The sequence below is a fragment of the Bacillus velezensis genome, from assembly GCF_001461825.1.
GTDB lineage: Bacteria > Bacillota > Bacilli > Bacillales > Bacillaceae > Bacillus > Bacillus velezensis.
On the sequence record NZ_LLZC01000020.1, the window covers coordinates 115,343 to 171,458 of the forward strand.

At 46.4% G+C, this 56,116-nt stretch carries 64 protein-coding genes and 2 pseudogenes (2 of these 66 cut by a window edge); 21 read left to right on the forward strand and 45 right to left on the reverse strand.

Translation table 11 applies throughout. The features are described 5' to 3' along the window. Both AR442_RS15565 and AR442_RS15570 read right to left on the reverse strand, forming a co-directional pair. A protein-coding gene (locus AR442_RS15565; protein ID WP_014419049.1) for a hypothetical protein crosses the window boundary here: on the reverse strand, positions 1-572 show its 5' portion. 322 nt of this gene lie to the left of the window's left edge; the window shows 572 of its 894 coding nt (coding positions 1-572); its start codon is at positions 570-572; its stop codon lies beyond the left edge, outside the window. Between the two features lie 122 nt (positions 573-694). Continuing rightward, positions 695-1,789: a CotH kinase family protein gene (locus AR442_RS15570; protein ID WP_014419050.1), complete on the reverse strand. Its 1,095-nt coding sequence runs from the start codon at positions 1,787-1,789 to the stop codon at positions 695-697. A 140-nt stretch (positions 1,790-1,929) separates the two neighbouring features. Here AR442_RS15570 and AR442_RS15575 point away from each other — a divergent pair, with 140 nt between their 5' ends. The 3 genes from AR442_RS15575 (at position 1,930) to AR442_RS15585 (ending at position 3,782) form a co-directional block, all read left to right on the forward strand. Further along, positions 1,930-2,496, forward strand: coding sequence for a CotG/ExsB N-terminal domain-containing protein (locus AR442_RS15575; protein WP_053285353.1), 567 nt, complete (start codon positions 1,930-1,932; stop codon positions 2,494-2,496). 156 nt (positions 2,497-2,652) lie between these two features. After that, positions 2,653-3,273 (forward strand): flavin reductase family protein, encoded by a 621-nt coding sequence (locus AR442_RS15580; RefSeq protein WP_053285352.1) that lies wholly within the window; start codon positions 2,653-2,655, stop codon positions 3,271-3,273. A gap of 164 nt (positions 3,274-3,437) precedes the next feature. Continuing rightward, positions 3,438-3,782 carry a DUF4181 domain-containing protein gene (locus tag AR442_RS15585; protein ID WP_017418774.1) on the forward strand — a complete coding sequence of 115 codons (345 nt, stop codon included), beginning with the start codon at positions 3,438-3,440 and terminating at the stop codon, positions 3,780-3,782. Positions 3,783-3,793: 11 nt separating this feature from the next. Here the strand turns inward: AR442_RS15585 and ggt are convergent, their stop codons facing one another. Next, positions 3,794-5,371 (reverse strand): gamma-glutamyltransferase, encoded by a 1,578-nt coding sequence (gene ggt / locus AR442_RS15590; RefSeq protein ID WP_053285351.1) that lies wholly within the window; start codon positions 5,369-5,371, stop codon positions 3,794-3,796. A 207-nt stretch (positions 5,372-5,578) separates the two neighbouring features. On the opposite strand from ggt, the gene chrS reads away from it, so the two are divergent. Genes chrS through chrA form a run of 3 tightly spaced genes read left to right on the forward strand, consistent with a single transcriptional unit; the run spans position 5,579 to position 7,192 of the window. After that, positions 5,579-6,055, forward strand: a complete 477-nt coding sequence (gene chrS / locus AR442_RS15595) for a chromate efflux transcriptional regulator ChrS (protein WP_007407537.1) — start codon at positions 5,579-5,581, stop codon at positions 6,053-6,055. A 13-nt stretch (positions 6,056-6,068) separates the two neighbouring features. Then, positions 6,069-6,659: a chromate efflux transporter subunit ChrB gene (gene chrB / locus AR442_RS15600; RefSeq protein ID WP_053285350.1), complete on the forward strand. Its 591-nt coding sequence runs from the start codon at positions 6,069-6,071 to the stop codon at positions 6,657-6,659. Beyond that, the gene (chrA, locus tag AR442_RS15605) at positions 6,656-7,192 is read left to right on the forward strand and encodes a chromate resistance efflux protein ChrA (RefSeq protein ID WP_021494837.1); all 537 of its coding nucleotides are present in this window, start codon (positions 6,656-6,658) and stop codon (positions 7,190-7,192) included. The genes chrB and chrA overlap by 4 nt, the downstream gene beginning before the upstream one ends. A gap of 26 nt (positions 7,193-7,218) precedes the next feature. Here the strand turns inward: chrA and AR442_RS15610 are convergent, their stop codons facing one another. Further along, positions 7,219-7,437 (reverse strand): hypothetical protein, encoded by a 219-nt coding sequence (locus AR442_RS15610; protein WP_014419056.1) that lies wholly within the window; start codon positions 7,435-7,437, stop codon positions 7,219-7,221. Further along, on the reverse strand, positions 7,434-7,979 hold the full coding sequence (locus AR442_RS15615) for a flavodoxin family protein (protein ID WP_022553894.1): 546 nt from the start codon (positions 7,977-7,979) through the stop codon (positions 7,434-7,436). Before AR442_RS15615 ends, AR442_RS15610 begins: the two co-directional genes overlap by 4 nt. Positions 7,980-8,101: 122 nt before the next feature. On the opposite strand from AR442_RS15615, the gene AR442_RS15620 reads away from it, so the two are divergent. Beyond that, positions 8,102-8,983, forward strand: a complete 882-nt coding sequence (locus tag AR442_RS15620) for a LysR family transcriptional regulator (protein ID WP_017418769.1) — start codon at positions 8,102-8,104, stop codon at positions 8,981-8,983. A gap of 86 nt (positions 8,984-9,069) precedes the next feature. Here AR442_RS15620 and AR442_RS15625 read toward each other — a convergent pair whose 3' ends face one another. The 15 genes and pseudogenes from AR442_RS15625 to AR442_RS20375 form a co-directional block, all read right to left on the reverse strand. Further along, positions 9,070-9,786 carry an endonuclease V gene (locus AR442_RS15625; protein WP_053285349.1) on the reverse strand — a complete coding sequence of 239 codons (717 nt, stop codon included), beginning with the start codon at positions 9,784-9,786 and terminating at the stop codon, positions 9,070-9,072. Between the two features lie 40 nt (positions 9,787-9,826). After that, positions 9,827-10,327 carry a hypothetical protein gene (locus tag AR442_RS15630; RefSeq protein ID WP_032863848.1) on the reverse strand — a complete coding sequence of 167 codons (501 nt, stop codon included), beginning with the start codon at positions 10,325-10,327 and terminating at the stop codon, positions 9,827-9,829. Positions 10,328-10,518: 191 nt separating this feature from the next. After that, positions 10,519-10,959: an SMI1/KNR4 family protein gene (locus AR442_RS15635; RefSeq protein ID WP_014419060.1), complete on the reverse strand. Its 441-nt coding sequence runs from the start codon at positions 10,957-10,959 to the stop codon at positions 10,519-10,521. Between the two features lie 421 nt (positions 10,960-11,380). After that, positions 11,381-11,846 (reverse strand): annotated as a pseudogene (locus AR442_RS15640) (DUF6985 domain-containing protein). A gap of 1 nt (position 11,847) precedes the next feature. Then, a pseudogene (locus AR442_RS21005) lies at positions 11,848-12,392 on the reverse strand (HNH endonuclease); the annotation flags it as partial. 160 nt (positions 12,393-12,552) lie between these two features. After that, positions 12,553-12,858: a hypothetical protein gene (locus AR442_RS15655; RefSeq protein WP_012118628.1), complete on the reverse strand. Its 306-nt coding sequence runs from the start codon at positions 12,856-12,858 to the stop codon at positions 12,553-12,555. Between the two features lie 16 nt (positions 12,859-12,874). Then, complete coding sequence (locus AR442_RS15660) at positions 12,875-14,620, reverse strand: ribonuclease YeeF family protein (protein ID WP_014419064.1); 1,746 nt, start codon at positions 14,618-14,620, stop codon at positions 12,875-12,877. Between the two features lie 19 nt (positions 14,621-14,639). Next, positions 14,640-14,900 (reverse strand): YwqI/YxiC family protein, encoded by a 261-nt coding sequence (locus AR442_RS15665; RefSeq protein WP_007614257.1) that lies wholly within the window; start codon positions 14,898-14,900, stop codon positions 14,640-14,642. Beyond that, positions 14,900-15,334 carry a coiled-coil domain-containing protein gene (locus tag AR442_RS15670; RefSeq protein WP_014419065.1) on the reverse strand — a complete coding sequence of 145 codons (435 nt, stop codon included), beginning with the start codon at positions 15,332-15,334 and terminating at the stop codon, positions 14,900-14,902. Before AR442_RS15670 ends, AR442_RS15665 begins: the two co-directional genes overlap by 1 nt. A 280-nt stretch (positions 15,335-15,614) precedes the next feature. Beyond that, complete coding sequence (locus AR442_RS15675; protein WP_014419066.1) at positions 15,615-16,403, reverse strand: YwqG family protein; 789 nt, start codon at positions 16,401-16,403, stop codon at positions 15,615-15,617. 63 nt (positions 16,404-16,466) lie between these two features. Beyond that, entirely contained in the window at positions 16,467-17,792 is a 1,326-nt protein-coding gene (locus tag AR442_RS15680) for a UDP-glucose dehydrogenase family protein (protein ID WP_014419067.1), read from the reverse strand. 199 nt (positions 17,793-17,991) lie between these two features. Further along, on the reverse strand, positions 17,992-18,756 hold the full coding sequence (locus tag AR442_RS15685) for a tyrosine-protein phosphatase (RefSeq protein WP_014419068.1): 765 nt from the start codon (positions 18,754-18,756) through the stop codon (positions 17,992-17,994). A 45-nt stretch (positions 18,757-18,801) separates the two neighbouring features. Further along, the gene (locus AR442_RS15690; protein WP_014419069.1) at positions 18,802-19,491 is read right to left on the reverse strand and encodes a CpsD/CapB family tyrosine-protein kinase; all 690 of its coding nucleotides are present in this window, start codon (positions 19,489-19,491) and stop codon (positions 18,802-18,804) included. Next, positions 19,478-20,224 (reverse strand): protein-tyrosine kinase activator TkmA, encoded by a 747-nt coding sequence (gene tkmA / locus AR442_RS15695; protein WP_007407552.1) that lies wholly within the window; start codon positions 20,222-20,224, stop codon positions 19,478-19,480. The genes AR442_RS15690 and tkmA overlap by 14 nt, the downstream gene beginning before the upstream one ends. Positions 20,225-20,439: 215 nt before the next feature. Beyond that, complete coding sequence (locus tag AR442_RS20375) at positions 20,440-20,583, reverse strand: YwzD family small protein (protein WP_003151259.1); 144 nt, start codon at positions 20,581-20,583, stop codon at positions 20,440-20,442. Between the two features lie 203 nt (positions 20,584-20,786). Here AR442_RS20375 and AR442_RS15705 point away from each other — a divergent pair, with 203 nt between their 5' ends. Together AR442_RS15705 and AR442_RS15710 are read left to right on the forward strand one after the other, a co-directional pair. Beyond that, the gene (locus AR442_RS15705; RefSeq protein WP_014419070.1) at positions 20,787-22,397 is read left to right on the forward strand and encodes an SWIM zinc finger family protein; all 1,611 of its coding nucleotides are present in this window, start codon (positions 20,787-20,789) and stop codon (positions 22,395-22,397) included. Then, complete coding sequence (locus AR442_RS15710) at positions 22,384-25,158, forward strand: DEAD/DEAH box helicase (RefSeq protein ID WP_053285348.1); 2,775 nt, start codon at positions 22,384-22,386, stop codon at positions 25,156-25,158. The genes AR442_RS15705 and AR442_RS15710 overlap by 14 nt, the downstream gene beginning before the upstream one ends. A gap of 112 nt (positions 25,159-25,270) precedes the next feature. Here AR442_RS15710 and AR442_RS15715 read toward each other — a convergent pair whose 3' ends face one another. From AR442_RS15715 to AR442_RS15730, 4 genes are all read right to left on the reverse strand, one after another. Further along, positions 25,271-26,128 (reverse strand): Cof-type HAD-IIB family hydrolase, encoded by an 858-nt coding sequence (locus tag AR442_RS15715; RefSeq protein WP_021494827.1) that lies wholly within the window; start codon positions 26,126-26,128, stop codon positions 25,271-25,273. Further along, positions 26,125-26,907 carry a transcriptional regulator GlcR gene (locus AR442_RS15720; RefSeq protein ID WP_003151250.1) on the reverse strand — a complete coding sequence of 261 codons (783 nt, stop codon included), beginning with the start codon at positions 26,905-26,907 and terminating at the stop codon, positions 26,125-26,127. The genes AR442_RS15715 and AR442_RS15720 overlap by 4 nt, the downstream gene beginning before the upstream one ends. Before the next feature lie 208 nt (positions 26,908-27,115). Then, positions 27,116-27,457 (reverse strand): single-stranded DNA-binding protein, encoded by a 342-nt coding sequence (locus AR442_RS15725; RefSeq protein WP_053285347.1) that lies wholly within the window; start codon positions 27,455-27,457, stop codon positions 27,116-27,118. A gap of 97 nt (positions 27,458-27,554) precedes the next feature. Beyond that, on the reverse strand, positions 27,555-27,908 hold the full coding sequence (locus AR442_RS15730; protein ID WP_003151247.1) for a hypothetical protein: 354 nt from the start codon (positions 27,906-27,908) through the stop codon (positions 27,555-27,557). A gap of 172 nt (positions 27,909-28,080) precedes the next feature. On the opposite strand from AR442_RS15730, the gene AR442_RS15735 reads away from it, so the two are divergent. Continuing rightward, entirely contained in the window at positions 28,081-28,491 is a 411-nt protein-coding gene (locus tag AR442_RS15735; RefSeq protein WP_007407558.1) for a YwpF-like family protein, read from the forward strand. A gap of 45 nt (positions 28,492-28,536) precedes the next feature. On the opposite strand, the gene mscL is transcribed toward AR442_RS15735, so the two are convergent. Both mscL and fabZ read right to left on the reverse strand, forming a co-directional pair. Then, positions 28,537-28,932, reverse strand: coding sequence for a large conductance mechanosensitive channel protein MscL (gene mscL, locus AR442_RS15740; RefSeq protein ID WP_014419073.1), 396 nt, complete (start codon positions 28,930-28,932; stop codon positions 28,537-28,539). 55 nt (positions 28,933-28,987) lie between these two features. Continuing rightward, complete coding sequence (gene fabZ / locus AR442_RS15745) at positions 28,988-29,413, reverse strand: 3-hydroxyacyl-ACP dehydratase FabZ (protein WP_003151242.1); 426 nt, start codon at positions 29,411-29,413, stop codon at positions 28,988-28,990. A gap of 195 nt (positions 29,414-29,608) precedes the next feature. Between fabZ and AR442_RS15750 the strand changes: the two genes are divergently transcribed. Beyond that, positions 29,609-30,673, forward strand: a complete 1,065-nt coding sequence (locus tag AR442_RS15750; protein ID WP_017418759.1) for a tetratricopeptide repeat protein — start codon at positions 29,609-29,611, stop codon at positions 30,671-30,673. A gap of 17 nt (positions 30,674-30,690) precedes the next feature. On the opposite strand, the gene AR442_RS15755 is transcribed toward AR442_RS15750, so the two are convergent. The 4 genes from AR442_RS15755 to spoIIID all read right to left on the reverse strand — a co-directional run bounded on the left by AR442_RS15755 (position 30,691) and on the right by spoIIID (position 33,957). Continuing rightward, positions 30,691-31,512, reverse strand: a complete 822-nt coding sequence (locus AR442_RS15755; RefSeq protein ID WP_014419076.1) for a flagellar hook-basal body protein — start codon at positions 31,510-31,512, stop codon at positions 30,691-30,693. Between the two features lie 24 nt (positions 31,513-31,536). Next, complete coding sequence (locus AR442_RS15760) at positions 31,537-32,334, reverse strand: flagellar hook-basal body complex protein FlhO (protein WP_007614310.1); 798 nt, start codon at positions 32,332-32,334, stop codon at positions 31,537-31,539. Positions 32,335-32,493: 159 nt separating this feature from the next. Beyond that, positions 32,494-33,495 carry a cell shape-determining protein Mbl gene (gene mbl, locus AR442_RS15765; protein WP_003151237.1) on the reverse strand — a complete coding sequence of 334 codons (1,002 nt, stop codon included), beginning with the start codon at positions 33,493-33,495 and terminating at the stop codon, positions 32,494-32,496. 180 nt (positions 33,496-33,675) lie between these two features. Beyond that, positions 33,676-33,957 (reverse strand): sporulation transcriptional regulator SpoIIID, encoded by a 282-nt coding sequence (spoIIID, locus tag AR442_RS15770; RefSeq protein WP_003151236.1) that lies wholly within the window; start codon positions 33,955-33,957, stop codon positions 33,676-33,678. A 331-nt stretch (positions 33,958-34,288) separates the two neighbouring features. Between spoIIID and AR442_RS15775 the strand changes: the two genes are divergently transcribed. Further along, complete coding sequence (locus tag AR442_RS15775; RefSeq protein WP_007407562.1) at positions 34,289-34,702, forward strand: MarR family winged helix-turn-helix transcriptional regulator; 414 nt, start codon at positions 34,289-34,291, stop codon at positions 34,700-34,702. A 24-nt stretch (positions 34,703-34,726) separates the two neighbouring features. Further along, the gene (locus tag AR442_RS15780; RefSeq protein WP_014419077.1) at positions 34,727-35,923 is read left to right on the forward strand and encodes an MFS transporter; all 1,197 of its coding nucleotides are present in this window, start codon (positions 34,727-34,729) and stop codon (positions 35,921-35,923) included. Between the two features lie 35 nt (positions 35,924-35,958). On the opposite strand, the gene AR442_RS15785 is transcribed toward AR442_RS15780, so the two are convergent. The 3 genes from AR442_RS15785 to AR442_RS15795 all read right to left on the reverse strand — a co-directional run bounded on the left by AR442_RS15785 (position 35,959) and on the right by AR442_RS15795 (position 39,503). Beyond that, positions 35,959-37,413: an NCS1 family nucleobase:cation symporter-1 gene (locus AR442_RS15785; protein ID WP_021494824.1), complete on the reverse strand. Its 1,455-nt coding sequence runs from the start codon at positions 37,411-37,413 to the stop codon at positions 35,959-35,961. 162 nt (positions 37,414-37,575) lie between these two features. Then, on the reverse strand, positions 37,576-38,940 hold the full coding sequence (locus tag AR442_RS15790) for an MFS transporter (RefSeq protein ID WP_003151229.1): 1,365 nt from the start codon (positions 38,938-38,940) through the stop codon (positions 37,576-37,578). Further along, entirely contained in the window at positions 38,937-39,503 is a 567-nt protein-coding gene (locus AR442_RS15795; protein ID WP_012118644.1) for an isochorismatase family protein, read from the reverse strand. The genes AR442_RS15790 and AR442_RS15795 overlap by 4 nt, the downstream gene beginning before the upstream one ends. A 252-nt stretch (positions 39,504-39,755) precedes the next feature. Between AR442_RS15795 and AR442_RS15800 the strand changes: the two genes are divergently transcribed. Both AR442_RS15800 and AR442_RS15805 read left to right on the forward strand, forming a co-directional pair. Then, a complete protein-coding gene (locus tag AR442_RS15800) occupies positions 39,756-40,967 on the forward strand; it encodes an ammonium transporter (protein WP_003151223.1) in 1,212 nt (403 codons plus the stop codon). Between the two features lie 17 nt (positions 40,968-40,984). Continuing rightward, positions 40,985-41,335, forward strand: coding sequence for a P-II family nitrogen regulator (locus AR442_RS15805; protein WP_014419080.1), 351 nt, complete (start codon positions 40,985-40,987; stop codon positions 41,333-41,335). A 46-nt stretch (positions 41,336-41,381) separates the two neighbouring features. Here the strand turns inward: AR442_RS15805 and ftsW are convergent, their stop codons facing one another. Continuing rightward, positions 41,382-42,536, reverse strand: coding sequence for a putative lipid II flippase FtsW (gene ftsW / locus AR442_RS15810; protein WP_014419081.1), 1,155 nt, complete (start codon positions 42,534-42,536; stop codon positions 41,382-41,384). A 164-nt stretch (positions 42,537-42,700) separates the two neighbouring features. Here ftsW and AR442_RS15815 point away from each other — a divergent pair, with 164 nt between their 5' ends. Beyond that, positions 42,701-43,276, forward strand: coding sequence for an undecaprenyl-diphosphatase (locus AR442_RS15815; protein WP_007407569.1), 576 nt, complete (start codon positions 42,701-42,703; stop codon positions 43,274-43,276). A 17-nt stretch (positions 43,277-43,293) separates the two neighbouring features. On the opposite strand, the gene AR442_RS15820 is transcribed toward AR442_RS15815, so the two are convergent. Both AR442_RS15820 and spoIIQ read right to left on the reverse strand, forming a co-directional pair. Next, positions 43,294-43,716, reverse strand: a complete 423-nt coding sequence (locus AR442_RS15820) for a VanZ family protein (RefSeq protein WP_014419083.1) — start codon at positions 43,714-43,716, stop codon at positions 43,294-43,296. A 91-nt stretch (positions 43,717-43,807) separates the two neighbouring features. Then, positions 43,808-44,677, reverse strand: a complete 870-nt coding sequence (gene spoIIQ / locus AR442_RS15825) for a stage II sporulation protein SpoIIQ (RefSeq protein ID WP_014419084.1) — start codon at positions 44,675-44,677, stop codon at positions 43,808-43,810. A 138-nt stretch (positions 44,678-44,815) separates the two neighbouring features. Between spoIIQ and AR442_RS15830 the strand changes: the two genes are divergently transcribed. Both AR442_RS15830 and AR442_RS15835 read left to right on the forward strand, forming a co-directional pair. After that, positions 44,816-45,307 (forward strand): GNAT family N-acetyltransferase, encoded by a 492-nt coding sequence (locus AR442_RS15830; RefSeq protein WP_087920810.1) that lies wholly within the window; start codon positions 44,816-44,818, stop codon positions 45,305-45,307. Next, the gene (locus AR442_RS15835) at positions 45,304-45,753 is read left to right on the forward strand and encodes a DUF5362 family protein (protein WP_007407573.1); all 450 of its coding nucleotides are present in this window, start codon (positions 45,304-45,306) and stop codon (positions 45,751-45,753) included. The genes AR442_RS15830 and AR442_RS15835 overlap by 4 nt, the downstream gene beginning before the upstream one ends. A gap of 31 nt (positions 45,754-45,784) precedes the next feature. On the opposite strand, the gene AR442_RS15840 is transcribed toward AR442_RS15835, so the two are convergent. Then, positions 45,785-46,222: a DUF5392 family protein gene (locus tag AR442_RS15840; protein ID WP_014419085.1), complete on the reverse strand. Its 438-nt coding sequence runs from the start codon at positions 46,220-46,222 to the stop codon at positions 45,785-45,787. 220 nt (positions 46,223-46,442) lie between these two features. Here AR442_RS15840 and cls point away from each other — a divergent pair, with 220 nt between their 5' ends. The 3 genes from cls to xynA all read left to right on the forward strand — a co-directional run bounded on the left by cls (position 46,443) and on the right by xynA (position 49,498). Further along, positions 46,443-47,891, forward strand: coding sequence for a cardiolipin synthase (gene cls / locus AR442_RS15845; RefSeq protein WP_007407575.1), 1,449 nt, complete (start codon positions 46,443-46,445; stop codon positions 47,889-47,891). A 135-nt stretch (positions 47,892-48,026) separates the two neighbouring features. Next, entirely contained in the window at positions 48,027-48,413 is a 387-nt protein-coding gene (locus AR442_RS15850; RefSeq protein ID WP_014419086.1) for a DUF5362 family protein, read from the forward strand. A 443-nt stretch (positions 48,414-48,856) separates the two neighbouring features. Beyond that, positions 48,857-49,498, forward strand: coding sequence for an endo-1,4-beta-xylanase XynA (gene xynA / locus AR442_RS15855; RefSeq protein WP_014419087.1), 642 nt, complete (start codon positions 48,857-48,859; stop codon positions 49,496-49,498). 329 nt (positions 49,499-49,827) lie between these two features. On the opposite strand, the gene AR442_RS15865 is transcribed toward xynA, so the two are convergent. The 8 genes from AR442_RS15865 to moaA form a co-directional block, all read right to left on the reverse strand. Further along, a complete protein-coding gene (locus AR442_RS15865) occupies positions 49,828-50,232 on the reverse strand; it encodes an Rrf2 family transcriptional regulator (RefSeq protein WP_014419089.1) in 405 nt (134 codons plus the stop codon). Between the two features lie 141 nt (positions 50,233-50,373). After that, on the reverse strand, positions 50,374-52,083 hold the full coding sequence (gene ureC, locus AR442_RS15870) for an urease subunit alpha (protein ID WP_014419090.1): 1,710 nt from the start codon (positions 52,081-52,083) through the stop codon (positions 50,374-50,376). Then, a complete protein-coding gene (gene ureB, locus AR442_RS15875; protein WP_003151199.1) occupies positions 52,080-52,454 on the reverse strand; it encodes an urease subunit beta in 375 nt (124 codons plus the stop codon). The genes ureC and ureB overlap by 4 nt, the downstream gene beginning before the upstream one ends. Further along, on the reverse strand, positions 52,451-52,768 hold the full coding sequence (ureA, locus tag AR442_RS15880) for an urease subunit gamma (RefSeq protein WP_014419091.1): 318 nt from the start codon (positions 52,766-52,768) through the stop codon (positions 52,451-52,453). Before ureA ends, ureB begins: the two co-directional genes overlap by 4 nt. A gap of 353 nt (positions 52,769-53,121) precedes the next feature. Beyond that, the gene (locus AR442_RS15885; RefSeq protein ID WP_026092293.1) at positions 53,122-53,310 is read right to left on the reverse strand and encodes a CsbD family protein; all 189 of its coding nucleotides are present in this window, start codon (positions 53,308-53,310) and stop codon (positions 53,122-53,124) included. A 74-nt stretch (positions 53,311-53,384) separates the two neighbouring features. After that, the gene (locus AR442_RS15890; protein ID WP_053285346.1) at positions 53,385-53,864 is read right to left on the reverse strand and encodes a hypothetical protein; all 480 of its coding nucleotides are present in this window, start codon (positions 53,862-53,864) and stop codon (positions 53,385-53,387) included. A gap of 121 nt (positions 53,865-53,985) precedes the next feature. Further along, a complete protein-coding gene (locus AR442_RS15895) occupies positions 53,986-55,116 on the reverse strand; it encodes a response regulator aspartate phosphatase (protein ID WP_017418744.1) in 1,131 nt (376 codons plus the stop codon). A 190-nt stretch (positions 55,117-55,306) separates the two neighbouring features. After that, a protein-coding gene (gene moaA, locus AR442_RS15900) for a GTP 3',8-cyclase MoaA (RefSeq protein WP_014419094.1) crosses the window boundary here: on the reverse strand, positions 55,307-56,116 show its 3' portion. It continues 216 nt past the right edge of the window; 810 of the gene's 1,026 nt are visible here — the last part of the coding sequence; its start codon lies beyond the right edge, outside the window — the gene reads right to left on this strand; its stop codon occupies positions 55,307-55,309.

Below are 56,116 nucleotides of genomic sequence, written 5' to 3' on the forward strand. Positions count from 1 at the left end.
TTATCCACAAGTATACCTTCAACGGCTTCAGGACCTCCGCGGTTGATGGATACCCATTTGTGGATCAGGCGTTTAAATATGCCGTGAAAATCATCAGCCATTTCAAATTCCGGGCGCTCCTCCTCTTGGCCGTCCTCTTCTTGTTCCGCGCTGATGCTTTTGACATGGTCGGCGTTAAAATATACAATTCCGTCATCTTCCGTTTCCAGCACGAGAAAATCATCCCCTGTTTCGTGAAGCTTTCCTCTTTTCGATTCCGGACCTCCCTGATTCAATTGCACCGTGCGATTGGTCATCCGGCTGATCAGGTCTTGAAAATCATCAGCTTTTTCACATTCTGCCGCTTCGGCCGGCGATACGGTTTCACTCGTATTTTCCGTCACACTTTTCACGTGTTTCCATTGATAATAAACGATTTTATTATCAACCTGAAGAGCGATATAATCCGATTGAATGTCTGCTAATCTCCCTGTCTTGGACTCCGGGCCTCCCCGGTAGACAGTAATCACTTTTCCTTCCATCGCATGCAAAAAGTTGTCATCAGACCGCTGCCGCTTCGTATTGCGTTTCATCTATTGTCCTCCTAGTCATTTTTCTCATAATGTAAAAAGCATAATGCATATATACGTATCACGATTATTTTCGGGAACTGATTCACCAGCCTATTTGTAAAAAATCTTTCTTCATTTCCAAATCAGATATTCCACCGCTCTAACTCACTGCTGATGAAGGCGGACCGCTCCTTAATGTACTCGCAAATCACTTCAGGCTCCCGGTCAAAGCAATCAATCTCCTCTTTCTTATATGGGTCCTTCGCGACATGCGGCCTGATCTGCTCATACAGTGACATGACCTTCGGCTTCATATATTCAATGGTAAACCGGGTCTGAAGCGTCTCTTCCAAAAGCCGTTTGTACGCTTTGCGGAAATACGGTTCATCCAGAAGCCTTGCAGTCAAGGTATTAAACCCTTGTATTCTGACATAATCGGCCTCCATCCGATCACCGTGAATGTCTCTTCCCCATGTCGCATCGTAATCCCACGGAATGACTTCAAAAAGTCCCGTTTCATGATTCCGGTACAAAGCGTAATTATGAACAAATCCATCGTAGTTTGAGGTAAACACGATGCCCGCAAGCCACCGCAAATACTTATCGGCGTCCAAGTGTTTGACGATCTCCCCCTTGAACTCTGACTTCGGCACAGTATTAATTTTATAGATCATATCCTGCAAGTATAAATCGTCTTCTTTCGTTCCCGTTTTCTTTTCATAACCAAGTTCGAGCGATGTTTTCGTATCCCGCTCCAGATCACTGACGAGGGAGAAATTGGCGTCGTCATCAACCGCGTAAAAAACAGCGCCGTCCGCCAAATTCCGTTTCGCCAGAAAATATTCATCCACTGACTCCAGCTCAAGATACACCCCCTCATGTCTGCCATTGATTTGCAAGGTTACGAAATTCGCCTTTGGTGACAGCGTCCCAAGCTCCGCGAAGAAATCGAGAGACAGCTTATTCCGCATCATCGACGGATCTTTGTATTCAGCGTTTAAATGTATCTCTTTCGCCCTGCGAAATGTTTTCGGCGAATAAAAAGCGATATGATACGATTTTTTCTTAAAATCTCTTATATGAGAGCCGCGGTACGCCAGATCAATGTCAAGCCGTTTTTGATTCACTCTCAGCACCGCGGGCACCGGATCATCATCCCAAATGTCTTTTTTCAGCTCCATTAAGTCTTTCGGGTGAATAAACAGCTGGTATAGAGGCAATGTTGATTGGTCTTTCATCAGTAACCCTCCCTGTATTAATTTAGGCTGTGCTTTTTATATAAAACTCAGCGAATCACACATACACTTTTTTCATCCATGCGTACTATGTGGTAGTAAGGATCGCATCCTTAAAACATATATCATGAGGAGGTTTCAAAATGGGCCACTATTCCCATTCTGATATCGAAGAAGCAGTAAAGTCCGCAAGCACCGAGGGATTGGAAGATTATTTGTACCAAGAACCAAAAAGCAGTAAGAAGAGAAAATCTCGCAGCCATAAAAAATCTCGTTCTCACAAAAAATCTCGCAGTCATAAAAAGTCCCGTTCTCACAAAAAATCTCGCAGTCATAAAAAATCGTCCCGCTCTCACAAAAGATCTCGCAGCCATAAAAAATCCCGTTCTCACAAAAGATCTCGCAGCCATAAAAAATCCCGTTCTCACAAAAAATCTCGCAGCCATAAAAAGTCCCGTTCTCACAAAAAATCTCGCAGCCGTAAAAAATCTTGCCGGTCTCACAAAAAATCTCGCAGCCGTAAAAAATCTTGCCGGTCTCACAAAAAATCTCGCAGCCACAAAAAATCATGCCGCCGCAAGAAAAAACGCACGCAGAAAAAACCTTATCGTCCTCATAAAAAAGACCCTTGCAAAAAAGACGATTACTGCAGCAAAACAGAGTACTGGAAAGACGGGAACATCTGGGTTGTAAAGAAAAACTACAAGTAACACCATTCGTAAATAGGCTGCCGGCTAAACGGAAGCCTTTTTCCTCAATCAGATATATGCCACGTGATAAGATATGCAGCCGGTTTTCTTTTGTTGTGTTTCCGAATTTTCTTTCTGTATAATCAGGTCATACGATAAAGAAAGGCGGCCGAAATCATGCATATCTTACGAGCAGACGAACTGAACGCAAAAGACACTTACAAATTGCTTTCGGGCACAGTCGTTCCCCGGCCGATCGCATTTGTCACTACGCGGTCATCCATCAACGGCGCCGTAAACGCGGCGCCCTTCAGTTTCTATAACGTTGTCTCCGCAGAACCGCCGCTTCTGGCCATCTCAGTCAGCCGCGCGGACGGGCGGCAGAAAGACACCGCGAGAAACGCAATCGCTCATCGGGAATTCGTGGTGCACGTCAGTGATGAGTCCATTATTGAAGACATTAACAAAACGGCGGCAAGGCTTGATCCTGTTGTCAGTGAGCTTGGCATGACAGACCTTTCTGTGACAGACAGCGCTTGCATCAGCGTTCCCGGTATAAAAGAAGCAAAGGTCAGGTTTGAATGTATACTCGAACGCCATCTTCCGTTCCAAAATGACAGCGGAGAAACGACGACAGACCTCATCATCGGCAGAGTCGTTTGTTTTCATTTGAATGACCAAGTATATGACGCCGATAAAGGCTACATACGGACAGATGAGCTGAAACCTGCGGCAAGGCTCGCGGGGAATGAATACGCCAGACTCGGGAAGACATATACGCTTGTCCGCCCGACCTGAAGCAGGAACCATTATAATAGAAGAAACTAGTCAAAAAGACCCCTTTCGAAAGGGGTCTTTTTGAGCCTTTTACCATGTAACTCAGCCTAATGTCTTGTAGAATGCCGAAACTTACAAGGTCCTCACCCGTATGAAACGAGCGGCACATTTTTAGGAGGCACACGATGGATTTCACTCAGTTACTGATTTTTTCAGCCGTATTTATTTTGCTCAGCCTTATGTTTCAAGTATTTGCCGTCAAAGTTCTCAATTTGCCAAAGCCTGTTAAAAAGCAGAAGCCGATAAACGGCACACATCGATTAATTGAAATCACACTGCTTATTACGGGCATCGCAGCGGTGAATTTTTTCAATGAAATGTACGTATTTGCGGGAGTTGTTTTCATGCTATTTTGCTGCAGCGGCTTAATGGAATGGCGGCACCGGCTGGAGGAAAAGCAATATGTGTACGATTCGTTTTACGCGGGTCTTTCTGCCGCGCTTGGCGTGCTTATTTTTTTCATCAGTTAGCGTATCATGCTCTATACTCCTGCGGCCGCTCCGTCGCCGCGCGGGTCGGCCCCGCCTCGGAGAAAGCCTTCTTCATCAATGACGATCGCTGCCGCATGGCCCATAAGCCCGTCAAAATCACCAACGGTCTCGACGCGGTGGCCGCTCTGCCTTAGGGCTTCTCTTGTTTCAGGGCTGATTCTGCTTTCAACCCTCAGCCCTTCATACTCCTCTCCCCATGTCCGTCCCCAGACCCAGCGCGGCTCATTGATCGCCTGCTGGGGGTCCATTTTGTAATCAATGATGCGCGTAATCATCGCTGTCTGAGTTTGCGGCTGGCCTTCTCCTCCCTGGGTTCCGTACAGGATGTGCGGCCTTCCTTCTTTACAGGCCATCGCCGGCATGAGGGTGTGGAACGTCCGCTTGCCGGGTTCAAGTGTATTGACATGGGATTCGTCCAACGAAAAAAATGACCCGCGGTTTTGCAGCAGAATGCCCGTCTCCCCCGCTGTAACGGCAGATCCGAACTCGAAATAGAGGCTCTGAATAAAGGAAACGGCATTTCCTTCCGCATCGGCGACGGCGGCATAAGCAGTGTCGCTTCCGACCGGCCGGCTTACCGCCGGCGCAGCCACGTTACCGATTTCTTCCGCAAGCTGCTTTGCATACCGTTTATCAAGCAGCCGATCCAGCGGAATATGAGAAAATGCCGGATCAGTCAGCACTTCATTCCGGTGCTGAAAACTCTTCTTCAGCGCCTCGATCAGCAGATGATAATAGTCAAAGGAACCGTGTTCGATCTGAGAAAAATCATAGTTTTCCAATATATTGAGCGTCATTAAGCCTGTAAAGCCCTGTGAATTCGGCGGAGCCTGATAGATTTTGCACCCGCGGTAATCGGAGGATACCGGGTTCGTCCACTCGCCGCGGTGGGCTTTAAAGTCATCAAGTGTCAGACGGCTGCCGTTGTTTTGCAGAAAGGATATGATGCTTTGAGCGAGATCTCCTTCATAAAAAGCGCTTCTGCCTTTCTCGGCAAGCTGCTCTAAGCTGGCCGCCAGATCCTTTTGGACAAACCGTTCACCGGGCATGGGCGCTTTTTTGTTTCTCGTAAAAATGGCCGAGGTGTAAGGCATCGAGGCTAAAAGAGCGAGATTGCGTTCTGTGTGGGCGCACTGGTCGGCGGACACCGGAAATCCGTTTGCCGCATAATCAAGAGCAGGCTTCAGCACCTCAGCGAGAGAAAGACGCCCGTACGCCGAAAGCACGGCATCCCAGCTGTCCGCCATTCCCGGAACGGTAATGGCGCTTTCTGTCCCGCGCAGAGGGATCGCTTCTCTGCCCCGATACAAGTCTCTCGTCACATGCTTCCCTGAACGTCCGCTCCCGTTATAAGCTTTGATTCGTCCCGTTTCTTTATGGTAAGTGAGCCAAAATGAATCCCCGCCAAGACCCGTCATATGCGGATACACAACTGCCAGACAGGCGCTGACCGCCACTGCCGCGTCAAACGCGTTTCCTCCCTTTTCCAGAATGCCGGCCCCCGCCTGAGAAGCGAGATAATGCGGACTGACGACCATTTGTTTCGTTCCGATGGTTGAAGTATTCATGGCAAGCCCCTTTACAAATTTTCTCAAGTATAAAAAGCGGCTTCGCGGCCATCCACATTCCTGAAAGAAAATCTCACACACTATTTACTTTTCGATAAGAAATAATTCTAAGTTATTACGTATCGAAAACAATAAAAAATTTCTCCCTTCATACCGTAATGTTTCATGATACAATAATGTCTACCAAATGAAGGAAGGTGAAGCGGGTTGGAACATGAATACAGCATTCCGAATCTTGTCCTTGATGAAACGGATAAACAGATTCTTTCGATTTTGCACGAGGAAGGGAGGATTTCCTATACAGACGTAGGAAAGCGGGTTAACCTGTCGCGAGTGGCGGTTCAGCACCGCATTCAGCATTTACTGGATGCCGGTGTGATTGAAAAATTCACCGCTGTCATCAACCCGGCGAAAATCGGCCGTCATGTGTCCGTGTTTTTTAATGTGGAGGTGGAGCCGCAGTATTTGGAGGAAACCGCATTAAAGCTTGAAAAGGAGCCGGCCGTGACAAGCCTTTATCACATGACCGGACCGAGCAAGCTGCATATGCACGGCATTTTCGCAAATGATCAGGAAATGGAAGAGTTTTTGACAAAACGGCTCTATACGCAAAAAGGCGTCGTCAGCGTCGACTGCCAAATGCTGATTAAACGGTATAAAAGCAGAACGGGCATGAAGCTGTAAGGAGGACATAGCCATGAAACATCCCTATTGGGACATTACGGCGGCGATGGTCCGAACGGGCATTCTCGGATTCGGGGGCGGACCGTCGGTGATCCCGCTCATCCGCCATGAAGCCGTCAATAAATACAAATGGATAGATGATGATGAATTCGGAGAAATATTAGCCATCGCTAATGCGCTTCCCGGACCGATTGCCACAAAAATGGCTGCGTATCTGGGCTTCAAGCTGAAAGGCACGTTAGGCGCAATCTTGGCAATCCTCGCCCATATTCTGCCTACATGTCTTGCTATGGCAGGCTTGTTTGCCGCTGTCAATGTCTTAAGCCACTCAGCGGTTGTTGCCGGCATGATTGGCGCCGTCACGCCGGTGATCGCCGTCATGCTCGGCATCATGGCGTACGAGTTTGGCCAAAAAGCGCTTAAAGGATTCGGCTGGGTCACGGGCATCCTGTTTTTTATCATCGCTTTTATCGGCCTGCAAACGCTGCAGATCAACCCCGGCTTTGTCATTATCATTTTCTTGGCGTACGGCGCGTTTCATTTTAAATTAAAGGACAAAATCACAAATAAACGTTCAAAAGATAAAGGAATGTCGGCCTCATGATCATGATTTATATATTTATGGCGTTTTTTGTCGCAAACGTACTCGGATATGGAGGCGGACCGGCGTCGATCCCGCTGATGTTTGAAGAAGTCGTCAACAGATACAGCTGGCTCTCAAACGATCAATTCTCAAATATGCTCGCACTTGCGAACGCATTGCCGGGCCCGATCGCAACCAAAATCGCGGCGTATGTCGGCTACAGCGCAGGCGGGTGGCCCGGGTTCCTGATTGCGCTGATCGCCACTGTCGTACCGTCGGCGCTCGCATTGATCGTCCTCTTGCGCATCATTCAGCGCTTCCGCCAATCCCCTGTCATCAAAGGTATGACGCTGTCCGTCCAGCCTGTCATCGCCGTCATGATGCTCATTCTTACCTGGCAAATCGGCGCAGACGGCATCAAAGCGATCGGCTGGGTTCAAGCGATAGTGATTGCGGGGATTTCCCTCCTTGCCTTGACAAAATTCAAGATGCATCCGGCCTTCCTGATTATCGCGGCGTTTTTGTATGGAGGTCTTGTGGTTCCTCATTTATAAAGAAAAGCACCTGGACAGGTGCTTTTTTATTTTGGCCCAGAAATACCATTTGATATGACAACTGTTTCTTCGCCTGCATCACTCTTGATGATTTGCTTGACTTGCAGCGTTGCGCCTGCCATTCTCACAAATTGCTGAACCTGAGGCGAATTGGTTTCAGCCTGTACCCAAACAGAAGTCGGCGCTTTCCAAGCTAAAAAGAGTGCGAGAATCAACATACCAGAGATAACCAGCAGCAGCTTCATATCGCATCACTTCTTTTCAATAAACGGCTCGCCGCGCTCAGCGCCTGATGATCATGAAGAATATCACCGGGACGATTGCCTTCTCCCAGCACATAGCCTTTAAAGGACATCCCCATAAAATGAAAAATATGTTCAAATTGCTGAATCAGCGGCAGCCCTTTTAGTTTAGGATTGTCTCCTCCCACTGCTGTTACATATGCCTGCTTCGCTGACATTTGCTGTTTAAAATCAGGAAATCTCGGATCTCTTAACGTCTGTGACCAGCGATCAATAAACAGCTTTAATGTCCCTGACATGCCAAACCAATAAATTGGGGTGGCGAATACAAGAATATCGCACGGCAATATCCGCTCAATAATAGAATCGCAGTCATCTTGAACAGGACGAAAGCCGCCTTGGGCGTGACGCAGATCTTCAATTGGCTGGAGCCGATATTTCCGCAAATGAATGTGCTCCGCATCGAATCCTTGAACAGCCTTCTCCGCAAGAATATCCGTATTTCCGCCAGACCTCGTTCCGCCATGAATAACCGCAATTTTCATGATGCATCTGCTCCTTTGTTTACGAATGATTTTCTTCATCATATAATGGATTCATCAATCAATACAGATGATTATTTCGATTATTCCAATCGGTAAAACCGATTTAGAAAGGGCGAGAACATATGGAATTGAAGCAGCTGATCACCTTTATTACCGCAGCAGAACATGTAAACTTCACCCTAACCGCCAAGATGCTTAACTATGCACAATCAAGCGTTACCTCTCAGATCAAATCACTTGAAGAAGAAATCGGGACTCCTTTATTTGAACGGCTCGGCAAGCGGCTCATCCTGACAGAAGCCGGCAAAACGTTCAAATCCTATGCGGAGAAGATCATTGCGTTAACAGAAGAAGCAAAAATGGCCGCAAATCAAGTAAGAGAAACAACCGGAACGTTGAAAATCGGCGCGACGGAAAGCCAGTGCACATACCGCCTTCCGCCTATCATAAAAGAATTCAAACAGGCTTTTCCTCAAGTAAAGCTCATATTCAAACCGTATGTGTCCAACGAACAAGCGAAAGAACAGCTCTTACAGGGCCAGCTTGATATCACTTTCATTTTGGATGTGAACCGGACGGAAGACGCACTGCACGTTGAATCTTTGATTCAGGATGAAATCAAAATGGTAGCCGCCAATGACCATCCTTTTCCAGCAGACTCACCAGCAACATTGAAAGACCTTCAAAACGAAACCCTTCTGCTGACAGAGGACGGCTGTTCATACCGCACGCTCTTTGAGAACACTTTACATGACGCCGGAGTCTACCCTAACAAATTAGAATTCGTCAGCATAGAAGCCATCAAACAATGCGTGATGGCCGGACTTGGAATTGGACTATTGCCTGAAATGACAGTAAAAGACGATATTGCCGAAGGACGGATGAAAGAACTCAGCTGGCAGAATGAATGCCCTGTTTTTACTCAATTAGCATGGCATAAGGACAAGTGGATGTCTGCGCCATTAAAGGCTTTTATCGATTTGACGCGAAAAACATTCAAATAAAAACCTATCTGCAAGGACGACAAAGTTTTTAATAAAGCAGACACCAGGCATACAAAAAAACACTTGGTGGCTTAGAGCCCCAAGTGTTACACGTGATTTTTCCGATAAAACGTTCGCAAAACATGCGTTTCAAGGTCAGCCAGACGGACAGGGATCGGCAGCCTGCTTTCTTGATTGATCAAGCTCATCGTGATCTGATAGCTGCTTTCTAAATCAATGTCATGTCCGCAAGACAAAAAGATAGGCTTCACGTCCCGCCGCGTTCGCAGCGCCCGTCCATATACCTCGCCGTCAATGATAATATCGGTGTATGCGCCGACTTCATTTTCAGGCGTCACGAAATCGCAGCCTTTGATTTTGAGATAGGTTTTCGCAATCCCTATCGTCGGCTTACCCAGAAAAAAAGCCGCATGGGTGGCAACGCCCATATGATTGTAATGCAGATACCCGTTGCCATCAAACAAAAACACATCCGGCTCCGCCTCCAGCTTTTCTGCCGCTTCAATGATCAGCGGCAGCTCGCGAAACGCAAGAAAACCGGAAACATACGGCACGCTGATTTTCCCCACGCTGTGCACTTTTTCAATCACTTCTTTTGTATCAGCGTCAATCACGATGATACTGCATACGCCGTACGGTTCCCCGTCCTGCTCCCAATAAGCGAGGTCGACGCCTGCGCAGGTGTTGACGGAGTCTGGATGGATGACGGGGGATAGGTTGATTTTATGTATTAGGGATTGTTGTGTTCGAACAAAATCCGATTCATCTTTTAGATCAAAATCGTGAATTTGATGTATTTTCATTTCACTTGTTTTCCTCGTTTTCATTTCTAAAATCGTCTTTTCAATTCAAGTTCTTCATTTCGATATACAACGCAATAAAACTTCCATAAGGATAATCTCCATCCCAGCCACATGGAAAATAGCCCGCTTTATAAATTTTGAAAAGTTTTCCAAAAAAATTGTCTGTTTTCCCGTTTACTGCTCTATTTATTGCACAATTATTTAGATCTGCTACGATCTCTTCAAGAAAAGTATTAAATTCAGTCGTAGCACTTCTGACATTTTCCGAAAAAATTTTCAGAAGCATGTCTAGGTTTTGTGGTTTTTGATCATCGTTTAATTCATAAAATTTTCCCCATACCTCACTCATCTCGTTTTCTTTTATATCTTTCCACGCATATTCATCTTCACCAATTACATCTTCGTAAGCATAGTACTTAGCTTTTTCTTCATCATTAATAATTTTAGTAAAATAAGAGATATCATGTGATGCAACTGCTTTAAAGGTTTTGGAAAAATCAATAACTTCTTTTACCTGATTATGATAATGTCCGTATTTCATTACTTTATACACCTTTCCTAAGTACAACCGTAGGGTTACCAACTCTCCGGTAACCGGAACGCAGCCTAAAGCCAAATAAATTATTCGGAATTCACAAAACAGAAAACAACAATTCACCTATGAAAAAACCTTGAAAGGCTTCAGCAGCCATCAAGTTTAATTAATTCTTCTAGCCATTCCCTCTTATAAGTCTAATCCTCAATTAAATCAAGATAATATTTATCATTTTTCATAAGCTCTATTAAAAACTCTTCTAATGAATCTGCAATTTTTATATCATCGTAATATATTGAATTGTTTTGTTCATTGCCTAATGCAATTAACAATAAAGCACTTTCATTTTCTTCAAAAAAAATCAATTTATCTTCTTCAAGTTCCTCATAAACTTCTATATCTGGATAAAACTCAAAGTCATTAACTTTTAATCTTGCATCTCTAATTGAAGCAGGTCCAAGAATGCGATTAATATTATATTCTGATTTTTTCAGAAAGCCGTAACCAACCTCTAGAAGAAACTGTCTCAAATCATAAGGTAACCTTAAACCTAACTTATTTTCTACTTCTAAGATTTCATTCTCACTTACTTGATAAAATGTATTTTCTTTGTAAGTTTTAATAAAATCATATTTCACAATTATTTACCTCCTTTGAGTGGAGAGTTTTTCTCCTGTGACGGGTTCATAGCCCAACAGACATTTAAGTCATCTTAAACAGAAAATAACAATTCATTTGTAAAAAAACCTTGAAAGGCTTCACTAGCCAATCAAGGTCAATTAATTCTTCTAACTATCCCATTTTTAAGTACCATTAAATTTATAAGTTTTTGGTAACAGTATGACACCTTTTATATGTCGTGACAACTACTACGTTAAAACTTGCGAGTTTGTACGAGTTTGTTAGTTTCATATACATTCCATGTGTTTATATCCACCACCCAGTATAAAAAGTGATCTCGCCTAAGCTCGTACTTCGTTTTCTATTCTATCATTGCACACAGTACTCCATGATGGTACAACCATCATGGAGTTTTCACTTTACTTTTAGCAGCCTATTTTAAATTGCAACATCCTGATAACCTACTTCAATTATTTTTTCATTTAATAGACGAAGCCCTAATCCATTTTCTGTATCCCATGAACAGTTAAATATAATTCCAATATCTCGTCCTTCAAAAATATCCGCATATGGAACAACAATTCCATCTAAAGTTATCATTTCTAGTATTTGATCAGGTGTTTCAATTAATGGATAATTTTATGTAATTCAATATCATAACCCAGTTCATGTCGCTTCTGTTTGTAATAGTCTAATACTGATTGCAATAAATTTGGCTGTAAATCCTCCCAATTCTGCATTAATGTTTGATATGCCATATACTGTTCTTCATCAAACTCTCCATCTTCTTCACCGTCTATCATCAAAGAGATCTCAGATTCTTTTCCAAAAAATGAATAATGGTATCCTTAACCCAACCATACTCATATTCAAGTTCACCAAAAATTGGATCGTTTATAGCCATTTTATATCTCCTCTTTTTGTTTATTAGCAAACCCTCCAGGTTTAAAAGCTCCTGCGTTTATTTCTCCTACACCACCAAGGTGTCCGAATTCACTATTTATTTTTGTTGGCACAAGTTGCATTGTTTTAACATCATTTAATTCATGCCATGTTAATTTATTTTTTTCTCGATATTTTTTTATATCTCTTGCACTAATTTTACCAGATTCCATCCAAATTGACTTGCTAACTCAGGTGAGCCATTAATTTGGTCAGCTAATTTTTGATCTGATTGAACAAAATTAGCTCGTCTGGCTTTCCCCCCATAAGTTCCTTTTCCTCCAAGCATATAGTTGATTTCAACTTGTGCTTTTGCTATTGGTGAAAAATCAGGTACTCCATTTTTATATTGAATACCTTTTATACCAGCCTCATCTAATATGCTTTTCAATTTAGGGTCTGGAGGTTTAAGCGTACTTAAAGATTCTCCCCTAATTCCTTCAAATTCAATCTTTGGATTGATCTGTGCAGGTGTTTGATTAATCCTTGATTCATACGATAGGGCATACATTTTAAAGTTATTTGTACGCACTCTATAATTTGGTAAAACATCATATAAGGCTTATAAGGATCACCTCTACTCTCTAAATAGAAAACAGTTTATTCGGCACTCACCCCCACTAAAAAAGCCTTAAAAGAAAATAAAAATCTTTTAAGGCTTTTCATTACTAGAGGTTATTGATTTTGTCTTTATAAACTTTTAAAATTGTTGTGTTTAAATCACTGATTTCTGAGAAATGCCATTCAAACGTCGTTAGAATTCTATGAAGTTCAAATAACATTTTCTCTATTTCATCACCATCGTTCTTATCCAATGAACCAAAATTGTTTAATATAATATCTAAATCTCTAGTTAACACCCTAAAATCCTCAAGGTTCTCGTACTGTTCATCTAAATCTTCTTTATTTACAATATTAATACTTGAATTAAGTTTATCTAGTATGTCCAATATTCCTTCTAACTTTTTATCCATATAAATTCCTCCACTATTATTTCCACCCCTTAACTACTCGTCCAAGTGCTTTCTTAGTCTTGTCAGGGTTTAAAGTACCATCTAAATTCAATACGTATTTCACATTTCCCGTCTTATCTATTACTTCTAAATGGTCTTTGTGTAATGCGTCAAGATAAACTCCATAACCCTTTTTCAGATATTGGTTATCAGTTTTCTTTTCCACCTTATATATTGATTGTCCATCGTACTTTACTTTTGATTTTGATAAGGAATTACTTATTTTTTTTCCAAATTCCATATCAAAAAACTCATTCATATTTGAAACAGGTTTAACAATACCCTTAATACCTTTACCACTACTAGCCATCTTCACAATTCCAAGATCCTTCACAGCCGTCTTTTCCACATCTACACGAACTGTCGGAATTCCGAACGTGAAGCCATCCGGAGTTACAGGGCGTTCTGCATACACGCGGACGTTGGTTGGGACTTTGAATTGTTTAACTTTTTCTAGTGTCTTGTTAGCTTTTTGAACTTTTGAATGGGTTGCAAGCGGTATGCCTTTGTTTACATGCTTCGCCAATGCACCGGCTCCAACCATACTCAGCGCAGCTTCCAGCGCCCCTTGCTTCCGCTTCTCCTCAGACACTTTGTTTCCGAACATATCTCTGCCTGTGACGGCTTCTGTGAATCCGTTTGAGGCAACAAGGCCGTATGCGCCCATTTCTGTCATTTTGAGAATGTCTAAGGATTTTCCGGTTTTATAGGCATCTAAAGCATGTTCTGCGGCAATGACGGTTTTTCCGGTTTTGTAAATGGCTTTTCCGCCTTTGAAAGCGCGGCCCGCCCAGCCGACGACCGGTATGAATCCGGCGGCGGCCATCGCTCCTGCTGTGACGCGTTCTGCGGTGGAGAGTTTTTCGCCGGTCACCGGATCAACGCCTTCGGCTGCTCTTTTATAATCATAATAGCCGGTGACTTCGCCGGTAAAGTTGCAGATGCCGTCCCATGTTTTTTCGTACCATGGTTTATTGGCTTCTTCTTCAGCCTTTTCCTGAAGCCGTCTTGCTTCGGCCTGCTGGGCTTTTGCGTCAATATAGTCCGTTCCCTGTTTTTCTGTCGCCATGACGCTTTTGTAGATTTCATTGCTGTGGAAAGCTTTTTTGTCATAGTACATAGGGGATGCGCTTTTCCCGTTGCTGGTGGCCTGCATGAGAACGGAATATTTGCTGAGCACTGCGTTGTCCAGAGATTCTAAGTTTTGATATTCAGCGGTCAGGGATTCATCAAGCGTATCGACTGCCGTGATCGTGTCGCGTCTGGTTTTCTGGGCATCGCCCATTTTATCAGCGTAATCATCCAGCGTATATGTGTCGAGATGAATAATATCGCTGATGCCTGACAAAATTGAATCGATTTCTGCTTTATGAGCGGAGACAATCTCTGAAGCTTTCAAATCCGCATTGGGCAGCTCATGCTCCAAAAATGAAGTCTCCACATATGTATCGCTGAGTTCTTGATCTTTAATGTCACCTGAAATGCCATTTAAAAACGCAATTTGAGCAGAGACAAGCGTCAGCCAGCTGTCGGCGATTTCCGCTTGTCCCTGAAAAAAATCTTTTATATTGTCTGCGCCTTTCCCTTTCAAAGCATCACCCAGATCGGCCACGCCTTGAAAGGCTTGTTTGAGCGCCCGCAGCTGCTCTTCAAGGGCTTCGTATTGTTTCTTTCTCTTATCTGCTTCGTCCGTTAACGATTGTGATTCAAACACTTTGCTCATCGGCAAGTCCTTTCTTTCGTTATTTTACGGCGATCGCCTCGTCCTGTTCTTTCAAAGAATCTACGTTGTCTTTAACGTCCGCGATATTCTTATGAACGGCCTGCTTGTATTCGCTGATCATCGATACAAGCTTTGCCTCGCGGGATTGGTACTTGGAGGTATAGTCGAGCTTGTTTTTTCCGTTTGAACCGGCGTTCCCGATCGAAACGGCCTCCAAAGCGCTGCTGACGGATTCAAGCTGCTTCATGACGGCTCCGTATTTGAGTTTTATTTCTGCCATTAAAACCAACTCCAGCTTCTTTTGATTGATTGTATTTTTTCTCCGACCGTGTCAAGGGCTTCTTCTCCCAGCGTCAGCAGGTGCTCTGCCTCTCTCGCGATGCTTCTGGCGGCAAGGAGCCCTCCTTTTTCAATTTCAAGCTGTGTCATCTTTAAGCCGATTCGGTAAATATAACCGTCGTATTTGTCTGTGACGATTCTGTATGCTTCTGTATGGGCCTGGTCGCGCCGGTCATCAAATTCTTCAGCAAAAGTGCCGGTCCAATGATGGTCCAGGTGCGGCTTGAGGATGTCTCTGATTTCAGATACGCCCTCTTCCTGCAGAGATTCTATCTCTCTTTTCGCTTCTTTTAATTTATCAATTTGGTGTTCAACCTCGCCCAGTTTATGGCTGATCGTGCTGTTAATATGGCTTAATGTGCTTGAATGGCTCATCTGTTTTCACCTCGTCTTACGCAAAAAGTCGTACAAAAAGCACAGACTTTTCCATACTATATTTCCATATATTATATTTTAAAATAGACAGAAAGCAGCTTAAATAGGTTAAATGACTTATTTTCAGCAGCCGAGATGCTCATCATTAACGCCAAAAGACTCACATAAACGGCATATCCATTCATTGATCTCCTCTATGTATCCATGATAAATTCCCTAAAAAAAAGGAGACAGTGATGAACCGTCTCCTTTGCCTTGTATCATGATTATCATACTGTCGTTAACTGCAGTCCCAGTTGTACAAAACGTTTGAGAAATCTTTTTTCTTCAAATCTTCCGGTCTGATAAAGAAATTTGCGATTCCCACATCTCCCCACATCGAATCAATGTCATCATCTGAATCAATTTGCAAAAGCAGAATCGTATGGTTTTGATGGGAGTAAGACCGCGGATCTTCCTGGGTGAAGGACGCATAGCCGCCGATTTTATGGCCGAATGCGTTCGCCGTATATTCGTCATACACCTCATCGTCAAACTGCTCGAAATAGTCAAAGGCATCCATCCCGGCATACCGCCCGAATTGAAAATCAGACGGGAGCACCCATTCAGCAGACAGCTCAGGGGTGATCAGCGCTTCGGATTGAATCGGAAAATCGTACTCCTCTTCAACCTGAACGAAAGAAAAATCATCCATGAGCTCCGCTACTTCTGCTGTCACATGTTCAAAATATTTGACGCAGAAACCCGTTTGCGCGCACCCGTCGTCAAAATTCAAACCGTATACGTCATCACTGACCGATATGTAAAACTGAAGAATGCCGGTGTCCGGAAAATCAGGGAGTCCGGGCATATCCGCAAAATTGATTTGAGCGAGAAGCTTCATCGGCCTGCCGCTTTCATCTTTAGGATATGGTTCATGTTTCGGAAAATAGGGGTCTCCGGCCATTTTACTGTCATACCGGCCCGTTTCAGCTTTTTTGACGTGCAGTTTGATAAAAGGCCGTGCTGACGTTTCCAGCAGACCGCGGGATGATTCCATTTGCTTCGGCAATTTCCATGTTTTTTCCACGATAAATATCCCCTTCGTCTCTAATGATTGTATGATAAAAGGCCGGCGCGGTCCGCCGGCCTTTCAAGTGACAGAATCAGTCTGAGGCACGACGGCTCTTCTTCCGATTGAAATATATTCCACGCCCGCCTGTTCCGCTTCCTCAAGCGAGTGGCAGTTTCTCCCGTCGAAAATAACCGGGGTTTCCATCAGCTCTTTGTACGCTTCAAGCGGAAAATGTTTAATTTGTTCCCAATCTGTCAGAATCAGGACGGCATCCGCTCCCCTGACGGCTTCTTCTATGGACTCCCGATAGGAAACCGCAGCCGGAAGCAGTCCGGAAGCCCGGAATGAAGCGATCGGATCGTACGCTGTCATCCGGGCGTCAAGAGCCGCCAGACGATCCGCAATGACAATGGACGGCGCATCCCGCATATCATCTGTATTCGGCTTAAAAGACAGCCCTAATAACGCGATGGTCTTCCCCGTCACTCCGCCGAGCCTGTTCAGCACTTTATCAACCAGCATGGACTGCTGGTTATTGTTGACTTTAATGACGGACTTCAGCAATTCAAAATCATGCTCCACATGTCCCGCAATCTGCACGAGGGCGTTTGTATCCTTCGGAAAACAGGAACCGCCGTAACCGATGCCGGCTCTTAAGAATTGATTGCCAATCCGTTTATCCAATCCCATTCCGTGTGCGACTGATTCCACGTCCGCACCGACTTTTTCACATATATGAGAAATTTCATTAATAAAACTGATTTTTGCCGCTAAAAATGCGTTTGACGCATATTTGATCATCTCAGCGCTTCTGATGTCCGTATGATATACCGGAATCGCAAGCGGCGCGAAAACCCGGTCAAGCGTTTCCCGCGTCTGCCGGTCTTCAGCCCCGATCACGATGCGGTCGCCGTGAAAGGTATCGTGAATCGCTGAACCTTCACGGAGAAATTCCGGATTCGAGGCGATTGAAATGTTCACGTCCGCTTTCAGCCGTGAATGAATAACTTCTCTGATCCTGTCATTCGTTCCCACAGGAACCGTGCTTTTTGTCACGACAATCGCATCTTTAGAAATATGTTCGGCAATCCGTTCGGCGACATTTTCAATATAAGTAAGGTTTGCGTGCCCGTCTTCTTTTTGCGGCGTTCCGACCGCTATAAAAATAACGTCCGCTTCCGCAAGCCCTTTTTCGTAGCTCGTTTCAAATGCCAGCCGATGCCGGCCGATATTTCGTTTCATCATATCTTCAAGGCCCGGTTCAAAGATAGGGGACAATCCCTTTCTCATCTGCTCAACCTTACGTTCGTCAATATCTATGCATGTTACGTCATGGCCGATTTCTGAAAGAGACACTCCTGTCACAAGACCGACGTAGCCTGTTCCGATCACTGTTATTTTCATCGTGTTCCCCCAACCGTTTAGAAATTGCTGCTGGGCAGCTTACCGTTATTATCATATGATCCCGGCGCCGGCGGAATGCCGGAAGCCTGAGGTCATGATAGGAAAAAACGGCGCCGGCCGCTGATAATAGCATAAGCATAAAAGAATCATCTTGCAAAACAGCCGCTTACGCTTCATTTAAACGGGATGGAGACGACGATTAAAAAAGACCCCAGCGCTTACGGCGGGCCACAGGCAGCGGAGGTTCCTTATAAACGGCTTTGTTTTCAGCGAGAAGCGCCGCATTTTCCGTGAGCATGTAAATCAGCTCAGCCCCTGCTTCTTTTTTCAGAACGCCGAGCGCCTCCTGATAATAAAAATTTCTCGGTCCGAGATTATGGGCGTCAGATGCGAGAAAGTGGATCAAATTCGCTTCCATCAGCTGCAGCGAAAAGGATTTCGCTTTCCGCCCGAATACTCCGGCAATGCAGCCGGCCGTCACTTGGGCGGCCGCGCCTTTCTTCACAAGACTGTATAGAACGGAAGGGTTTTCGCGAATTTCCCTGTTCCGCTCCGGATGGGCGATGACGGGGACATATCCGTTCAGCTGCAGTTCATAAAACAGCCTTTCAGCGTAGGCCGGGACATGATCCGCCGGAAATTCCGCCAGCACATACTTCGTATCATGGAGCGGGACAAGCGAGCCGCTTTGAAGACCTGTCAGCAGATCTCCGTCTGTTCTGATTTCCTGGCCGGGCAGAACAGTCAGCGGAATGCCTTCCTTATTCAAACGTTTGTTTAACATGCTGACCGCTTCGTTGACCGTATGTCGGTCCGTGTCATAGCGGTATTTCACATGATGCGGCGTCGCGATGATCGTATCAATCCCCTGTCTGACCGCTTCTCTCGCCATCTTCAGGCTTTCTGTATCATCCGCCGCGCCGTCGTCTATGGAAGGAAGGATGTGACAATGGATATCTATCATATTTCAATCCCTCCTTAAAAAGAATGGACCGCGCCCATTATGACATTATTGTCCGTAATAGGCGTAGTCCGAGTGTTTCGTTTGTTTCTTCCCGTTCATCACGGCCCCAAGGAGCTTGCACGGGCAGTAATCGAGCGCTTCTTTCGCCTTGGCCGCTTTTTCCTTGTCCGTTTTCCCGCTTGAGATCACCATAATGGCCCCGTCAGTGTAGCTGCCTAATATTTTCGTATCGGCTACGGCCAAAACGGGAGGCGTATCCAAAATCACCTTATCATAAACTGCGGCAGCTTCTGACAGAAGATCTTTCATGGCACCCGTCGATAAAAGCTCCGCCGGATTGGGCGGGATCGGCCCGCTCGTTAAAATATCCAGGTTTGCTTCATCAGCCGGCAGGACGGCTTTCTGAAACGGCATCTGTTTTAACAGCAGTGACGTTAATCCGGTTCCGTTATCCAATTTGAAGGTGAAATGAACCGTCGGTTTGCGCAGATCCGCATCAATTAAAAGCACTTTTTTCCCCTGCTGTGCAAATACGACGGCAAGGTTGGCCGCGGTTGTCGATTTTCCTTCTTCCGGGCCGGCGGATGTAATCAAAAGGGACTTCACCTCCGTATCAACGGAAGAAAATTCAATGTTTGTGCGGATCGTGCGATATTGTTCTGAGTTGATGGATTTCGGCTCAGTCATCGCAATCACGCTTCGTTTTCCGGGTTTGTCTTTTTTACGCGTCAACATGTCCGCCCCCCGCTTGTTTGGTTTCCGCCATCCTCAAGTTTTTGGCAACGCTGTCTTTAGTACTGATTGAAGTAACCGTTCCCAGGATCGGGATGCCGAGCAGCGATTCCAGCTGTTCTTCCGATTTGATCGTATTATCCAGATGTTCCAGCAAAAAGGCGAGACCGATTCCGCCCAAAAGTCCGGCGGCAAACGCAATCGCGATGTTCAGCTTACGGTTAGGCTCTGCCGGTGACTGGCTGTCCGCCGCTTCGGCCTTTGAAAGGATGCTGACATTATCCACGTTCATGATGGCGGTGATCTTGTCCTGAAAAACGGCTGCAACCGCATTTGCCATAACGGCCGCCCGCTTAGCATCCGTATCCCTCACGGCAATCGTCACGACTTGTGAATCCTGCTCGCTGGACACCGTGATTTTCGATTCCAGCTCTTTCGAAGTCATGGACAGATGCAGCTGTTTAATCACTTCGTCGAGGATGACCGGGCTTTTGATGATGACATTATACGTGTTGATTAATTGGAGGTTGGTTTGAACGTCATTGAATTGGACTTCTTTTTGATTGTTTTTGGATTGGCTGACCAAAATTTGAGTTGAGTTTTCATAGACCGGCGTAAGAGCGAAGAAACTGATGAGTCCGCCTGCGGCAGATGCCGCCGCGGTAATAATAAGTATAAACAGCAGACGCTTTCTCAGTATTGCGAATATTTCCTTTATGCTTGTAGATTCTCCCATATAACCTCCATATCACTTTCCGCGTATTCCCATTCCCTCCAATGATCTTTTCCAATTACGATTATACAGCTTTAAACTGTCATTTCTAACCTTTTCAAATGACAAAATTCGACAAAAATAGACAATCACTTCAATCTGTTTTATTTTTGTAAGCGCTTTAAATACTGGTGTTACAGGAAGATTAAAAAATCCCGCGGCCAAGAGCCTGCGGGATTTTATGTTGCATATCCATTTTTAATATAAGAAATCAAATTCTCAAGCATTTCTTTTGTGGTCATCTCAGAGGACTGCTCACCGATGTCGTGCGCATGCATTAAAATCTTCAGAAACTCCTCTTGATCTAACTTCGTTTTCTTCATCATTCGTTTCCTTTCGGCTTCCATTAAATTGAAAACAAGATTATTATATGCTGTCGGGTGCTGTTTTGCAATCTCTAATACATCATTCGACACATTCGGGTTTTTATGTCCTTTTTTAGGAAAAACTTTTTCCGGGCCATGTGTTGCGATATAATAGAGGAATTGGAATCTTTTTATTTTGTGACTCGTTAGGAGCGATAATCATGCTTCAGGATATGATTGCTAAAGAAGATGTGCTCGCAGCGGCTGAACAGCTTAAAGAACTTCTTCCTTACAATGAAGACAATGTTCAGCTGATGAAGAAAGCACTCATTTTATATCGGCAGGATTCCGTCTATCGTATACAGGTTCAAACCCCGACAGAGATTTCCGCATATGTGCAGGATGTTGTGCCTGTAAGGGTCACGCTGAACTTATTTTTCATGGTGAAAAGCGGCTGCGCATGCCCGTCTGAGGCGATCTGCCGCCACGTGCTGGCCGTTTTTCTTTACGTATATGCCCAATTCGAGCGGGTCGGTACCTTTACCGAACATTGGCTGGAAAGAGAAAAGCTTGAGGAAAGCAGGGAGCTTGTCCGCCGGCAGTTTCAGGAAAAAGTGCTGCCGAATGAAGAGTCGCTGTCAAGCTGGCTCGCTTTTTTTGATTCGGAATTCTCGCTGTGGGAGGCGCGGACGCCGGCCGGAAGCCAGACGATGCAGGGCCTTTATTACGGCTATCTGTCAGCGCTCAAAAAACACGCCCCGAAAAAACCCGAGCTTAAAAGCTTATATCAGATTCATTCGGCGCTTGCCGTCTGGCTTCACATGTTCACTTTGATTGAGTCAGGCAGATTGGATGCCGAAAAAGATTATTACAGCATCAATCCATACGTGGAACAGCTGATGGATACGATTTATTCCTCCATTGACAGACTGAAAACGTACGCCTTGTCTTTTTCACTCGATCCTTTTTTAGACCGGACGCCCCCGGTGCTCCGCAGACTGCTTGTGAAAGAAGAGCTTTTTCAATACGAACGCCTCCGGGTATTCGGTGAAATGTGGAGCGCGCTTTTGAACCGGCCGAAATGGGTCGCGCGTGAACAGGAGATTCTCGCACAGGAAAGCGGGCGCCGTTTTTCGCCGGAAGTGCGGTTCGGACGGCTTCATCTGGCCTTTTTGCAAAAAGATGATGAAGCGGTCTTCCAAGATATGTCCCGCTTCCCTCCTGAAGCGCTGCCGTATACCTTTCAATGGCTCGGTGAACTCACCGCGAAAAAAGACTGGAAACGGCTGAAAACATGGTATGGCCGGATCGAACCGCTTGCCGTGAACTATACGAAGCTTGATAAGCCGTTTAAAGAAATGCGCGACATCATCGGAGAGCTGTTTGCGCTATTGGCGGATTATGCGCGGCACTCACGGGATGATCAGCTGTTTGAACGGTTTGCTTCCGGCTGCCTTCCCTATACCTTTACCGAATACAGCCAGTACCTGTACGAAAAACGGCGGTACGCGGAGTGGGTGGAGATTCACAGCCTCGTCGGTTTTTCCGTCTGGGAAATCGAAAAGGACATCCTGAAGGAAATTGCCGCCAGTGATCCGGAAGCGCTCATCCCCTCCTATCACCGGGCGGCGGCCTTTTTTATCGACCAAAAAAACCGCAGCGCCTATAAAGAGGCTGCACGCCATCTGAAAAAACTGCGGACGCTTTATAAAAAGGCAAAAAAACAGCAGGTATGGGAGCGGTATATCAGCCGGCTGAGCGCAAGTTACAAGAGGCTGCGCGCCCTTCAAGAAGAATTGCAGAAAGGAAAGTTGATTGATGGCGAGTCTTAAGGAAATTTTCATTCATGTAGAACAAATGGAAGATTGGACATTTACGCTGTCAAGCCATGATGAGAAGGAGCAGCCGCTTACTCTCAGTCAGATGAAGACTCATTTGTTCCAATGGCATGAGTCCACCTTTTACGGAACGTTTCTTGAAGACGTCAGCTTCATAGGCACTCCGGCCGTTCTGCTCAGCCCGTGGATGACCGTCGAGCTGCTCGGAAAAAACTCGTTCAATTCATTCAGCACCGTGCAGCTGACAAAGGAAACGGAACCATTAATCGAAGCGGCTTCGACGATATACGAATTTATTGCCGACGGCGATTTTCTTCCGGACTATGAGGCTTGGCAAAATGGCGTCCTGCGTTTCAAAGACCGCGAGCTTTTGCTGGAAGGCTTTACGGCAGACTGGTTCTCAGCCGCGGTCCAGGACTACATTCAGTACAATGATGACCTGCTGGAAAAATGGCGGCGGATCGAAACCCGTTCGCCGGCCGTTCATACGTTTAAAGGCTCCTTTTTGGATGAAGATGATTTTCTCGAGGGAATCGGCTGGCATGACGATCTGACGCCGTTTACCGTCGGGCTCCGATTAAACGAGCCTGATTTCGACGGTGACGACTGGAAAATCGAAATGTTTTTACGTGAGAAAAAAACCGGCTCCATCACCTTTTTTGACGGACTGAAGGGACTGAAAAAAGCGTGGCAGGCATACAGCGGAAAAATCGCGCGCGAACAGGACCGCTTCCGCAGAACGGTTCCCTGGCTTTCGTTTGATTCAGGAACGACGCTGATATCTGAAGAAGAGGCTTGGATCTTCTTATCGGAAGCGAGTGAGACGCTTGTCGATATGGGTGTGGAGATTCTTCTCCCATCATGGTGGCAGATTGTCCGGGACAGCAATATGATGCTCAAGGCGAAAGTGTCATCCTCCCCGCGGGGCGAGTCCTTCGTCGGCATGAACGCTCTGCTTGATTTCAACTGGAGATTCGCCACTAACGGAATTGAGCTGACAGAGGATGAATTCAATGAGCTCGTCGCAAACAACAGACGTCTCGTCAATATCCGCGGCCAATGGGTGAAAATTGATCCGCAATTTATTAAACAGATGAAAAAACTGATGGAAAAAGCGGAATCTGAGGGCCTCCACATGTCCGACGTGCTGGCGCGCGAACTGATGGATCACGGGGAAAACGGAGCCGAGGACACGGACATCATTGACTCATCGGCATTTGCCGGGATCAAGATCGAATTATCAAAGCATCTCAGAAGCCTGATCCGCAAACTGACGGAAGCCCGGGATCTGCCGGAACATGAAGTCAGCGCCGCGTTTCAGGGCCAGCTCCGCCCTTATCAGATGTACGGCATGAACTGGCTTCTGTTTTTACGGGAAAACGGCTTCGGCGCCTGTCTCGCAGATGACATGGGACTTGGAAAGACGATTCAGATGATCGCTTATTTTCTCCATGTGAAGGAAAGCGGCCGGCAAAAAGCGCCTGCCTTAATCATTGCACCGACATCGGTGCTCGGCAACTGGCAGCGTGAGCTCCAGACCTTCTCGCCGCAGCTGAAGGCCGTGCTTCATTACGGCCCCCGCAGGCCGAAGGGGGAAGCATTTGTCCCGGCCTATCAGGACGCGGACGTCGTTCTTACTTCTTACGGCCTCTCGCACGCCGATCAGGAAGAGCTTTCTTCCGTGACATGGAGCACCATCTGCCTTGATGAAGCGCAAAATATTAAAAACGCGCATACGAAGCAGTCCCGCGCGATCAGAAAGCTGAAAGGCGTCCATCATATCGCGCTGAGCGGAACACCGATGGAAAACCGCCTGACAGAGCTTTGGTCGATCTTTGATTTTATGAACAAAGGCTATCTCGGCAGTCTGACCGGCTTTCATAAACGCTATGTGCTGCCGATTGAGAAAGACCGTGACGAAAAAAGAATCAACCAGCTTCAGCAGTTAATCCGGCCGTTTTTACTGCGCCGGACAAAACGGGATGAAGAAGTGGCGCTTAATCTTCCTGACAAGCTGGAACAAAAAGAGTTTATCCCGCTCTCAGCCGAACAGGCATCCCTTTATGAACAGCTTGTCAAAGATACATTTGAACATATGGCTTCTCTGACCGGGATGCAGCGGAAAGCGCTGATTTTGAGCATGCTCGGCCGCTTGAAACAAGTATGCGACCATCCTGCGCTCTATTTGAAGGAAGAACAGACAGAGCTGTTAAACGGGAGATCCGTCAAACTGGAAAAGCTGCTTGATTTAATGGCGGCGATCCGCGGACAAGGGGAAAGCTGCCTCATTTTCACCCAATACATTCAGATGGGCAACATGATGAAGCGCCTCCTGGAAAAAGCATTCGGAGAACCGGTTCAGTTTTTAAACGGAAGCCTGTCCAAGCAGGAACGCGATTCTCTCGTCGAACGGTTCCAGAAGAAAGAATACCCGACGCTGATTTTGTCACTGAAAGCGGGCGGAACCGGCCTGAACCTGACGGCTGCCAACCATGTCATTCACTATGACAGATGGTGGAATCCGGCGGTGGAAAACCAGGCGACCGACCGCGCCTACCGAATCGGCCAGGAACGGTTCGTCCATGTTCACAAACTCATTACGACGGGAACGATTGAAGAAAAAATTGATGCCATGCTAGAAACGAAACAAACGCTGAACGATCAGATTATCCAAAGTGAAAATTGGATTACCGAGCTGTCATCCGATGAGCTTGAAGAATTATTCACCCTCAGCGCATCGGCGCAATCACATTAAACGCAAAAAGACCGGCTCTCTCAGAAGAGCCGGTCTTTTATGTCGTCCTTACTGTTACGCCGCATTTGCCATGAATGCGTCACGCCAGTCATGAACAGTATCGCCATACCTTTCACAGTAAATTCCTGATCATATGCGCAACGCCGTTTTGATCATTTGTCAATGTAACGGCATCAGCGATCTCCTTAATATCTTCTCTCGCATTCCCCATCGCTATGCCTTTTCCGGCCGCCTGAAGCATTGAATAGTCATTTAAGCTGTCACCGACCGCGGCGGTTTCAGCCATCGGAATGCCTAGCTTTTGCGCCAGCCGTTTGAGCGCCTGCCCTTTAGAGGCGTTTCGAGACGCCAGTTCGAAGTTGTGGTCGGCAGAGCTGACAAGGGTGAGATCTTTCTGACCGCTGAATCGGTCCCAGCCCGCTTTCAGCTTCCGCTCATCAAACGAAAATCCGAGAATATTATAAAAATCCAGATGCTCTTCTTTCTCAAAGAGCTCACGGTATGAATGAATGTAAGCAAAGCCGGATTGGCTGTATTGCACTGAAGCCGCCTGTTCCAAAACGGAAAGATCGGTTTCCGGATTGGCGCTTTTCACCCGGTCCATTTCGATATCGAGCAGCTGCCTGCCGGTTTCAGGCGTATAGATGGCTTTGTTTGTAAACACCTCATAGTAATATTGATTCTCTTCAAGCCAGGACAAAATGCCGCGGGCTCTTGTTTCTGCAATCGCATCACAGTGGTACAGGCTGCCGTCAGGAGCATGAATGGCGGCTCCGTTTGCGCTGATGACCCACGTTTTTATGCCGAGCGGTTCGAATATGGAGTGCACGTCAAAATGCGCGCGTCCCGTGGAAATCACGATTTCAATTCCCGCTTGCCGGGCTTCCCTTAAAGCCCGCTCATTTTCATCGCTTACTTGATGACTGCTGTTCAGCAGTGTGCCGTCCAGATCTATGGCAATCAGTTTCACATGTCCTCATCCTCTTCTTCAGATTCAGTTACAAGCAATTCTACGCCGTGCCGGTCGAGCAGATCGCAAAAATCCTGATCAGGCAGCCGATCGGTAATCAGCAGGTCAACCTCGTGCAGGTCTGCATACTGATAAAAACTCGTACGGCCAAGCTTGGAGTGATCGCTCAGCGCAATCACCTGTTCCGCCTGTCGGATCATTTTACGCTTTACCATGCCGTCTTCTTCATGAGGTATCGTCAGGCCGTTTTCCGAGATGCCGACAACGCCGATCAGCACCTTATCGGCGTGATAATCCCCCAGTTTTTCTACGACGGAAGCCCCGTATAAAAACCGGTGTTCCTTCTGGAGCTTTCCGCCGAGCAGGTGAATATCAATTCCCTCTTTTGCGGAAAGGATATCGGCCTGATTGATCGAATTTGTAATAACAGTGCAGCCGGTGACATTTAAATGCTCCGCGCAGGCCTGCACGGTTGTCGAGGTGTCCAGGATGATCCGGTCTCCTTTATGGATCAGGGATGCGGCCAGCTTGCCGATTTTGTTTTTCTCTTCAGAAACGGTTTTCAGCCGGCCCGAATAGCCCGGAACTTCCTGATTCACCGACGGCAGAATCGCGCCGCCCCGTGTTCTGATAATGGCCCCGCGCTCTTTCAGCTTTACAAGGTCCCTTCTTGCGGTATCTCTTGAAATATGAAGCAGCGAACATATCTGTTCAGCGGTGATCCGCCGATGCTGTTTCAAATATTCCATTATCGCAATCAGTCTTTCTTCTTGATACACGTCCTCATTCCCTTTTTCGTCACTTATCTGTAAGTAATTATAAGTTTTTATCCCGATATATTCAATGTTTTTAAGTATTCATAAGCGAAATCACTTCTTTTTAACCATTTTTTAGCTCCCGCACAAAAAAACCAGTCTTTCGACTGGCAAATGGGAAGGAGGTATTGCGGGGCCCGCTGAATGGCGGGAAATCGAGGAAAAAAGCATGCTATTCAGCCAGCGGCTCTTTCCGTTTTTGATCCATAAACCGAACGGTATCAGCCATGACCTCGGTCACATAAACTTTTACGCCGTCTGTCTTTTCATAGCTTCTCGTCTGGATTCTGCCGCTTACACCGACCATTGACCCTTTTTGGCAGTACAATGCCGTGTTTTCAGCGTTTTTTCTCCAGATGGTGCAGTTGACGAAGTCGGTTCCGGTTTCACCCGACGCGCTTTTAAAATTGCGGTTTACCGCCAGCGTAATATGCGCGACGGGAATGCCCGCTGATGTAAAACGGAGCTCCGGGTCTTTCGTCAGCAGCCCGACAAGCATAACGTGGTTAAACAAGCCGTATCCTCCTCTCTTTTTCGAGGCTGGCTTCATTGTAGTACAAGGGCTCGTGAAAGCAAAAAGCGGATAAAGCCGTTATTCGTTCAGGCTGCTCTTATGTTTTCGTTTTTCTTTCTGATAAAAAAAACTTTTGTTTTTGACCGCTTATGTAATATGTATTTTTGAGCAGCCGCGAGAAAAGTTTCGTTTTGAGCCAGTCTTTCTCAAACATGCGGACAAACTTTCCGCCGTCCCATGCGAACCAGTAAAAACTCAGCTTTTTATCAGTCAGTGAAAGCTGAATTTTATACTGTTCCATGCGGTCTTTTGTTTCATATAAAAAGACGACATTTCCCCTTCTGTTAAGATGCACCTCACAATCTTCCTTTTTGCATACCAAGTAGGAATGATCGTCTTTTCGCCTTGAACCGTCTTCTATATAGATTTCCTTCAGGCGCAATTGATTCATAAGCATCTCTCCATGACCATATTCTTTTACATTATAATGAAAAAATAGAAATGATTAAATGTTGACCGCCTACAAAAATGATGAAGCATGCCTTACAGCATTTTCCCGGGAAAAATGATATGTGTTATAATAAATGAACGAAAAACATGGACAACAGGGGTGAAAATAAGAGATGAAAACCTTTAAACTGGTTGATCTGAATGTGGAACGTTTAGATAAAGACGATCAGCCGATTGAGCAGTTTCCCCTTTTAGACGGATTGATTATTAACAAAGAGGACGGAGAAAATCACTGGTTAATTGAAGCACTGGTCCCGGCCGAACACTTTTCTTTTTTTGACATGCTGATGAAAAGCCAGAAAGAAGCGAAGGTGTTTGTAACGATTACGAAAAAAAGCAACCGTCCCGCCCAGCTGACGGGAAGCATCAAAAATATCGTCGAGCTGGAAAGAAGTATACAAGTTTTAATTTACGGTCAAATGGTGTCAAGAAACCACCCCGGATCAGAAAGCATTCTGGAGTCGCTCGTGAAAGAAGGCTACTCGGGCAGCCGGCTGATTGAAGCGTTTAAACAAAAATTATAATCATGAAAAAGGCCGGACGTTAATCATCCAGCCTTTTTTTGTGCCTTAGTCATTGTGAGGAGCCCGCTGTTTCAGCAGATCTCTGATTTCAGTCAGCAGTTCTGTCTGCTGATCTGTTTCCTCGGCTTCTTCAGCCTCTTCTTCTGCTTCTTTTTTACGTCTCAGCTTGCCTATTGTGCGGATCACGATAAAAATAGAAAATGAAATAATGAAGAAGTTCACAATCGTTTGAATGAAGCTTCCGTACTTGATATGAGCCTCGCCGAATGTCACGGCCAGCCCTGAAAAGTCAAGACCGCCAAGAAGCAGGCCGACAAGCGGCATGATGATGTCTTCAACGAGCGACGTCACGATTTTGCCGAAAGCGCCGCCGATGACGACACCGATTGCCAGATCCATGATATTGCCCCGCATCGCAAAGCTTTTAAATTCTGACCACATTAGATTCACCCCTTTCTATACAAAATGGGCTTTTTATAAGCCCATTTGTTTGTTTTTATTCTCCGAGCGCAAAAGTTAATTCAGCTTCACACACGAGCTCGCCGTCAACTTTGGCAACGCCTTTGCCGCGTCCGATCGTACCGCGCGCGCGGGTAATATCAACCTCAAGCTCCAGCTTGTCACCCGGTTTTACCTGCTTTTTGAAACGGCAGTTATCAATCCCCGCAAAAAATGCAAGTCTGCCCCGGTTTTCTTCTTTAATCAGCATCGCAACCGCTCCGACCTGCGCCAAAGCCTCTACGATTAATACGCCCGGCATAACAGGGTATTCAGGAAAATGGCCGTTGAAAAAATCTTCATTCGCCGTCACATTTTTATATCCCGCCGCCCGTTTTCCTTCTTCGACTTCCGTAATTCTGTCTACCAGAAGAAACGGATAGCGATGGGGAATAATTTCTTTAATTTGCTGAGTATCAAGCATTCTCTTGACATCTCCTTCATCGACAATAGTATGTATAGAAGGTATATGTGGCAACCAATCTGTACATTTGGAAGTATATTATGAATCAATTTCTTTTTCAACCGCGCTGTAAACTGTAACCAGCTGGCAATGAGCCTCGTCCATTAATGTGTTATGATAAATAAAGATTTTTACCCTATGCAAAGAGGTTGGAAGATGATTGCTAAGTTTACTGAAAAACGTACGCGGGTGATGCTGAATGAGTGGTATGACGCCATGGGAAAACGCCAATTCGATCTAGCCCGTTCCCTTCACGAACAAATCAATCAGCATCTCCCCAAATTACAAAAGAATGCAAAGCTCAAACTCAGATATCAGCTGTTTTTCGCACGGTTTCAGCTGCTGTTTGAGAAAAAAGACGGTCTGAATAAACTGTTCTGCGAGCTGAAGCGGCGCAAAGATGAGATGGATCATGAATTAACTTATTATTTCTATTTTTTCAAAGGGTTATTCCATATGGTGAATGGCGCTCCGAACCGTGCTGTCTGCCGCTTTAAAGAAGCTGAACAGTACCTGCCGGCCATACAGGACCGTTTCGAAGCCGCTGAATTTTATTATAAAACAGCGGGTGCATATTACATGATGAAGTCGCCTGCGCTCTCCATTCAATATGTCAATAAAGCGCTGGAAATCTATCAAGATGAAGCCGGCTACATCAAAAAAACGCTCAGCTGCCGGCTGCTTCTCGCCGTGAATTATATAGACGAGGCACGCTATGAAGACGCAGAACAGCTCTTTAATGAATCCATAAAGATAACGGACCGGATCAATGACAATAACCTGCTGTGCCACGCCTATTATAATTTTGGTTTTTTAAAGACCGCCCAGAAAAAAGATAAAGAGGCCCTCCCTTTTTACAAAAAGGTATTGGGCAATCAGCGTTTCGAGAAAGAGTCTCCCGTTTCCTACCTTCATTGTGTATACGAAGCGGTCAGAGCACTTTTTAAAACCGGTTCTGCCGCCGAAGGACAAACCGTGCTGCAGAAAGGTTTATACATATCTGAAAAAGTGCAGAACAAGATTATGAAATTGAAGCTGACCGCGCTCAACATACTGTACACCGCTCAGGAGGACCCGTACGACCGATTGCAGAAGCTTGTGCTGGAGCTGCAGAAAATTGAAGCGTGGGTGGATTTGGAAGTGCTGCTTCAGGATATTACTGATTACTACAAAAAAAAGGGCGATTTTGAGAAAGCCGCATTTTTTATCATGCGCGGCTGATCAAAACGCCCCTTCTTTTATCTGACTGAGTTGATTAAGCCCAGCATTTGGTCTCCCAATGTAATCGTGCGGCTGTTCAGCTGATAGGAACGCTGAGACACGATTAAGTCGGTCATTTCTTTTGACATATCGACATTTGAACTTTCAAGCGCGCCCTGCTCCATGCCGATTGCCTGCCGGTTTGCGCCGGTAAGCTCTTCAATCGCTGAAGCCCCCGCGCCGTTTACGGAAAACAGATTATCCCCTTCCGCATGAAGCGCCTGAGGATTATTGACATTGACGATGCCGAGATTAAACGTCTGCGAACGGGTTCCCGCCTGGTCTGAAGCAGTCAGCGTTCCGGTTTTGCTGATTTTCAGCTGAGTCAGCGAACTGTCAATTTGTATGGGCTGACCGTTCTCATCGAGAATGGGATTGCCTCCCGCTGTCATCAGCTGAAGCAGCCGGTCATTTCCGCCTGCCGGCTTGAGGGAAAGTGAGCCGTCCCTTGTATACACCCGCCGTCCGTCCGCTTCTGCCTGAAGATATTGATAAGGTGATGTGAACGCGATATCAAGGTCACGGTCGGTTTTTTTGATGCTTCCCTGCCCTGAGTCCAGCTGCGGAGTCATGACCGTTCCGGCGCCGAGACGCAGGCCGGGCGGCGTTTTCCGCATGTCCGGCGAATTTTCCTTTTTGTCATCTATATGGTCATACTGCTGTCTGATCAGCTCGGAAAAGCGGGAGTCCCTCGCTTTATAGCCTGTCGTATCACTGTTTGAAAGGTTGCTGCTGACTGTATCCATCTGCTGCTGAAGCTGATTTAAGGCTGTTGAAGCCGTCAGCATTGATCTGAGCATCATAATTGAACGTCCCCCATTTTGTTACACTTTGCCGATTTCATTTGCGGCTTTATCCATGCTTTTATCGTAAGCCTGAATGACTTTCTGATTGGCTTCAAATGATCTGTATGCTTCCGTCATTTCTGTATACGTGCTCGTCACGTCCACGTTCGAAAGCTCCGAGACGCCTTGCTTTAATGAATACGAGACTTGGGGATTCGCCGCCGCGCTCGGCAGTTCAGAGCCGTCGGCCGTGCTGTATAGGTCATTGCCGTCCCGTTTCAGATTGCGCACGTCTTCTTCCATTCTGATATCAATCTGCCCCGCCGGCCGGCCGTTTGTCGTGACCGTTCCGTTTTCTGATACGGTGAATTTTTCATTGTCGACTGTAATCGGCTGTCCGTTTGTTGATAACACAAGGTTTCCGTTTATCGTAAGCTGATTGTTTTCATTTAATGAGAAAGTGCTGCTTTTTGAATAGCGGACGCCGCCCGCGGTCTGCACGGGATAAAACAGCTCGGCGTTTTCATTCGTTTCGGCATTCTTGGGAACCTGATTCTCCATCAGCGCGATATCCGTCGGCTGATCGGTCGTTTTCAGGCTTCCCTGCGTAAACAACGGTTTCAGCTCCTGCATGTATACGCCTGTGTTGACGGAGCCGATTTTCGTTTTTTTGTCGCCTTCTATTCGGCTCAGAAGCATCTCGGGAAAGGCGCGGATTGAACCTTGATCCTCTTTGTACCCTGATGTATTCGCGTTTGCGATGTTATTTGACAGCATTTCCGTTCTTCTCTGCTGTGTAATCATTGCGGACGTTGCGGTATATAATCCTTTTAACAAGTCTTCCACCTCTGAAATAGCATTATTTCCAGTTGCACCACCGGAACATTTGTTCTATAATGAAAATCAGCATTTTTTCTTATTATCGGATTTACATTCCCGTTCGTGAAGGGTTTGGCAGAAAAAAACCCCATTCTTTTTCAGAATGAGGTTTTATCATCAGCTCAGTTTGCGTTTTGGAAGCTTGTCCATGTTATCCAGCATGACGCCGGTTCCGACCGCAACACAATCCATCGGGTTCTCAGCGACAAGAACAGGCACCCTCAGCTCTTCGGCAAGAAGCTGGTCAAGCCCGTTTAACAGCGCTCCACCGCCGGTAATGATAACGCCGCGGTCGATGATGTCAGCGGACAATTCAGGCGGTGTTCTTTCAAGAACCTGCTTGGCGGCCTGCACAATGACGGCAACTGATTCACGAAGGGCTTCTTCTACTTCTTTGCTGTTTACTGTAATCGTTCTCGGCAGACCGGAAACCATGTCACGGCCGCGGATGGTGATTTCTTCATGACGTGCGTCTGGGAAAACCGTTGCGACCTTCACCTTAATATCTTCAGCGGTACGTTCACCGATCAGCAGCTTATACTCGCGTTTGATATAATTTAAGATTTCCATGTCAAACTTGTCCCCAGCCATCTTAATAGAAGAGGAGGTGACAATATCGCCCATAGAAATAACTGCGATATCTGTCGTACCGCCTCCGATGTCAACAACCATGTTACCGCTCGGCTGGAAGATTTCCATACCCGCGCCGATAGCGGCAACTTTCGGTTCTTCTTCAAGGTACACATGCTTTCCGCCGCTTTTTTCAGCTGCTTCTTTAATCGCTTTTTGCTCAACGGATGTAATATTCGTCGGGCAGCAGATCAGCATGCGCGGTTTTGAGAAAAGTCCTTTTACATTCAGCTTATTAATGAAATGTTTCAGCATGGCTTCTGTTACTTCGAAGTCTGCGATTACGCCGTCTTTCAGCGGACGGATCGCAACAATATTCCCAGGTGTACGTCCAACCATTCGTCTGGCTTCTTCACCGACAGCCAGCACTTTGCCGCTGTTTTTATCAAGTGCCACAACGGAAGGCTCATTCAGAACAATTCCTTTTCCTTTTACATGGATCAGTACATTTGCAGTACCGAGGTCAATTCCAATATCCCTTGCAAACATCTATTTATATCCTCCTTGATATCTGTTTCACAGTAAAATATCCACATTGTGCCCTAATTATATATATTATCATAATTTATCAAAAAAAAGCTGCTGAACGATATAAGTTCTTGACAAAATTTTGCGGATATTCGCGAAACCGCCCGGGAGGAGAAAAAAGGGCCCGGCAGACGTCAGGCGCTACGGCTGCTGAACGGGCTCCCCTTCAAGAATTTCATCCTTCTTGTACTTTAATTTCGTCGCCTCTCCCCCTCTTAAATGTCTGATGGATTTATGATAATCGAGTATTTCTTTTACTTCATTCGCCAAGTCAGGATTAATTTCAGGCAGGCGCTCTGTCAGATCTTTGTGTACGGTACTTTTGGAAACACCAAACTCTTTCGCAATGACACGAACGGTTTTTTTCGTCTCCACGATATACTTACCAATCTTGATTGTTCGCTCTTTGATGTAATCGTGCACACCACTCGACCTCCCCAGTTGGATGTGAGAAGTGTGAAATGAGATCCGTATTCTGTAACAAATTCACTGATGATGCAGCTTCTTCGTTGTCCGATTATATAAGAAGGTTTTAGAAATATGCCCACGATCCCTCACCTCAAACACTCTCTTTGATAGGTTTGTAACAGTGTATTAGCAATGAATTGGGAATATGCTAAAAACTCAATAAGGACAAGGGGCGGGTCATAATTTTCTGCTTTTTGAACGGGGGGTTTACATCCGCGCGATCCTGCTGTAGAATGAAACAGCACAATTAGTTACTTAGGTAAGTTTTTTGAAAAGGAGAACGGAAATGATCCACGTCAACAGACGCCTCATTCATCAAATCAATCAATGCGCCCGCCTGATTACGAAGAAAGCCAATGAACGGCTGGAACCATTCGGCCTGTACTCCTCTCAATGGTCAATCCTATATTGCTTAAAAACGATCGGACCGATGACCCAAAAAGAAATCTGGTCCTATCTGAACGTAGAGGCGCCGACCGTTACCAGAACGATCAAACGCCTTGAAGAAAACGGCTGGATTCAGCGGGAACAGGGAGAAGACAAGCGGGAAAAGCTCGTCGTCCTGACGAAGGAAGCTGAATTGAAATACGACAGCATCAATCAAGAGATGCTGAAGTTCGAGGAAGACATGCTTGCGGATTTCCAAGATGGAGATAAGGAAGCTTTTTCTGAGTTTCTGAATGTGTTTTTAACGAAATAAAAAAGAAAGGGAAGTGCTGTACTTTTGAGTAAATCTGACTCGATCTGGACCAAAGATTTTATTATGGTCGTACTCGTGAATTTATTTGTCTTTGTGTTCTTTTATACATTTTTGGCCGTGCTGCCTATCTATATGATTCAGGAGCTTGGCGGCAGTGAATCGCAAGGAGGGCTTTTGATCAGCCTGTTCCTGTTATCTGCTATTATCACCCGTCCTTTTTCAGGGGCGATTATTGAACGGTTCGGCAAGAAAAGAATGACGATTGTATCTCTGGCGCTGTTCGCCCTATCTTCTTATCTGTATTTGCCGATACACAATTTCTATCTGCTGCTCGGACTGCGTTTTTTCCAAGGCATCTGGTTCAGCATTTTAACGACGGTCACGGGCGCAATTGCCGCTGACATTATTCCCGCCAAGCGGCGCGGCGAGGGGCTCGGTTATTTCGCGATGTCTATGAACCTTGCCATGGCGATCGGTCCGTTTCTCGGGCTGAGCCTTGTGAAAGTCATTTCGTTCCCGGTTTTCTTTACGATTTTTGCCGTATTTGTTTCTTTAGGCTTGCTGATTGCTTTTATGATTCGTGTGCCGGATCAAAACAACAGCGGAACGACAGTCTTCCGTTTTTCTTTCTCCGACATGTTTGAAAAAGGCGCGCTTAAAATCGCGATTGTCGGGTTGTCCATTTCTTTCTGTTATTCAAGTGTGACTTCATATTTATCCGTTTATGCAAAGACGATCCACCTGTTGGATGTCAGCGGCTATTTCTTCGTCTGTTTCGCAGTGACGATGATGGCCGCCCGTCCTTTCACAGGAAAGCTGTTTGACAGAGTGGGGCCGGGAATCGTCATCTATCCGTCGATTATCGTGTTCTCCGCGGGGCTTTGCATGCTGGCGATGACAAACAGCGCCCTCATGCTTCTCTTGTCCGGTGCCGTAATCGGCCTCGGATACGGCTCTATCGTACCTTGTATGCAGACGCTGGCGATTCAGAACTCGCCCGGACACCGTTCAGGCTTTGCGACGGCTACCTTCTTCACTTTCTTTGACAGCGGGATTGCCGGCGGGTCATATGTATTCGGCCTCTTCGTCGCTTCCGCCGGATTCCATTCGATTTATCTGGCAGCGGGGCTGTTCGTCCTGATTGCATTGCTCCTGTATGGCTGGAGCCAGAAAAAAAGAACGCCGCTTGAAGCGGACGGAAACGTTTCAATCGCAGACTGATATGACAAAAAGCCGGGGGCAGCCCCCGGCTTTTTTTATTCGGCCGCTCTTTCCCGCACGATTCGTCCCTCCGCTTTTGCATAAGGAGGATGAATATACATAAGCGCCGTATAACCGAGACACGACAAAATGACACCCGCAAACCAGGAAATATCATAGATGCCGGCGAACGCCGGGACGTACATCCCGATTAAAGAAATAAACGCGCCGAGAAAAGTCGCGGCAAAGGCCCGGTAATTATAGCCTTTGTAATAAGTGTATTGTCCGGTTTCCGAATAAAGGTCTTCAACTGAGAGCTGCCTTTTTCTGATGATAAAATAATCAGCCATCATCACCCCGGCCACCGGTCCGAGCATCCCGCCGATGAGTCCGAGAAACGCATAAACATTCGTGGCGCTCTCCATCAGCTTCCACGGTATTGTGAACAGAGCCAAAACGGCGGTCAAATACCCTCCCCTCCTGAATGTAATATACTTCGGCAGGACATTCGCCAAGTCATAGGCCGGTGACACGATGTTTGCCGCCACATTAACCGAGACGGCGGCGATGCAAAGTGTGATGACCGAAAGAGCGATAACGAAAGGATTATCAAACCGGGCCAAAATCTCCACCACATCCCAAATCGGTTCTCCGAATGCTACCTGTGATCCGGATGTCACTGTAATGCTCGCAAACGCAAACAGCGCAAACGTTCCCGGCAGGCCGTAAAACTGGCCGCGAATCTGTTCTTTTTGCGACGCGGCGAACCGGGTGAAGTCAGGGATATTCAGAATCAGCGTCGCCCATATTCCGATAATACCCGTCACTCCGGCGGCAAACGGCCAAAACGTTTCAGAAAATGTATGGAACTTTCCAGGCTGTGAGTAAATCGGTCCGAGCCCGCCGGCAATATCTATCGCCCACCAGACCATGCCGCCGAAGACGAGATAAACAAGCGGACCCGCCCACACTTCAAATTTTTTGATTGATTCCATGCCGTGCCGCAGCACAAGCAGATGAATGCCCCAAAAGAAAATGAACGACAGAAAACCCGGCAGATGAAGCCCGAATATATTCCAATCTCCGCCGAGGCTCCCCCAGCCCGGCCATATATTCAAAAGCAGAATGTGCAAAGCCGTGCTTCCGGCAAATGTTTGAATTCCGAGCCACATGATGGCTGTAAACGCCCTGAGAAGCGCCGGAATGTTAGCCCCGTATATTCCGTAAGAAGCCCTGATAATGACCGGAAAAGGCAGTCCGTATTTCGTTCCGGCATGGCCGTTCAAGGCCAAAGCGGCGAACAAAATGAGTGACGCCGTCACGATAATGGCGAGCACCTGCCACGGAGAAAGACCGATCGCAATGAGCCCGCCCACAGTCGCATAGGTCGGGATATTATGAATACAGCCCATCCAGATGGATGCAAAATTCACCGCTTTCCATGTCCGTTCGCCGTCTTCTAAAGGCAGTAAATCTTTGTTGCTTAGCCGATCACTCGTTGTTTTTGTCATTTTCTCCCTCCCGCATGTACGTTTTCCTTACATCACATGTGAAAAAATATAACTGAAAATTCCGTAAATAACATTGGTCGCTGTCGACAATAATCGTTTTAATTTTTGAGCACATTACACAAAAAAGAGACGGGGAGAGCCCGTCTCTTTTTGTTGCGCCTGTTAAGAGGCTTTTTTGAGGAGAACCGAAAACCGGAATGCCATCAAAAGGCTTACAGCGCCGACAACGATAAGAATCGTGCCGAGCATATGAAAATGGCCGGCGGTAATTTCTTTTCCGAAAAGAATGCCCAAAATGACAGAAGACAAAATCGAACCGAGATACCGGCAGGTCTGAAACAGGCCGGACGTTGTTCCGACCATGTCGGCGGGGCTCGTTTTCAGCATGGCCGCCTGGAACGTGACATTTCCGAAGCCGTAGCCGACACCCAGCACGGACAGGATCAGCCCTTTTCCTATCATAGGCGCCTGAAGAAAGAAAAACGTTAACAGCACCGCACCGATCGCGGTCAGGCAGGTTCCGGCAACAATCGGCTGAAGAAGCCCTTTCTTATCTATCCATTTTCCGGTCAGAGGCGACACCAGAATACTCATGCCCGACATAAACAGCATAATCAATCCGCTTGTCTGAACGGACAAATGCATTTCATCCTGAAAATAGCTCGGAAGCCCGAAAAAGATGCAGTAAAAGAATATATTCAGCAAAATAAATTGAATATACACCGACGATAGTTTCCGATGCGTTTTAAACAGCCTGACATCAATAAACGGCTTCTCTGTTTTCAGCTCGCGCCAGATAAACAGCCCGACAAACAAAAGCCCGAATACGCCTTCTGTATAGTGAGGCTTCGTACTGAAGGACAATAAAAACGACAGGAGAAGGATAATCGCCCCGGCAAACAGAAGTATCCCGATCGTATCAAGCTGGCGAAGCACGCCTTTCAAGCCGCCGATCTCGCGTTTTTCATCTTTCGGAAACATATACATTCCGAGAAAAAAGCTGAGAATGATAAACGGCAGATTGACGAAAAAGATTGCCGGCCACCCTCCCCAAACGATCAGAAAACCGCCGAGAGTCGGACCGAGCGCCGTCATGGCTGATGCAAAGATTGACAGGACGGCCAGCGCCGAAGCCTGCTTCTCCTGTATATTTGAACGGATCAATCCGACGCCGGACGGATATATCGCGCTGCTTCCAATCGATTGAAAAAGCCGCATGATCAGCAAAGTCATAAAAGTCGGCGCAAACGGCGCGCCGACCGCCGAGACGGCAACAAGCAGAAGCCCGATCAAAAACAGCTTCTTCCTGCCGAGCATATCACCGAGCTTCCCGGTAACAGGCTGCGCCACCGCACTGGCAAGATAAAAGGACGATATCAGCCAGGACACCGTTGTAAACGACAGGTGAAATTCATGCTGAATACTGTGAAGCGCAAGAGAAATCATCGACGAGTTCAATGGGTTCAGCATCGTCCCCGAAGCCACGGCCGTCAAGAACAGGACGCGGCTTTTTTTGGAGATTGTCATTTTGTCTGTGCGATAAATTCTTCCGTCGTCCGGCTTCTGCCGATTTTCGGGAAGATAAACTTGAGTGTCGCTTCGTGCTGTTCATCGCTGAATGTCGCCATCGCGTCAGTTACGAAAACTTGCTGATACCCGAGCTGAAAAGCTTCCCGCGCCGTGCTTTCCACACCGATGTTTGTCGCAATCCCGCATAACACGATCGTGTCGATTCCCCGTCTTCTGAGCTGAAGATCCAGGTCCGTGCCGAAAAACGCGCCCCACTGCCGTTTTGTTACCGTATAATCGTTTTCTTTCACTCCGATGTCAGGCACAAATTCAGCCCAATCCGCCGGCGGAGCCGAATGGCCCGCCGCCTCTTCATCCGTCAGCGGCTTCAGCGCATCCGCTCCGTCATGAAAATCCACGTTCACAAAGCTGATAAATCCGCCTTTTTCCCGGAACACATCAATTAATTTTTTCGCGTTCGGCACAACGGTACCGCTTTTATCAATCGGCACAATGCCTTTTTGTAAATCAATAAGAACCAAAGCCGTTTTTTCAAATTGCAGATTTAATGATGTTGTCATAATGATTCCTCCTGATGCAGTTAGTGTTTCTCACCCCGTTTATTTTACTCTTTCCCGGACAGGATTTCTTCCGCCGTGCTCCGGCGCTATTTTTATGGATATAAAGTCGCACGACACCCATTTGAAAAAGCAACATTATGAACGCAAAAAACCATGTTAGATAACCTTACATGAAAATGTTTTATCGTTCTTTTTTCTCTATAATAATGAATTAATCACAATTACATTCTGAATGAGACGGAGGAATACAACATGCAGATGGGCGATACAGTATTTATGTTCTTTTGCGCTTTACTCGTGTGGCTGATGACCCCCGGGCTGGCTTTGTTTTACGGCGGAATGGTAAAAAGCAAAAACGTGCTCAGCACGGCGATGCATAGTTTTTCTTCTCTCGCCATCGTATCCGTCGTTTGGGTTTTGTACGGATATTCACTTGCTTTTGCCCCCGGCAATACATGGCTTGGCGGGATTGAATGGGCCGGGCTGAAGGGGGTCGGCTTTGAACCCGGAAGTTACAGTGATACGATCCCGCATTCCTTGTTCATGATGTTCCAAATGACGTTTGCCGTACTGACGACGGCCATTATTTCAGGAGCATTTGCTGAACGCATGAGATTCAGTGCTTTTCTTGTATTTTCCTTTTTGTGGGCTTCCCTCGTATATACCCCCGTTGCGCACTGGGTATGGGGCGGCGGCTGGATCGGCCAAATGGGCGCTCTTGACTTCGCAGGCGGAAACGTCGTCCACATTTCTTCCGGAGTCGCCGGGCTTGTGCTGGCGATTGTGCTCGGGAAACGCAAAGACGGCACGGCGGCTTCCCCTCACAACTTAATTTACACGTTCTTGGGCGGAGCGCTCATCTGGTTCGGATGGTTCGGCTTCAATGTCGGCAGCGCCCTGACGCTTGACAGTATCGCGATGTTTGCTTTCATTAACACAAACACCGCGGCTGCAGCCGGAATTATCGGCTGGATTTTAATCGAATGGATGCTGAACAAAAAACCGACCATGCTGGGTGCTGTATCAGGCGCTATCGCCGGGCTTGTCGCCATTACGCCGGCTGCCGGGTTCGTTACGCCGTTCTCTTCCATCGTAATCGGTTTCATCGGCGGGCTTGTCTGCTTTTGGGGCGTTTATTGGCTCAAAAAGACTTTCGGTTATGATGATGCGCTTGACGCTTTCGGGCTGCATGGAATCGGCGGGACATGGGGCGGCATTGCGACCGGTTTATTCGCCACCACTTCCGTCAATGACGGCGGGGCAAACGGGCTGTTTTACGGCGATCCGGGACTGCTCTGGAAGCAGATTGCGGCCATTGCGGCAACCTATGTATTTGTATTTATTGTCACTTTCGTTATCATTAAAATTGTAGGTCTGTTCATTCCCCTGCGCGCCAGTGAAGAAGAAGAGTCACTCGGGCTTGATTTAACGATGCACGGGGAAAAAGCATATCAGGACTTATAAAGTGAGGAGTGGCTTAGATGAGCGGTCAAATGTTCAAGGTAGAAATCGTTACGCGTCCGGCTAAGTTTGAAACATTGAAACAGGAACTCGGTAAAATCGGAGTCACATCGCTGACCTTCTCCAACGTACACGGCTGCGGCCTTCAAAAAGCCCACACCGAACTGTACCGCGGAGTCAAAATTGAAAGCAATGTATATGAACGGCTGAAAGTGGAAATCGTTGTCAGCAAGGTCCCCGTTGATCAAGTGGTGGAAACGGCGAAAAAAGTGCTGAAAACGGGAGAGCCCGGCGACGGCAAAATATTCGTCTATGAAATCGGAAACACGATTAATATCCGCACCGGAGAAGAAGGACCAGAAGCTTTATAAACAGACAGAACGCCCGGAAATGTCCCGGGCGTTTTTTCTGGCTTCATTAAAAAGAAGAAACCTTTTTTTCATGCGGGACAGGCCGCTTATGCCGTACGGGTTGTTTTTTCGCATATGTACTGATATTGACCAGTATGCCGCACAAAAACAGCGTCATAATCAATGAAGAACCGCCGTAGCTGATAAACGGAAGCGGCACACCCGTAACCGGGAGGAGTCCGCTCATCGCTCCCAAATTCAATACAACCTGAAACATTAATTGAAACGTAATTCCGATGGCAAGAAGCTTCCCGAACGGGTCATCAGCCCGCACGGCCGTTTTTACGCCGAGAAGCATTAACGCAAAATATAATCCCAAAACGATCAGAACACCGAATATCCCCAGCTCTTCGCTGATCACGGCCATAATGAAATCAGTATGCGCCTCAGGCAGATAGTTCATTTTTTCAACACTGTTTCCAAGCCCTCTTCCGAAAAACCCGCCTCCGGAAATAGCAAAATAGGATTGAATCAGCTGATAGCCGTCCCCGTTCGCGTCACCAAACGGATTGGTAAAGGAAACGAGGCGCTTCACACGATAGGAAGCGGAAAATGCGAGATAAACAACCCCGGACACCGCCGTCGCGCCGAGCACGAACAGATGGCGCTTTTTCAAGCCGGCACATAATAAAATCGACCCGCACGCCGCCAGGATTAAGGAAGCCGTCCCTAAATCAGGCTCCGCCAATGTCAGCAGAAAAGCGGTCCCCAAAATCACTAAAGGCGGCAGAACCCCTTTCACAAATTGATGAATGTACGGCTGCTTTTTCGTATAAATCGAAGCGAAATACAAAATCATCGCGATCTTCGCCAATTCAGACGGCTGTACGACAACCGGGCCCGCTCCCAGCCACCTGCGGGAAAAATTCCGCTCCAGCCCGATTCCCGGTATCAATACGAGCAGCAGCAATACCAGCGAACCGACCACAAACAGCGGTACAAGCCGCGCATACCGCTTATACGGCAGACAGGCGGCAAATAGAAATAAGCATAATCCGATCAGTAAAGAGGTACTTTGTTTATGGAAGAAATAGGATGGATCTCCGTACCGCTGAGACCCCATCACATCACTGGCGCTGTACACCATTAACAAGCCGAATCCGCAAAGCAGCATAATGACAAACACAAGCGGCAGATCGGCGTTTTTCAAACGTTTCAGCAACGGACAAAACTCCTTCGGCTATTCTTTTCCCGCATACTTGACGCACAGTAATACAGTCACGTTTCATTCTGTTTACTTTTTTATGATTATTTTTAATACCAATTGTGTCTCATAGAAAAAAGCATTACACTGTTCATATAAAATAAAGATAAAAGGTGATATTTGTGAATTACGAACTATTTAAAGCGATCAATGGTTTGTCGCACCATAGTGCCATTCTCGACTCTATCATGGTATTTATTACGGAATACGCCATTTACGCCTACGCCCTTTTCCTGCTTGCCATGTGGCTGTTCGGAAGCACAAAAGGCAGACAAAACGCCCTGTACGCGGGCTTCACGGGTGTTGCGGCGCTTATCGTCAACTACCTCATCACGAAAGTCTATGTCGAGCCGCGCCCCTTTGTCGAGCATACGGTTCATACGCTGATCCCTCATGCCGCGGATGCTTCATTTCCGAGTGACCATACGACAGGCGCTTTGGCGATTTCAATTGCGATTCTGTTCCGCAACAAAAAACTCGGCTGGCCGCTTGTGATTTTCGGCCTTTTGACCGGCTTCTCAAGAATTTGGGTCGGCCACCATTATCCGATCGATGTGCTCGGAAGCATTATCGTTTCCCTCATTGTCGGATTCCTGCTGTTCAGATTTTCAAATGTGCTTCGTCCGATTGTCGATCTGATCGTGCGAATCTATGAAAGTATCGTTCATAAAAGCAAATCGACAAACCATAATATATAAAAAAAAGCCGGCGTCTGTCACAGACTGCCGGTTTTTGTATGTTTGGCTGTATGCTTTTTCCTTTGTAAAGCACAGAATGCGGCAATGCCGAGACTGTCAATCAGCACATCGCGGAGGCATCCGTTTCTGCCGAAAAAGAGCTGGACGATTTCTGTCAGGAAAGCGGCGGCCAATGCATACAGCACCGCCCTCTTCATGCGCCTGCTCTCTCTGAAAAACAAATAGGCGAGCACAAAAAATGAAAACGCGTGCCCGAGCTTTTGAATCGCCGCTTCCGGTATTGCGAGCTCCGCCATATCGAACACAAAGAAACCGGACACATCCGGATGGGGCGTGAAACGGAAGGACACCGTCTGCGACACAACCATATCGTGAAAGCTTTCAGTCAAAGCAGAAACGAAAACAAAGACGAGCCACCCGGCCGCCAGACATTTATTCATTCAGCATCTCCTTCGTTTTCTACTAGTATAAAGGCACATGCGGCAATATGAAAAGCGCCTATCAGAGCTGATAGGCGCTTTGGGATCAAGATTACTTGCCCGAATCTTTCATTGAGCCGTCATCTTTACCATCTGTCTTGTCTTTTGTGCCGTCCTCTTTGTCACCCGGTTTTTCTTCGGTTTCTTTTTTAGGCGTCACATCTTTTTTCTCGGAAGACTGCTGAATTGACCCTTCCGTTTCTTCTGTCAAAGCGTTTTTCTCTTCAGCCGCCGCTTTTTCAATAGATGTTACCGGCTTGTCCATAAAATTGAGCGGGTTCATCGCTACGCCGTCCTTGCGGATTTCAAAGTGCACGTGATTTCCGCTTTCTTCACTGTAAAGGTTTTTTCCGGATTTACCGATGACCTGGTTCTGCTTTACTTTGTCGCCCTGATCGACGCTGACTTCAGATAAAGACTGATAGACAGTAGACAGGCCGTCTGAGTGTTCAATTTCAACCACATATCCCAGTACCGGGTCTTTAGCAGCTTTAACAACCGTACCGCTCAGAGAAGCAGAAACATCAAATGATTTTCCGTCTTTCTCAGCTAAGTCAATTCCTTTACTGAGGCTGTACGTGTTATTATAGTTAACAAGTGCTGCTTCTTTCTCTTTTTTTGCGGCATCAGTTTCATAAAACTTTTTCACAACAGAAACATTTTCAGAATGAGCAGCCGGCATTGCGACGTTTTCCATTGACTTGCCTACTTCGACGGCATCATCTTTGCCGCTGTCATACGCGGAGTTTCCGCCGTTGTTCGTCAGATTGTCCTTCACATCATTCGAAACGGATTGATACCAAAGGACAGCTGTTAAAATGACGGCCGCACTGACTAAGTAGATTGCAGGGAATATCCAGCGTTTGCGAAAAAACCGCTGAAGTTTTTTGACTTGAGAAGTTTTCTTTTCTTCCTCTCTCATTTGTTCATCACCTCAGCAACATTCTGAACACTTTTCTGAAAATATATACACATCCATAAAAAACTTTTTTGGAAATAGTATGTGCAGATTGCACTTGATTATGTAATGAAATGTGAAGGGAGATCCCGGAATATGAATTTGACCCTGCGCAAAGCCGTATTGGAGGATTTAGATGCGGTGGTGGCCATATACAACTCGACGATTGCCTCACGGATGGTAACGGCTGATACGGAAGAAGTGACGCCCGCAGACCGGATGGATTGGTTTTTGCGGCACACGGACCGGCGTCCGCTGATGGTCGCGGAAGATGAGACCGGCAAAGTGGCGGCCTGGATCAGCTTTGAAACGTTTTACGGCCGTCCGGCCTATGACAAAACGGCGGAGATCAGCATCTATCTGCATCAGGATTGCCGCGGCAAAGGAGCAGGAAGCTTTCTGCTGAAAGAAGCCCTGGCACTCGCTCCGGCAATCGGCATCCGCAGCCTGATGGCTTTTATCTTCGGACATAATGTGCCGAGCATTAAGCTGTTTGAAAAATTCGGTTTTACCGAATGGGGCGTATTCCCGGGTATCGCCGAAATGGACGGAAAACGATATGACTTGAACATTTTAGGGAGAGAACTGTCATGATCACCATCGATAAAGACAAAGACGAAAACCAGCCGCTCAATAAAAAAGCCCGTTCCCTTGCCGACATCGCCAAATGGGGAAAGATCACTGCCGTGTTTCTGATCATCACGGGCTCTCTTTCCGCTCTGTCAGCCATTGTGACGCTGCTCGGAGCCATTCCGGGGGTTCTGCTCATCATTTCCGGCGTCATGCTGATGCGCTCGGCAAAAGCGGCGGCCGCCCTTCAGGAAGGACTAGAAGAAAACGCGGAAGAAAATATGCTTGCACATTACGCGTCATTTATCAAAATGCAGTTTTTTTACGCGGCTTCCAGTGTGGTATTGGGCATTCTCGCTTTTATTTTAGTCGTCATCTTCGCTGTCATCGGAATTATCGCTTATCACAGCACTGATACGTATGACACGCCTGATTCATATTACTATGAGAACGACCCGGTGTTTGAATGACAAAAAGAGCTGATCGCGCGTCAGCTCTTTTTTAATAAAGCATTTCTTTTTTCCGGTCTTCTTCCGTTAAAAATTCAATAAAGCTCTTCATCGCAGACGGCTCCTCGGCAATCAGCCGGGTATAGGCGCTTTTCCGTTCTTCGGACAGAATATCGCTTTTTCTGATTCTGTTCAGCATATAAAGGCGGATCGTTTTTTGCACCTGTTTCCGCTGATAGCCGGCTTCCTTAAACAATGCAAGACCCAAGGCCGCCAGGAGGGCAAAAATGCCGGCCGACACGAGAGCTCCTCTCCCGGAAGGGGCCTGAATCAAAAGCGATGCCAGATGAAACAGACTAAAAGCGGCAAGCGGGAAAGCAAGAAAACGGTAAATGATGCTTTTTTTCATCAGCGGCGCAATGGCGATTTGTATTTTCTGAATTTCTTTTTTTATGAATCCCGGCAATTGTTCCGCATGCTCCAGCTTCATGCCCTCTCCCCTTTGCTGTCATTTTTGTCTTCTTTTTCATATATGCATATTTTACCGCACCCGGAACTTTCTTTGAAAGAAAACTGCATTCATCTTTGATTCCGGCTCTTTATTCTTTCAAAATGTCAATGTTATAATTTGAAATGGGAATCAGATTGCTGCACTTGTCGGAATACTAATGGGCACAGTCTTGATAAATATGATATAGCGGGGTTGCAAAGTGAGCATTTCATTTATTTTATTCGGATTTTTTTTCGTTTTAAATATACTTTTGGCCGTCATCATGATTTTCAAAGAAAGACGCGATGCCAGCGCTTCATGGGCTTGGCTTTTGGTTCTTTTTTTTATTCCCATTTTAGGGTTTATTTTATACCTGTTATTCGGCCATAACCTGAGACGCAAGCATCTGTTCCAATGGGAGGACCGTAAAAAAATCGGGATTGAAAAGCTGCTGAAGTCTCAGCTGAAAGATCTGAAGTCGAGGCAATTCCAATTTAACAACAGAGCGACTGTGGATAATAAAGACCTCATCTATATGCTTGTCATGAACAACCACGCAGTCTTTACAGAGGATAATTCGGTGGAGATTTTGACGGACGGGCGCGATAAGTTCAAACGCTTAATGAAGGACATTTCCAACGCAAAAGATCACATTCACCTTCAATACTATATTTATAAAGGTGATGAACTGGGAAAAAAATTGCGCGATGCCTTAGTGAAAAAAGCACGGGAAGGCGTAAAAGTCAGAGTGTTATATGATGAACTCGGTTCAAGATCACTCAGAAAAAAATTCTTCAAACCGCTGCGGGACGCCGGCGGCCATGTGGAAGTCTTTTTTCCTTCCAGGCTTCGTCCGATTAATTTGCGGCTCAATTATCGGAATCACCGCAAGCTCGTCATCATTGACGGCGAAACCGGCTATGTCGGCGGCTTTAACGTCGGAGATGAATATCTCGGCCTGAATCCGAAATTCGGCTACTGGCGCGATACGCACCTCAGGCTTCAAGGCACGGCGGTACACGCCATTCAGACACGGTTTATCCTCGATTGGAACCAAGCCTCCCATCATCATACGCTCACATACGTTCCGAATCATTTTCCGGAATGCGAGCCGAAGGGCAATGTCGGGATGCAGATTGTCACGAGCGGACCGGACTCAGAATGGGAACAAATTAAAAACGGCTATATCAAGATGATCTCAACGGCCAAACGGTCGATCCTGATTCAGACGCCTTACTTTATTCCTGACTCAAGTCTTTTAGATGCCCTCAGGATCGCCTGTCTGTCAGGCATCGACGTCAAAATCATGATTCCGAACAAGCCGGATCACGCTTTCGTTTACTGGGCGACTTTATCTTACATCGGCGATCTTTTGAAAGCCGGAGCCTCAGTCTACATTTACGATAACGGCTTTATTCATGCAAAAACGATTGTCGTCGATGATGAGACGGCTTCCGTCGGTACGGCGAATATCGACGTCAGAAGCTTCAGACTTAATTTTGAAGTCAACGCCTTTATTTATGACGTCACCATCGCGAAAAAACTCATTTCCTCATTTAAAGAAGATCTGCTCGTCTCCAGAAAATATACGTATGAAGAATATCAGGAGCGTTCGCTGCGGATCCGCATTAAAGAATCGATTTCAAGACTTCTTTCGCCGATTTTGTAATTCCCGGGGTGTTTCTCGGGAATTTTCTGATACAAAAACGGACACGGCACGAAAAAACACATTTTATATTCAAAAGAATGACCGAATAGTGTATAAATGAAAAGTGAGTATTTTTTTGTAAAGGAGTGCCATAGTTTGAAACCTGAATCAGTGAATCGTTCGCTTATTTCTATTTCGAAATGGGGAAAAGCGACAGGTATTTTATTTATTATCGTGGGTGCGTTTGCGGCGCTGTCGGGCGCGTTTTTCTTTTTAATCGGAGCCATTCCCGGCGTTTTGCAGATCATTGCCGGCATTTTTCTGATGCGCTCGGCAAATGAAGCGGGACAGATGACGGAGCAGTTCAATGAACTGTCAGAGGAACATATGCTGGAGAATTATGCAAAGTTCGTGAAAATGCAGGGGATCTACCTGATTGTGACGGTCGGCTTGTCCGTTCTCGGTATCGTTCTCTTCATTGTCCTCATGACGCTCGGCATCGTGGACGGCGTGTTTAATAATATTGATGCCAATACATATTAAAAAGGAAAATCCCGGCGCATCCGCCCGGGATTTTTTCTTATTCCGCTTCTTCGGTAACGGTAAAGTTTTTCTGCTTTGGATTTTCCAATAACTCTGTCTGCAGATATTTTTTCGGACATTCCGGCTTCAGCTCAAAAAAGTTTTTTCAAATAAAACTTTTCCTCAGAGTTTCAACTGAAATCTCTCAATTGTTCGACTGTTCCTGATCAGGTTTAGAAGCAAGAATTGTGATTCTGCAAAATAAGGATAAAAGCCATGGCGGAACAAGACCACTTATAATACATTTTTTGGGTCTTTGTAATTAAATTACAATTGTTCTTAATATTCACTCATGTATTCATGCTATTATATTGAAAGGAACGATCAAAAGCGTTGGCGTTCGTTAAATATTTACGAGTGCTGCCTCATGTCAAAGTCAGAAAAAATAGTATAGGAGGTAACATATGTTTAAGTTTAAAAAGAAATTCTTAGTTGGATTAACGGCAGCTTTCATAAGTATCAGCATGTTTTCGGCAACCGCCTCTGCAGCTGGCACAGATTACTGGCAAAATTGGACTGATGGGGGCGGAACAGTCAACGCAGTCAATGGATCTGGCGGGAATTACAGTGTTAATTGGTCTAATACCGGAAATTTCGTTGTTGGTAAAGGCTGGACTACAGGCTCGCCATTTAGAACAATAAACTATAATGCCGGAGTCTGGGCGCCGAATGGCAATGGATATTTGACTTTATATGGCTGGACGAGAGCACCTCTCATCGAATATTATGTAGTGGATTCATGGGGTACTTACAGACCTACCGGAACGTATAAAGGTACTGTAAAGAGTGATGGAGGTACATATGACATATATACAACGACACGTTATAACGCACCTTCCATTGATGGCGATAACACTACTTTTACGCAGTACTGGAGTGTTCGCCAGTCGAAGAGGCCGACCGGAAGCAACGCTGCAATCACTTTCAGCAATCATGTTAACGCATGGAAGAGTCATGGAATGAATCTGGGCAGTAATTGGGCTTACCAAGTCTTAGCGACAGAAGGATATAAAAGCAGCGGAAGTTCTAATGTAACAGTGTGGTAACAGCTCATCTTTAATTAGGGGCAGCTAACGGGCTGCTGATCGTTCCTCGAGAAATTTTAAATGATTATTAAGAGGCGAACGGTTTTAGCATTGCTGGAGGCAGGATATCATTTTTTGTTTAACTTGCTCACAGCTGACACCTTCACATAAGCCTTAAGCAAAATAAAAATATCCCGGTAACCGCCTCCTTTAGTTTCGGAGGATTTTTTCATTAAACAGATCGCAATCCCGCATCCAGGCTTGTCTGAATATGGAGCCAATACCGTGATTTCCTCATTACCTCTTGTAAACATTTTTGTTACACCAATAGCGGGATGAACCATCTCTTTTTAACAAAAGAGATGATTCATTACATCATAAAGGGACTTGCTCGCAAGTTCATTCTCCATTGCCCGCTGTACGCTTCCGAACGTCTCATCGAGCGCGCGCTGCATATTTTTGCCGACCGGACAGTCGGGGTTCGGATTGTCGTGAACCGCAAAAAGCTCTTCCTTATTCTGCACAGCCCTGTAAACCTCTAAGAGGGTGATCTCCGACGGATCTTTTTTCAGGCTGGCTCCCGGAACACCCGCCCGGGATGTCAGAATACCCGCTTTTTTCAGCTGGCTGATCGTTCTCCGCACGACGACGGGATTGGTGTTTACGCTGCCCGCAATCATGTCCGATGACGCCCGTTCATCCGTTGAGATCAGCGATAGAATGTGAATGGCCACAGCAAGACGGCTGTTAATCATGTTTTTCACCACCGTTGTAACCGTAATAGTTACATTTCATTTGTTTGTCAACTACTAATATACACTAAAACGGGCGGCAGGATGAAATCAAGTTGGCAATAGAGGTGTAAACAGGCCGGCGGGAAACCGGCCGGAGAGGGATTAAAATAAGAAATAACGCTGTCCGAGCGGAACATAGCTGACAGGCTGGCATGCCAGCTCTTCTCCGTCGGCGAACACCTGATAGGTTTTCGGATCGACTTGTATATTCGGCATCGCGACATTCAGCTTCATGTCGAGCTTACTCAGCTTACGGATATTCCGTACGGGAGAAATCATTTTTTCAAGGCCGAGCTTTTCCGGCACACCGTTTGCGATACCGGCCTGGGACATAAATGTAATAGAGGTATTTCGGTTTGCTTTACCGTATGATGCGTACATCTGCCGCATAAACACGGGCTCAGGCGTCGGAATGGAAGCATTCGGATCTCCCATCTGGGCGCGGGCGATCATGCCGCCTTTGAGCACAAGTTCAGGTTTGACACCGAAGAAAACCGGGTCCCATAGTACAAGGTCGGCGAGCTTTCCTTTTTCAACGGAACCGACTTCATGGCTCAGGCCGTGAGTGACGGCCGGGTTGATCGTGTATTTGGCGATATAGCGTTTGGCGCGCACATTGTCATTGCCGTTTTCTCCTGATAGAGCGCCACGCTGCTTTTTCATTTTATCGGCCACCTGCCATGTCCGGATAATCACTTCTCCCACCCTGCCCATCGCCTGTGAGTCAGATGACGTCATGCTGATCGCGCCGATATCGTGCAGAATATCCTCCGCCGCAATGGTGGCCGCTCTGATGCGTGAATGACTGAATGCCACGTCTTCAGGCACTTTTGAATCTAAATGATGGCAGACCATCATCATATCAAGATGCTCGTCCATCGTGTTGACGGTATACGGAATCGTCGGCGTCGTAGAGGACGGCAGGATATTGGCGTAAGATGCGAGTTTCATAATATCCGGTGCGTGGCCTCCGCCGGCTCCCTCTATGTGATATGTATGGATAACCCGGTCGCCGATCGCATCAAGCGTATTTTCTAAAAAGCCCGCTTCATTTATCGTATCTGTGTGGATCGCCACCTGAATGTCCGCCTCATCCGCCGCTTCCATGCAAGCTTTAATGGCGCTTGGCGTTGATCCCCAATCTTCATGCAGCTTCAGGCCGATCGCGCCTGCTTCCACCTGCTCGATCAGCGGCGCTTTATCGGATGCATTCCCTTTTCCTAAGAAACCGACGTTGATCGGAAACTCCTCGGCCGCTTCCAGCATTCTCGACATGTACCATGCACCGGATGTACAAGTCGTCGCTTTACTTCCCGTCGCAGGACCCGTTCCGCCGCCGAGAAGCGTGGTCACGCCTGAAGAAAGCGCGACTTCCATCTGCTGCGGGCAGATAAAGTGGATATGCGTATCCACCCCGCCGGCCGTTACGATTTTCCCTTCGCCGGAAATGACTTCTGTTCCGGCACCGATAATCATGTGCGGGTCCACCCCATCCATAATATCCGGGTTGCCGCTTTTCCCGACGCCGACAATCCGGCCGTCCTTCACCCCGATATCCGCCTTGACGATCCCGGTATAATCCAGGATGACGGCGTTTGTAATAACCAGATCAAGCGCTCCGTCTTTCCCGGTGATACGCCCGTTCTGCCCCATGCCGTCCCGGATTGTTTTCCCTCCGCCGAAAATCATTTCTTCACCGTAATTCGTGAAATCTTTTTCGACTTCAATCCATAAATCCGTATCTCCGAGTCTGACTTTGTCTCCCGTTGTCGGTCCGAACAGTTCTGCGTATTGCTCACGTGACATTTTCATCGGATCGCCTCCTCCATCCATCCGGCTTTTTTAAGATTTGACAGAGTCTTCTCTTTTCCCCGCTCATCCATATACGTATCGGCCATGCCGTTGAGACCTCTGACCGTTTTTCGCCCTCCGATTTCCACGAGCGTGACGGTTTTCTCTTCTCCCGGTTCAAAACGGACAGATGTGCCTGACGGGATATCAAGGCGCATGCCGATTGCTTTGTCCCGATTGAAGGAAAGGGCGCCGTTGGCTTCGGCAAAATGAAAATGCGATCCTACCTGCACTGACCGCGTTCCGTTATTGGTGACTGACACCTCCAGCGTCTTCCGGCCTTCGTTAATGGTGATGGTCCCCTTTGCGACTTGAATCGCTCCCGGCTTCATGACTTCACCCCCGCTTTGATCGGCTGATGAACGGTGACAAGCTTAACCCCGTCCGGGAACGTCGCTTCCACCTGAATGCTGTCCAGCATTTCCGCAACGCCTTCCATAACGTCTTTTTCCGTCAATACATTGCGGCCGGATTCCATCAGCTCAGCAACGCTTTTTCCGTCTCTCGCGCCTTCCATCAGATAACAGGTCAAATATGCGGCGGCTTCGGGATAATTCAGCAGAACGCCGCGCGCCTTCCGCTGCTTAGCGAGCTCTCCCGCCGTAAAAATAAGCAATTTTTCTTGTTCAACCGGTGTCAGTTTCATCTGTATTCCCCCTTAGTGATAGTCAAACACAATCCGCATGGTCATACCGAAACGATGCAGGCGGCCGTCACCCCCTTCACCTCATGAAATGTTAAGTGATAAAAGTTATTCGACGGTGAACGGCCCGATTCCTTTTGCAGAAATTACCGATTTCTGATTTTTTTCTTCAACAAACGTTTAATTAAATGTGAAGAAAGGTTACATTCTATGTGAATATTATAAAGAAATTACCGGTGAATTTATAGAATATTTAAAAATTTAGTGAATATTAACCAAATGAACTGGAATTTTTGTCATTTCTCATAACAAAAAGCCCAAAATATTTTGGGCTTTTGCTGTGTTTCACTATCAAATTAATCATCACTGAGTTTATCTTTCGTTTTACCGACACCCTTTTGCAGGCTGCCTTTCGCTTTGTCTTTTTTACCTTCCGCTTTTAAGTCGGACTTGTCTGCCATGTCGCCTGCTTTGTCCTTTGCTTCCCCTTTCATTTTGTTCATGCCGCCTTTTACTTTGTCTTTTAAACCGTTATCTTCACTCATGATCTCTTCAGCTCCTTTTTTGTTCTGTGTACTTGTTTTCTTCCCTTTCAGCCTGAACGCAAACATTTCAACTCTCAATTATTGATTTCACAGCGTTCCCCGTAGCGGAGCACTTTGTAAACAGCCAATCCGTCTGACAGCTTATTATCCCCGTATTGCACCGGCAGAAGGGCAAAGAAAACATAATAAGTTGAAAAATAGACAAATTGGTAAAAAAATAAGTTTGGCTCAAGGACATCTTTTATGATCAGCAGATTTATTAAAAAGATAGAAGCGAGATTAAACAGACAGCCTCCGGAATAGACGAGCGCGCTCGTCAGGCGGTTATCTACCCGCAATTCGCCGAACTTGCAGAAAGAATCTATGAAGTAGATACGCCGAACCTGAATCGGCCCTACTTTTAAAAGACGTTTCCCCATTCCGATATCCAATGATGCCTTGCCCCCGAACAGCATGGCCATAAAGCTGTGTCCCGACACATGGATGACAGACACCATCGGCAGAATGATGAGAAATGATACGAAAAACTTTATCATATCATTGAATCCGAACAACAAATCCCTCCTTCCCATCATACTTTTTTCTCTCTTTTGCGATTTTTCCGTTTTTTTCTATGGTCAAACGTTATGATGTGCATAAAAAAATAACCATCTGCTGAGCAGATGGTTAAGAAAATTATATATCGTATAAACACTGTTCTTTTTGAATGTTTTCTCTCATGCGAATCGCTTTTTCATAAAAATACGCCGCTTCTTTATATTGCCCATGTCCGCTTGTGTAAATGGCGGCCTCCAAGGCGAAATCTTCAATATACACATACAGCGATTTTTCATTCATATAGTCAAACACTTCATGGATTAAATCCATATTGAGTGACTCCAAATAAAGCGCTTGTAAAAACTTATACTTCTCTAAACTGAATCGGTCGCCCCGTTCTTTCGCGATCATGACCCCTCTTTCATAATAGGTAAGGGCCGCTTGGTCATCATGCAGCCTGAAAAGGGTGTGCGTTAAGCTGAACAGTGCCTTCGGAAGCTGTTCAAGCTGATGCTCTTCAAAAACGGGAACCGCTTTTCTAAAGTACCGGGCCGCTTCATCCAGATCGCGCTTTTCAGAATAACAATTCCCCAGATTGTAAAGCGAAGACCCGATCAGGCGGGGCTGTCCTTCAAGCAAAGAAAGGCGGAGGGCTTCGTCTAAATGCTCAAGCGCTTTGTCGTAGTTTTTGCAGTCGATGTAGTTTCCTGAGATGACGAAATGGCATTGAATTCTCCGCACTCTGTAGAAATCGTGTTTCATATACGTATCCAGCGCCTGAATCCCGTGATTCATGGAAAAATGAGTCTGCTTCATGACATAAAACACTTCAGACATCTTGAAATGGAATTCCGCCCTCTCTATATCATCCTCGACAAATGAAAGGAGTTTTTCCGCTTTCCGGTAAAAAGAAATAGCCGCAACATAGTTATTGTGATCGAATTCATACATCCCTCTGAACAAATGGAAATAATACTCAGACAGTCCCGATATGCTGTCCGTGCTTTCGATCGTCTTTTGCAGCTCGCTGTACTGAATCTGTGATTGTTCGGTGCATTCCGGCTTGACGTAATCAAGCATAATATGATGGCGGTAGCTGATCAGCTGATAATATAACAGCAGCAGCTGGTCTTCCTCCATACGTTGTATATCCTCATCAATTTCCTCTTTCAGCTTTATGGCATCAGCCGCTTGAAAGGCTAAAATGTGCTTGTACCATTTGTTGATCTTAACTCCAACTTGAGATGACGGAATCTCGTATGCGGTCATGCCCCTTTCACAACCTTTTCTAATTTCTATTGGTTATATTTTAACATATTGTATGGCTTTGGAATTGCATAACTTGATTGTCCTGCATCAAAATTCCTATCATATATTTCGGCTGTCACCGGTATTTTTTGAACAGACCGCTCTCATAATGTGAATAAAAAAGCCTGCCCTGGTCCGGGCAAGCTTTTCTTCATCCGCCTATATAAGACATTTCCACTTTCTTTTTCCCATCCGTTTTAGAAAGCGCGCGGTCAATTGAATACTGATCCGTGCGATTTCTCCAGACAGAAGCGATGGATTCCGTCAATTCGTCATCGGTCAGACCGCCGCGCACGAGTTTCCGAACATCATAACCGCTTGACGCAAACAGGCACGTAAACAGCTCGCCTCTCGCCGACAGGCGCGCTCTGTTGCAGGAGGCGCAGAATGCATCCGAGACGGAGGAAATTACGCCGATTTCGCCGGAACCGTCAAGATAGCGGAACCTGGAAGCGACCTCTCCTTTATAATTCGCTTCTATCGGCTCCGTCGGCATGTGCTGGTTGATCAGATCAATAATCTCGGCCTTCGTGATCACGTCTTTTTTATTCCATTGATTCGTATTGCCGACATCCATAAATTCAATAAACCGGAGAATATGACCCTTTTCTTTAAAATAGCGGGCCATCGGCAGGATATCTTTTTCATTGACGCCCTTTTGAACAACCATGTTGATTTTCACACCGAGTCCGGCCGATTTTGCCGCCTCAATGCCCTCAAGCACCTTGTTCACCGAAACCCCGCGGCCGTTAATGGCCTTAAACCGCTCATCCTCTAAAGAATCGAGGCTGACTGTCACGCGATGCAGCCCCGCCTGCTTCAGTTTTTCCGCATACACGGGAAGCAGAGAGCCGTTTGTCGTCATCGCGATATCTTTAAGTCCGGGGATGCGCGCAAGTTTTTTGATCAATTCAGGCATATCTTTTCTCATGAGCGGCTCTCCGCCCGTCAGCCTGATTTT

Coding starts and splice junctions, on each gene's coding strand:
- AR442_RS15670 (WP_014419065.1), bottom strand. CDS start 15,334: ATGAGCCATTCAAGCACATTAAGCCATATTAACAGCACGATCAGCCAT.
- AR442_RS15735 (WP_007407558.1), top strand. CDS start 28,081: ATGAAAACCTTTAAACTGGTTGATCTGAATGTGGAACGTTTAGATAAA.
- ureB (WP_003151199.1), bottom strand. CDS start 52,454: ATGAAGCCGGGAGCGATTCAAGTCGCAAAGGGGACCATCACCATTAAC.
- AR442_RS15895 (WP_017418744.1), bottom strand. CDS start 55,116: ATGACCGCATACGAGATTCCGTCATCTCAAGTTGGAGTTAAGATCAAC.
- AR442_RS15620 (WP_017418769.1), top strand. CDS start 8,102: ATGGAATTGAAGCAGCTGATCACCTTTATTACCGCAGCAGAACATGTA.
- AR442_RS15705 (WP_014419070.1), top strand. CDS start 20,787: ATGCTTCAGGATATGATTGCTAAAGAAGATGTGCTCGCAGCGGCTGAA.
- AR442_RS15800 (WP_003151223.1), top strand. CDS start 39,756: ATGCAGATGGGCGATACAGTATTTATGTTCTTTTGCGCTTTACTCGTG.
- AR442_RS15610 (WP_014419056.1), bottom strand. CDS start 7,437: ATGAAGCTGCTGCTGGTTATCTCTGGTATGTTGATTCTCGCACTCTTT.
- AR442_RS15570 (WP_014419050.1), bottom strand. CDS start 1,789: ATGAAAGACCAATCAACATTGCCTCTATACCAGCTGTTTATTCACCCG.
- mscL (WP_014419073.1), bottom strand. CDS start 28,932: ATGTGGTCAGAATTTAAAAGCTTTGCGATGCGGGGCAATATCATGGAT.
- AR442_RS15820 (WP_014419083.1), bottom strand. CDS start 43,716: ATGAATAAATGTCTGGCGGCCGGGTGGCTCGTCTTTGTTTTCGTTTCT.
- AR442_RS15790 (WP_003151229.1), bottom strand. CDS start 38,940: ATGACAATCTCCAAAAAAAGCCGCGTCCTGTTCTTGACGGCCGTGGCT.
- AR442_RS15775 (WP_007407562.1), top strand. CDS start 34,289: ATGATCCACGTCAACAGACGCCTCATTCATCAAATCAATCAATGCGCC.
- ggt (WP_053285351.1), bottom strand. CDS start 5,371: ATGAATACTTCAACCATCGGAACGAAACAAATGGTCGTCAGTCCGCAT.
- ureC (WP_014419090.1), bottom strand. CDS start 52,083: ATGAAAATGTCACGTGAGCAATACGCAGAACTGTTCGGACCGACAACG.
- AR442_RS15865 (WP_014419089.1), bottom strand. CDS start 50,232: ATGATTAACAGCCGTCTTGCTGTGGCCATTCACATTCTATCGCTGATC.
- AR442_RS15615 (WP_022553894.1), bottom strand. CDS start 7,979: ATGAAAATTGCGGTTATTCATGGCGGAACGAGGTCTGGCGGAAATACG.
- AR442_RS15680 (WP_014419067.1), bottom strand. CDS start 17,792: ATGAAAATAACAGTGATCGGAACAGGCTACGTCGGTCTTGTGACAGGA.
- xynA (WP_014419087.1), top strand. CDS start 48,857: ATGTTTAAGTTTAAAAAGAAATTCTTAGTTGGATTAACGGCAGCTTTC.
- AR442_RS15805 (WP_014419080.1), top strand. CDS start 40,985: ATGAGCGGTCAAATGTTCAAGGTAGAAATCGTTACGCGTCCGGCTAAG.
- AR442_RS15630 (WP_032863848.1), bottom strand. CDS start 10,327: ATGAAATACGGACATTATCATAATCAGGTAAAAGAAGTTATTGATTTT.
- AR442_RS15750 (WP_017418759.1), top strand. CDS start 29,609: ATGATTGCTAAGTTTACTGAAAAACGTACGCGGGTGATGCTGAATGAG.
- AR442_RS15585 (WP_017418774.1), top strand. CDS start 3,438: ATGGATTTCACTCAGTTACTGATTTTTTCAGCCGTATTTATTTTGCTC.
- chrA (WP_021494837.1), top strand. CDS start 6,656: ATGATCATGATTTATATATTTATGGCGTTTTTTGTCGCAAACGTACTC.
- AR442_RS15685 (WP_014419068.1), bottom strand. CDS start 18,756: ATGATAGATATCCATTGTCACATCCTTCCTTCCATAGACGACGGCGCG.
- AR442_RS20375 (WP_003151259.1), bottom strand. CDS start 20,583: ATGAAGAAAACGAAGTTAGATCAAGAGGAGTTTCTGAAGATTTTAATG.
- ureA (WP_014419091.1), bottom strand. CDS start 52,768: ATGAAACTGACACCGGTTGAACAAGAAAAATTGCTTATTTTTACGGCG.
- spoIIQ (WP_014419084.1), bottom strand. CDS start 44,677: ATGAGAGAGGAAGAAAAGAAAACTTCTCAAGTCAAAAAACTTCAGCGG.
- AR442_RS15835 (WP_007407573.1), top strand. CDS start 45,304: ATGATCACCATCGATAAAGACAAAGACGAAAACCAGCCGCTCAATAAA.
- tkmA (WP_007407552.1), bottom strand. CDS start 20,224: ATGGGAGAATCTACAAGCATAAAGGAAATATTCGCAATACTGAGAAAG.
- AR442_RS15795 (WP_012118644.1), bottom strand. CDS start 39,503: ATGACAACATCATTAAATCTGCAATTTGAAAAAACGGCTTTGGTTCTT.
- AR442_RS15755 (WP_014419076.1), bottom strand. CDS start 31,512: ATGCTCAGATCAATGCTGACGGCTTCAACAGCCTTAAATCAGCTTCAG.
- AR442_RS15665 (WP_007614257.1), bottom strand. CDS start 14,900: ATGGCAGAAATAAAACTCAAATACGGAGCCGTCATGAAGCAGCTTGAA.
- AR442_RS15575 (WP_053285353.1), top strand. CDS start 1,930: ATGGGCCACTATTCCCATTCTGATATCGAAGAAGCAGTAAAGTCCGCA.
- AR442_RS15730 (WP_003151247.1), bottom strand. CDS start 27,908: ATGAATCAATTGCGCCTGAAGGAAATCTATATAGAAGACGGTTCAAGG.
- AR442_RS15785 (WP_021494824.1), bottom strand. CDS start 37,413: ATGACAAAAACAACGAGTGATCGGCTAAGCAACAAAGATTTACTGCCT.
- AR442_RS15690 (WP_014419069.1), bottom strand. CDS start 19,491: ATGTTGACGCGTAAAAAAGACAAACCCGGAAAACGAAGCGTGATTGCG.
- AR442_RS15580 (WP_053285352.1), top strand. CDS start 2,653: ATGCATATCTTACGAGCAGACGAACTGAACGCAAAAGACACTTACAAA.
- AR442_RS15885 (WP_026092293.1), bottom strand. CDS start 53,310: ATGAGTGAAGATAACGGTTTAAAAGACAAAGTAAAAGGCGGCATGAAC.
- chrB (WP_053285350.1), top strand. CDS start 6,069: ATGAAACATCCCTATTGGGACATTACGGCGGCGATGGTCCGAACGGGC.
- mbl (WP_003151237.1), bottom strand. CDS start 33,495: ATGTTTGCAAGGGATATTGGAATTGACCTCGGTACTGCAAATGTACTG.
- fabZ (WP_003151242.1), bottom strand. CDS start 29,413: ATGCTTGATACTCAGCAAATTAAAGAAATTATTCCCCATCGCTATCCG.
- AR442_RS15625 (WP_053285349.1), bottom strand. CDS start 9,786: ATGAAAATACATCAAATTCACGATTTTGATCTAAAAGATGAATCGGAT.
- AR442_RS15655 (WP_012118628.1), bottom strand. CDS start 12,858: ATGGATAAAAAGTTAGAAGGAATATTGGACATACTAGATAAACTTAAT.
- AR442_RS15840 (WP_014419085.1), bottom strand. CDS start 46,222: ATGAAGCTGGAGCATGCGGAACAATTGCCGGGATTCATAAAAAAAGAA.
- AR442_RS15710 (WP_053285348.1), top strand. CDS start 22,384: ATGGCGAGTCTTAAGGAAATTTTCATTCATGTAGAACAAATGGAAGAT.
- AR442_RS15660 (WP_014419064.1), bottom strand. CDS start 14,620: ATGAGCAAAGTGTTTGAATCACAATCGTTAACGGACGAAGCAGATAAG.